We start from the raw sequence: 55,016 nt of genomic DNA on the forward strand, positions 1-55,016 counted from the left end.
GGATGGAACTGTGCCTGCTAGCGCTGGGTGGCGCCGAACCTTTCGGCAGCAAGCTCGACGGCGGATGCCCGGGCGGCCGAGGCCTCATCGGCGGTCAGCGTCCTGTCTGTGGCGCGGAAGCGCAGGCCGAAGGCCAACGACTTGCGGCCCTCCGGAATGCCGGTTCCCTGGTATTCGTCAAACAAGGCCACATCCTCGAGGAGCTCCCCCGCGCCTTCGCGCAGGGTCTCCAGCACGGACTGTGCCGGGATCTCTGCGGGAACCACCAGGGCTACGTCCTGGGTCGCCACGGGGAAGGTGGAGATCGGTTTGGCAACAATGACGTCGGCCGCAGCGGCAAACACCTTTTCGGCGTTGATTTCCATGGCCACCGTCCGGGCGGGCATGTGCAGCTCAGCCAGCAGCTTCGGGTGCAGCTCGCCGGCGTAGCCAACAACGTCGCCGTTGCGCAGCGTCAGTTCCGCAGCACGTCCCGGATGGAACGCCTGGTGCGAGCCCTGTGTCACGACAAGTTCCACACCCACGACGTCGGCCACCAATCGGGCGGCGTCAATCGCATCGGCCCAGTCCCAGGCACGCGGCGCATGCGAAGGGGCAGCCGGGGAATCCTTGCCGGTGAAGACCGCAGCCATGGTGAGCGGCTGGTACGGAATCCCGTCATGGAGGGCATCGAGGACCTCGTCTGAGGGCTTCACACCGAGCGGCGGAATCGATGCGGTGCCAAGGGTCTCGGCCGGCAGGAAGACCAGGCCCGATTCAAAGAGGGCCAGGTCGTGGAAGCCGCGCGAGTGGTTGCGCTTGGCGATCTCGATCAGGCCCGGCAGCACGGAGGTCCGCAGGAAACCGAATTCCTCGCTGAGCGGGTTGGCAAGCTTCACGGCGGTGCGGGCGGCACCGGCCTCGGCCACGCCAAAGGTGTCGTTGGACGTCTTCGACACGAACGGGTACGCCAGAATTTCGGTCAGCCCGGAGTCGGCCAGGGCCTGGACCGCACGGCGGCGCTGCTGCTGGACGCGGGAGTAGCCTCGGCCCGGAGGTGCCGTCGGAAGGGTTGCCGGGATGAGGTCGTACCCCACCAGGCGGGCCACCTCCTCCGTCAGGTCTTCCTTGGTGAGCAGGTCGTGACGCCAGCTGGGGGCCGTGACGGAATATCCGCCGTCGACCTTGTCCACGACGGCACCCAAATCCGTCAGCGAACCGATGATCTGGGCCTGCGTGAACTCGATGCCAATGCGGGCCGAGGTGAACCCGGACGTCAGGAACACCGGTGCCACCACGGCGGGGGTGCCAACGTCGGTGGACGCTGCAGACTCGGTGCCGCCGGCCAACTCAACCAGGAGGTTCACGGCACGCTGGGCTGCAACGTCGGCAACCTCGGGGTCAACGCCGCGCTCGAAGCGCTTGGACGCCTCGGACGGCAGCTTGTGGCGCCGGCGCGAGCGGGAGATGGACACTTCCTCAAAATGCGCGGCCTCAATGAGCACGTTCACAGTGGCGGAGGTGACCTCGGTGGAGGCCCCGCCCATGACGCCGGCAACCCCAATGGGGCCGGAATCGTCGGTGATGAGCAGGTCCTCGGCGTCGAGCTTGCGGGCCTTCCCGTCAAGGGTCTTCAGCGTTTCGCCGGCGGCGGCACGGCGGACCGTGATCGGGCCGGAGAGCTTGTCGGCGTCGTAGAAGTGCAGCGGCTGGCCGAGTTCCAACATGACGTAGTTGGAGATGTCCACGGGCAGGGAGATGGAGCGGATTCCGGCCAGGCGCAGGCGCGAGGACATCCATGTCGGAGTTGGCGCGCTTGGGTTAATTCCGGTGACGGTGCGGGCCACAAACCTGTCGCAGCCCGGCAGGCCGTAGATCGGCGCCTCGTCGGCAAGGACGACGGCGTGCCCCTCACCGGAGGCGGCCGTCACCGAAACGAGCGATGCCGGATCCGTGAAGACGCTGTCCGTGGCGTGCGCGTATTCGCGGGCAACACCGCGGATGCTGAACGCGTAGCCGCGGTCCGGGGTGACATTGATTTCGGCTGCTTCGTCCGTCAGGCCCAGCAGCTCCAGCGCATCGGTGCCCAGCTCCGGGTCAAGGCCCAGGGTAGCGAGCACCAGGATGCCGTCATGGTCCTCGCCCATGCCGAGTTCGCGCACGGAGGCGATCATGCCGGCAGAGACATGGCCGTAGGTCTTCCGCGGGGTGATGCGGAAGTCGCCGGGCAGCACAGCGCCGGGCAGGGTGACAACAACCTTGTCCCCCACCTCGAAGTTGTGCGCGCCGCAGACAATGCCCTGCACACCGGAGGGATCAATGCCGTCAAAGTCCAGAGTCTGCGCGGCGCCTTCGGGCACCACACGGACGGTGCACCAGTTGATGGTCTTGCCGTTGGTCTGCGGTTCCTTCTCAAGGGTCAGGACCTGGCCCACCACGATGGGGCCGCTGATTTCATCGAGCGGACGGTGCACATCTTCTTCTTCGAAACCAACCTTCACCAGGTCGGTCATTACGTCTTCGGCGGTTGCGCCCGCCGGTACCTGCGCATACTCGCGCAGCCAAGTCAGTGGAATACGCACCGCTTAGATCTCCATCCCAAAGTGTTCGCTGAATCGTACGTCGCCCTCGATCATGTCGTGCATGTCGCCCACTTCGTTGCGGAACATGAGCGTGCGCTCGATGCCCATGCCGAAGGCAAATCCTGAGTATTCGTCCGGATCAATGCCGGCCGCGCGGAGCACGTTCGGGTTGACCATGCCGCAGCCGCCCCACTCGATCCAGCGCGGGCCGCCCTTGGCGCCGGGGTGCCAAATGTCTAGCTCGGCCGACGGTTCGGTGAAGGGGAAGAAGTTCGGGCGCAGGCGGATGCTGGCCTCATCACCAAACATCTGGCGGGCAAAATGCTCCAGCGTGCCACGCAGGTCCGCCATGGACAGGTCCTTGTCGATGGCCAGGCCCTCGAACTGGTGGAACACGGGCGTGTGTGTGGCGTCGAGCTCGTCGGTGCGGAACACCTTGCCGGGGCACAGCACGTAGACGGGCAGCTCACGTTCCAGCAGGGAACGAACCTGCACCGGTGAGGTGTGGGTGCGCATGAGCAGGTGGGCTTCGGGCGGCTCCACGAAGAAGGTGTCCTGCATTTCACGCGCGGGGTGGTCCGGCTTGAAGTTCAACGCGTCAAAGTTGAACCATTCCGATTCCAGCTCGGGACCTTCAGCAATTTCCCAACCCATGCCCACGAAGATGTCACAGACGCGGTCCTGAAGCGTGGACAACGGGTGGCGGGCACCGGCACGGCGGCGGCGCGGTGCAGCCGTCACGTCAACGGTCTCCTCGACCAGGATGCGCGCGGCATCCTCAGCCTCGAGAACTTCGGTGCGGGCTGCGAGCGCCTTCGCAACACGGCCGCGTGAGCCGCCCATGAGCTTGCCGGCGGCAGCCTTGAATTCCTTCGCGAGACCGCCGATCTCACGGTTGGCAAGGCTCAGCGGCGACTTTTCACCGGTGTGCGCCAGCCGGGCGGTCTTCAGCTCATCCAGCGTGGCGGCGGCGGCAATGGCTGCGAGCGCGTTGTCGACGGCTGAGCCAATGGCTGCTTCGTCCAGCGGATCCGGGACCGTTGCGGGTTCAGTGGTTGGTTCGGGCATCTCTGCCGTCTTTTGGGGCATTTCAGACATCTACAGTTTTTACCTAAGCTCGTGTGCGAGTAAGCGGCGGGGTAGCTCCTCCCGCCTGTCCCAGTCTAGTTGACGGCGCGCGCCTGTTTTGAACCCAACTCTTTACCTCGTCGCGACCCATTTGCCCGCCCGCCTTGTTACGCTAACGCTCATGGGCTCCCTTCGCAGCAGATGTACGACGCCGGCATCGCGCCTGGCGCTGTTGGCCTGCCTTGCGCTGGCCTTGGGTTCGCTGGCGCTGACCGGATGCACCGTCTTTACGGGAAAGGTAACGCAATACCATCCGGTTCCAGCCGTTGTGCAGCAAAGCGTTGACTGCCTGCTCTCCATGGACAACAGCTGGCCCGACGGCCCCGAGACGCCACCGGTCTCGACCTTGATGGGCTCTGTGCCGGAAGGGTTTGTGCCTGACAAGGTGTTCGTCTGCCGTCCGGGCGAAGAAACAGTCAACGGAAAATCCACCCGCCTTGTTCAACAGGAAGAGCGTGTTGGTGACTTCACGGCATTGCTGGCAGCCCTGGCAGTACCCAGCGACCGGGGCGAAGCCAACGTTGCTTGCCCAGCGATGATGGAGCTGCGGCTGGGCCTGTGGCTGGTCAACGCCGCAGGGGACGCAGTACAAGCGCAATGGCCCACCGACACCTGTGGCATGACGATGGGCAAGCCTGACACACAAAAGGCCATTGATGCGTTGAACGTTGTCAACATCCTGGTGTCTCCTGTTCCGGGGCAGGGCAGATGATGACTTCGGACTGTACGGTTGGATCGTCGCGCCGCGTTCTGCTGCGGGCGTCTTGGGCCTGTGCACTCCTGCTCATTGCATCCTGTTCCTCCCCCTCCTCCCCCACTCAATACCTGCCGGAACCGGCGGCGCTGCAGTCCGCCGTCGACTGTTCCACTGCCACGGGCTGGGAGATCGCCGCAACGGAACCGGCCATGCTGCTCAAGGGCAGGGTGCCCGACGGCTTTGCCCCCACTGAGGTGGTTAGCTGTACGCCCGGCGAAATGCATGGCGAGGTCACACGGGAACACCTCTCCGGTGACTATGCGCCGTTGCTGGCAGCCCTGGCGAAACCCAGCGAGCGCGGCGGCAACGCATCCTGCCTTGATTACGGCGAAATCCTTCCGGCCATCTGGCTCATCAACGCTGATGGTCAGGCGGTCAACGCCCAGTGGCCCATGGACAACTGCAGCCACTCCCTGCCAGGCACCTTTGAGGCGTTGAAGGCGCTCACACCCACTGATTCCGAAACCATTCCTGTCCAGGGAGCCGCATCGTGAAAGTCTCGCTGCGGATTCGTGCCGTCGCCAACGCCGTGAACCTTTCGACGGCGGCCGGGCTCCTGCTGGCCGCGCTCACCCGCACCCCTGTTGAGAAGGGCCCGCAAGGGCTGCTCCTGGGCACCGACTACCAGCCGAAACTCCCGCTGGCGGGCGCCTTCACGGTGGGCAATGTGATTTTCTACCGGGCGGACAGGGCGTTCATCGACTCCCGGCCGGAGCTGTTGACCCATGAATCCGGGCATGCCACGCAATACGCATGGTGCTTGGGCCTGCCGTTCCTGCCGCTGTATTTCGCCTGCGCCGCATACTCGTGGTGGCGGACCGGTGATCCCGGCAGCCGCAACTTCTTTGAACGCAACGCAGGACTTGCGTTGGGCGGGTACCGCGAGCTGCCCACGATTGCCCGGCTGCCGTTTCTCAAGCCCAAAACCTCAGCAACACCAACGAAGCATTCGTCACCACAGACAAGGAACTGATCAATGACTGACACACCGCGCTCCATTACCGTCACCGGCCAAGGCACCGCGCAGGCAGCCCCCGACCATTTCAACATCAACATTGGCATCGAAGCCTCGCAGCCAACCGTGCGCGCCGCCTACTCGACAGCCAGCGAAGCAGTCAACGCCGTCACCGCTACGCTGCTCGCCAACGGGGTCGAGCAGCACTCCGTCAGCTCAACGTCACTCGATGTGCGCGTCGACACCCGCTGGCAGGACGGGACGGGCACCATCGTCACCGGTTACACAGTCTCCAGCACCCTGACGGTTCCGCTGGATTACGGCAAAGACACCGAGGACGTCATCGCCGCTGTCGTGGACACCGGCAACAACAACGTCCGGCTGAACGGGCTCTCACCGGTGGTCACAGATCCGTCGGCCGCGCAGGACGCAGCCCGCACCGCCGCCTGGTCGGACGCCCTCCGGGCGGCCGAGCTGTACGCCAGGCTGGCCGGGCGCACCCTCGGGGAGCTGTCCGGCGTCGTCGAAGTCAATGCGCCGCAGGGCGGGCCCCGTCCGATGATGGCGCGGGCTGCCCTGGTCGCTGACAGTGCCATGGCGATCGCACCCGGCCAAAGCGATGTCACGATCGCCGTCCAAGCCACCTGGCTGCTGAACTAGCCGCGGAGCGCCGGACGGGCAGCGTTCCCTGGCGATGACGCCGGCTCACCGTGCGGCACCTGACGGCGACGCCGGCTCACGGAGCGGGGATGGATTTTTGAAGGTCGCCCAGCGACCGAAGAAATCTTACTGCCCGCGAGGGAGCCGGCGACGCCGACCGCCCGCAACCGCTAGGGCATGCTGATCTCGCGCTTGAGGATCTTGCCGGTGGGTCCCTTGGGCAGTTCGTCCATGATGATGATCTGGCGCGGGTATTTGTAGGCGGCAACCCGGGCCTTGACGAACTCCTGGATGCTGGCGGCAAGGGCATCCGGGTCGTCGGCGCCCTCGGCACCGTCCTTGAGTGACACCGCGGCACAGACCTCCTCGCCGTGGGCGTCGTCGAGCTTGCCCAGGACGGCAGCCTCGGCCACGGCAGGGTGCTCGTAGAGGACTTCCTCAATCTCGCGCGGGTAGATGTTGTAGCCGCCACGCAGGATCATGTCCTTCTTGCGGTCCACGATGAAGAACACGCCATCCTCGTCCTTGCGGCCCAAGTCGCCCGTGCGGAACCAGCCGTCAGGGATCGCAGCGGCCGTCGCCTCGGCGTTGTTCCAGTAACCCTTCATGACATACGGCCCGGCCACGGCAATCTCCCCCACCGTGCCGAGTTCGACGTCGGCACCCGCGTCATCGACGATCCGCACCTGTGCTCCGGCCACCACGGTGCCAACGGAGCCGGGCTTGCGGATGCCGTCCATCTGGTTGAAGGTGACAACCGGTGACGTTTCCGACAGTCCGTAACCTTCCAGCAGGGTGGCATCAAAGGTGGTCTCAAACTCGTGCAGGATCTCCACCGGCAGTGCCGACCCGCCCGATGCGGCCAGGCGGAGGCTGCTCAGGTCGTAGTTCTCCCGCCCGGGGGCGCGCAGCAAGGCGATGTACATGCTCGGCACCCCCTCAAAGATGGTGACCTTGTCACGCTGGATGATTTCCAGGGCCTTGACCGGATCAAATCGGGGCAGCAGCGTCACGGTTGCACCGGCCATCACCGCGGAGTTCAGCGCACACGTCTGGCCAAAGATGTGGAAGAACGGGAGCCCGCCAAAGATCACGTCGCCGTCCCGGCTGGAAAAGAGACTGACGGACACTTCGGCGTTGCTGCGCAGGTTTTCGTGTGTCAGTTCGGCACCCTTGGGCTTGCCGGTGGTCCCGGAGGTGTACAGGATGACGGCGGTGTCGTCCTTGTCAGCGGCGGCGATCGCGGACAGCGGATCCAAGGGTGCCAGCAGCGCCATAAAGCCGGCGTCAATGGGAATAATTGCGGTGCCAGTTTCGGCGCCGCCACCTTCCACCTCCCCCATGACCCCCTCCCAGGCAAACGCAAGCTTGGCTCCTGAATCCCTGAGGTGGTAGGCAACCTCGCGGGATTTGAGCAGCGGATTCAGCGGCACCACGATGGCACCGTAACGCAGGATTCCGTAGTAGATGGCGGGCATCTGCGGCAGGTTTGGTGCTATCAAGGCCACCCTGTCCCCAGGTTTCACCCCTCGGGCGGCCAGCAGTGCCGCAACCTTGGCACTGAGCACCTCCAGCGCGCCAAATGAGATTTCAATGTCGTCCAGCTTGATGGCGACCCCGCCGGGGTTCCGTTCGGCCGAGGCTGGGACGATGGTGGCCAGGTTCGTCATGACTGCTCCTTTGTACTGGGACTGCGCAGGCGCTGGACGGCATCGTCGTTGATGCCGGTTCGGGCCGGGCAGCTGGGGCAACATCGCCCGCATGCCTCCACCATAACGCCAGGCGGAGTGATTCACGACACATCACTACCCGTCGGTAACAAATATTTTTCACCGGGGCCCATTGCGCCTGATTAGAATATATGTTCTAATCGACTCATGCGGTGGACAAATCAAGAACTCAACCAGCCACTTTTCCCCGACCAAGCCACCAGCCCTGAACAAAGTGCAGAGGGCACGACGCAACCGCTGCTGCCACTGGCAGGACTGGTCAAAAGTGTCCAGACACCGGATTTTGCCGGCATCACCTTTCATGAGGTGCTTTCCAAATCGGCGCTGAACAAGGTCCCGCCCAGCTCAACGATGCCGTTTGCATGGACGGTGAATCCCTACCGGGGATGCTCGCACGCCTGTGTTTATTGCTTCGCCCGCAAAAGCCACACGTATCTGGATTTTGACCCGGGCGTAGATTTTGATTCCCAGGTTGTCGTCAAGGTCAATGTGGCGCAGGTGCTGCGCAAGGAACTGTTCAAGCCGTCATGGCAGCACGAGCATGTGGCGCTGGGAACCAACACCGACCCCTACCAGCGGGCTGAAGGCCGCTACCAGCTCATGCCCGGGATCATCTCGGCGCTTGCAGATTCCGGCACCCCGTTTTCGATTTTGACCAAGGGGACGTTGCTGGCAAGGGACATCCCGGCACTGCGCAGGGCTGGAGAACAAGTCAGCGTGGGCATGGGAATTTCGCTGGCTTTGCTGGATGAAGACCTGGCCCACACACTGGAACCCGGGACACCCTCTCCCAAGGCCCGGCTGGCCTTGATCAGCAAACTGCGCGATGCCGGCCTTCCCTGCGGTGTCATGGCCATGCCCATCCTCCCCTGGCTGACCGATTCCGAGGAATCGCTGGACGCCTTGTTTGCGGCGCTGGCCGGCGCGGGCGCAACCGGGGTGAGCGCCGGTGCCTTGTATCTGCGTCCAGGCACCAGGGAATGGTTCATGCAGTGGCTGGCCCGCGAACATCCCGCCTTGGTGGGGCGGTACCAGCGCCTCTACGGCGCTGGCTCCTACGCGTCAAAGGAGTATCGCCAATGGCTTGCGGCCCGGGTGAATGAGGCGAAGGCGCGCAACGGTTTCAGCGCCCAGGGGTTTGTTCATGATCCCCGGCGCGAAGAAGGCGAATATCCCCACGGCAGCCTGCCGTCGAACGCTGCAATATCGGGAAATGCCCCAACAGCTGGCGGTGCCGGACTAGCCCGCGGGGCCGGAACCGATGTCCCCACAACAGGCTTCAGGGGCATTCCGGGCAGAAAAAAGGCGGAATCCCCCGGGGAGGATCCCGCCTTGGCCAGTCTGGCCCCCACCTTGTTCTGACCTCAGTCCTGACCGCCCGGACGGCTGCCAGGACGGCTGCCAGGACTCGGACCGCCCGCCAACACGCGGGAGACGATCACGAACTAGTCAAACAATGATGGAGTGTCAACTGTTGGCTTATCCGCTCTTGCGGCGGAATTCACGCTTGTGGCCGGCTGCACCGTGTGATGCGCTGATCTTTGCATCAGTGGCGGCTCCAACACTGCCATGCTGCTTGTTTTTCTTGTTTTCCAGGGCCTGGCGAAACTTTTCCTTCGTTTCGTCACTGGCACCGGTGGGGGCTTGTTCGTCGTGGTTTTCACTCGTCATGGCACAACCTCCTTGGGGTCTTCTGCACCCAGTCTGGCACAGGGCGGCAGAAATTCAACAGCCGCCGTGCCATTTTTTCCCGCCGGCTATTGCCGGGTCGAATATTGCCGTGCCGTGAAGGACACAAGGGCCTGCACGATTGGGAGGTCCGCCGGAATCCACTCCAACTCGAGAATTTCGGGTCCCGCCAGCTCCACCCAGCGCAGCAGGTCATGGTCTTCCAAGGGTTCGGGCGTGCCGTTGGTCACTTGGGCCAGCCACACGCGCATGGCGGCGTTGGCGTTCAGGGGCCAGCCGTCCGACGTCGGACACTGCAGTTCGGCGCCCAGCTCCGCCGTGATGCCCAACTCCTCTGCCAACTCCCTGTGGAGGGCCTCCTGCGGGGTTTCGCCGGGCTCAATCTTGCCGCCGGGGAACTCCCACATGCCGGCCAGTTCCGGCGGTGCAGTCCGCCGGGCAGCCAGGAGCCTGACGGGATGGGCAAGGGAATCCACCAGCGCGGCGCCCACTATCTGTTTCTGCGTAGTCACCCCTCCAGTCTAGGTCGAACTAGACTGGACACGGCAGCTTCATGCCTCGCCTTGCGCGGCCCCGGCCTTGGGGCGCCGACACCGACCGCCCAGCACAGTGCGGCAGCGGACGAAACCCACCCTCCGAAAGAAAATTCATGACCCTGCTTAAATCACAGCGCGACGCCAAGCCCGCCTCACCGAGGGTTGTGGCGTGGGCAATCCTGGCCCTGGCCATCGGCGGCTTTGGAATCGGCACCACCGAGTTTGCCATGATGGGTCTTCTGCCCAACGTGGCCGAAGGCGTGGGCGTCAGCGTGCCGACTGCCGGACACGTGATTTCCGCTTACGCGCTGGGAGTTGTCATTGGGGCGCCGCTGTTGATTGCCGTCGGTGCGAAAATGCCGCGCAAGACGTTGGCACTGGCGTTGATGGCCTTGTTTACTGTGGGCAACCTGCTCTCGGTGTTCGCCCATGACTACACGACATTGCTTGTCACCCGTTTCATTGCGGGCCTGCCGCACGGTGCCTTCTTTGGCGTGGCAGCCGTGCTGGCGGCCTCCATGGTGGTGCCCACCAAGCGCGGCCGGGCCATTTCCATGGTCATGATGGGCTTGTCCGTGGCCAATGTGCTGGGCGTGCCGCTGGCAACCTTTGTGGGCCAGCAGTTCGGCTGGCGCTGGTTGTTCGTTCTGGTCGGCATCATCGGTGTGGCCAGCATGGTCTGCATGGCACTTTTTGTTCCGGCCCAGAAGGCACAGCCTGATGCCAGCCTGCGCAAGGAACTGGGCGCACTGCGCCGCGGCCAGGTGTGGCTGACGCTTTTGATCGGCGTCGTCGGCTTCGGCGGCTTCTTCGCGGTGTACACCTACGTGGCAAACACCATGACCGACGTCGCCGGCTTCTCCCCCGCTTTCCTGCCCATCATCGTTGGCTTGTACGGGGTGGGGATGGTGGTTGGAAACTATGTCGGCGGCCGGATCGCCGACTGGTCCGTCATGGGCAGCATCTACCTGGTCATGGGTTTCATTGCCGCCATGCTTGTCATCTATGCGGTGTCGGTCCACATCCAGTGGATGGCCTTGCTGATGATCTTCGTCATTGGCGCCTCGGGCGCCATGCTCATTCCCTCGTTGCAGACCAGGCTGCTGGATGTTTCCCCGGGCGCCCCAACACTGGCGTCCTCCTTGAACCATTCCGCCTTGAACCTGGCCAATGCGCTTGGCGCCTTCGTGGGCGGGCTGGTCATCACCTGGGGCTGGGGGTACACGGCCCCGGCCATGGTCGGTGCCGCACTCGCAGTGCTGGGCCTGGTCATCGCCCTTGTCAGCGGTTTGCTGGAGAAAACTGCCCGCAGGCGCGCCACGAGCTAGACGCCCGGCTCGCCGGGCGGGAGACCTGGCGGAGTGCCGGCTGGAGCCCGGGGACTATCATGGTCCTACCGGCCGAATGACTGCCGCCAGGACAACGCCTGACCTGTCTTGTAGCGCTGGACATGTTGGCACGGGCTCCCGCCGGGCCAAAGGACGCTGACATGTTCGACCTGCCGATAAGCATTGCCGTTGTCGCGTTGATCGCCGCTGCGTCTCCGATGCTGGCCGCCGTTACGGGCCGTGTGGTCAAGGTGCCACTCGTTGTGTTTGAGATCCTCCTGGGCATGATCGTTGGCCCGGCGTTGCTCGGGTGGGTCAAACCCACCGCCTTTATTGAGACGATGTCCCAGTTTGGCCTTGCCATGCTGTTTTTCATGGCCGGCAATGAACTCAATTTTGGCGCCATCAAGGGCAGGCCGCTGCGCCGGGCCGGACTGGCCTGGCTCATTTCGGTTGCGGCTGGCATTGCTGTCGGCTTGCTCATTGTCGACGGCGCCGGGGTCCCGAGCGTCGAGGCGGCAATTCTTGTCGGCATCGCCGTAGCGACGACCTCGTTGGGGACTTTGCTGCCAATTTTGCGTGACGCAGGCGAATCCAGGACGATTTTCGGCAGGGCTGTGGCGGCGGTCGGAACCGTGGGTGAGTTTGGTCCGCTGCTTGCCATCTCGTTGTTTCTGAGCGGCCGTGACTTCGGGGCCTCAGCCGTGTTCCTTGTGGTCTTTGTTGTCATTGTGGCCTTGTCCATCTGGCTGACGGCCAGGGGCAATCACCGCCATTTCCACCGGCTGACAGCTGCGACCCTGCACAGCAGCGGCCAGTTCGGGGTCCGCCTGGTGTTGCTCATAGTTGCCGGTTCCGTTGCGCTCAGCACGGTCTTTGGGCTCGACCTGTTGCTGGGCGCATTTGCCGGTGGCATACTCTGGCGTGTTTTCATTGACGGTGCCGGCCCCGGTGACGCAGCCGTTGTTGAAACCAAACTCGATGCTGTTGCCTTTGGGTTCCTTGTCCCGGTGTTCTTTATCAACACGGGGCTGTCTTTTGACCTCGATGGGGTGTTTAAAAATGCCTTCACCCTGGCGTTGGTGCCGATCTTCCTGATTGTGCTGCTCGTTGTCCGGGGACTTCCCAACGTCCTGGCCGCACCGAAAAGGTCTCCCTGGGCCGACAGGTGGGCGATCGCCTTCTTTGGGGCTACTGGACTCCCGATCATCGTCGCCGTCACGGCCATCGGCGTGGACAGCGGGTACCTGCCGTCAGGAATCGCCACCGCCTTGATCGGTGCCGGAATGCTGTCGGTATTGTTTTTCCCGGCGCTGGCCCTGGCCCAACGAAAACGGGGGCCCAGGCCCGGGCCGGATACCAGCGCCGGCTGAGTCCGGCCGGGTGGGCAGTCGGCCGGGTGGGACAGGCCGCCGAGGCCGCCGGGACGGGTCGGCTTTAGTTGCGCTCGCCTGTCACGGGCTCGCCGTCGCTGGCGGGCATTACTTGCTGGCCCGAAGTGTCAGCGGCAGTGGCTGCCTGCCTGGCTGAATAAATGTCTGGCTCAAGGTAGATGACCGTCGCAATGGGCACCGCCGTCCTCACGCGCTGTTCGGCGGCATTGATGGCTTCGGCGATCTCCGCCCCGGTTTCCGAGGCGTCAACGGCAATTTTCGCTGCCACCAGCAGTTCCTCCGGACCCAGGTGCATGGTCTTAAGGTGGATGACGCTGCTGACGCCGGGCCCGACAAGGGCCGCTTCCACGGCACGGACGTCCTCAGCCGTGGCGGACTCCCCCAGCAGCAGCGACTTCGTTTCCACCGCCAGGATGATGGCGACGCACACCAGCAGAACGCCGATCAAACCAGTGCCAATGGCATCCCAGATCCCGTTTCCGGTCAGCAGTGTCACCGTGACTCCGAAGAGGGCAAAGATCAGCCCCACCAGCGCCGCGGAATCCTCCAACAAGATGACGGGGAGTTCCGGTGCCTTGGCCGTCTTGATGAATTCGGGCCAGCTGCGTGTGCCGCGGGTCAGATTGGATTCCTTGACGGCGACAAGGAAAGACCGCCCTTCCATGGCGATGGCGCCGAGCAGCACGGCCAGCGGGACCCACCACCAACGGCCTTCAATGCCGTGGGGGTCCTGCCATTTTTCGAAGGCCTCGTAGAGGGCAAACAAGCCGCCCACACTGAAAAGGATGATCGAGACGATGAAGGCGTAGACGTAGCGTTCACGGCCATAGCCAAAGGGGTGCTCCGGGCTGGCTTGCCGCTTGGCCTTCTTCCCGCCGATCAGCAGGAGCAATTGATTGCCCGAGTCGGCAACAGAGTGGATGCCCTCTGCCAGCATGGATGAGGACAGCGTCAGGAAATACGCCAGGAACTTCATCGCCGCAATGGACAGGTTCGCAGCCAACGCTGCCACTATCGCCTTGTTACCGCCTTGTTGAGACACAGTGGCCTCCCCCTCCATCGTGTGCAGCCCAATCAACGGGCCGCGTGAACGCGGCGCCCACAAAGAGAGTGTACAGCCGGGCCGCCGCACAAGCGTCCAAGCCAGGCACCGCGGCTGCACAGGGAACGGCCGCGCCTGACCGGGCATGCACGCCCCGGCCGCGTCCCGCCGTCGTCCGGCTCAGCAGCTCCAAGAGTCAGCAACGGCACGCCGGCACAACCACAGGAGCCGCTAGACTCCGCGGCGCTGGGCGCGTGCGCTGGCGTACAGGCACACGGTCGCGGCCGTGCCAAGGTTCAAGGACTCGGCGGCGCCGTACACCGGCACTGCCACGCGGTGGTCGGCCAGGGCTTTTTCCTCCCCGGCAAGCCCCTGGGCCTCGTTGCCAAAGAGCCACATGGTGGGCTCGGCCAGGTCATAGGTGGCGTCGGGAATTTCCTGGTCAAAGGACCGTGCGGCGCTTTCATCCTGGAGCAAATCGAGATTCAACTGGCCGTAACCGTCAGCGGCAAGAATGCCAATGCCGGCGGCAGAGGCGGCCGCCACCACTTCGGCCAGGTCTGCACCAAGCACAACCGGCAGGTGGAAGATGGAGCCGGCTGTGGAGCGCACGGCCTTCGGGTTGTAAATGTCAACACTGGACTGCGAGAAGATCACGGCGTCGGCACCGGCGGCATCGGCAGCACGCAGGACGGTGCCCGCATTTCCCGGGTCCTGGACCCGGCACAACATGGCGATCAGCTTGGGTTTGGAGGCAATGACTTCCTCCAGGGGCACATCCACGAAGTTGCACACGGCAACCACGCCCTGGGGTGAGACGGTGTCCGTCATGGCGGCCAGAACCAATTCGCTGGCGATCCGCACTTGCAGGCGGGACCCCGGGGCGGACGCCGATTCCAGCAGCTCGGGGAACTTCTTCAGGCTCTCGACCGTGGCATAAATGGCTTCAACAACGGCAGTGCCGCCGGCAGCCAGGCAATCGTGGTGCGCCCGGAGCGCCTCACGGACAGCCTGGGGCCCCTCGGCCAGGAACTGGCGGCGCTTTAAACGGCCCGAGCGCCCTACCAGCTTGGCAACATCCCGCACCCGATCTGCTCGAGGATTGGTCATTGCTTCTGCTGGCGGGCGCCCGGGTTCATTCATGCTTAGGACTTTAGCAGTCACTGCTCATGAACAAGGAACTGGACGTTCCTGGGAAAAACTAAATGCTACTTTGCTACCGGAGCTGACGTGTCAGCAGGCAGCGCGCCCTTGGCGATATTCACCAGAGCAGCGAATGCACCGGCGTCGTTGACGGCCAGGTCGGCCAGCATGCGACGGTCAACCTCGATCTCAGCAGCCTTCAGGCCCTGGATCAAACGGTTGTAGGTCAGGCCATTGGCGCGTGATGCAGCGTTGATGCGCTGGATCCAGAGGCGACGGAAGTCACCCTTGCGCTTGCGGCGGTCGCCGTAGCTGTACACAAACGAGTGCAGCAGCTGCTCTTTGGCCTTGCGGTACAGGCGTGAACGCTGTCCGCGGTAACCCTTTGCGCGCTCAAGAACAACCCGACGCTTTTTATGGGCGTTTACAGCCCTCTTCACACGTGCCACGTGCGTACTCCTTCAATTTTAAAGATCCCAAGCCAATCATGCCGGGGAAGGCTTTGATGAATGGTGTCAGTCCCGAATCTGGAAATCACACCGATTGACTTGCGAAATTAGATGCCGAGCATCTTCTTGATGTTGCGCACATCAGCCTTGGCGACCAGCAGGTCACCCTTCAGGCGGCGCTTCAAGCTGGAAGGCTTGTGCTCCAGGTAGTGGCGGCGGTTGGCCTGCTGGCGGCGCAGCTTGCCGGAACCAGTCAGCTTGAATCGCTTCTTGGCACCACTATGTGTCTTCATTTTAGGCATGAGGACCTGTCTCCTTACGTATCCACCGGCGCTGCCTGTGGTTCTCTTGCAGCGACTGGTTGGGTCACTGTGTGGGTGTATTCACCGCTGAAAAGGTGAGACCTTATTCAGCCGAGCTGGGGGTTTCAGCCGCCGGTGCGCTCTTTGCAGAGGCAGCCTTGGTGGCCGGTTTTGCTGCTGCCTTGGCTGCCGGCTTGGCCGCAGGCTTTGCAGCTGCGGGCTTGGCCATCGGCTTCGGCATGGGGATGGGCTTGGCGGTGACAGGCTTGGGCGCAGCGACCGGCTTCGGTGCTGCGGCCAGCTTGTCGGCAGCCTTGGCAACAGGTGCCTTGGCTGCGGGTGCCTTTGCCGGTGCGGGGGCTTTGGCAGCGGAAGCTGCCTTGGCGGGGGCTGCCTTGGGTGCCGCAGCCTTGACGGGTGCCTTGGCAGGGGCGACGGCGGGAGCCGGCGTTTCTGCCGGAGCGCTCACCTTGGGTGCAGCCGCAGTTGCGGGAGCTTCCGCAGTGGCCGTTTCCTTGGCTGCCTCGGCCGCGGGGGCGTCGGCTGCCGGAGCTTCGGTTGCCGGTGCTGCAGCGGACTTGGCTGCGTCGGCTGCGGGCGCCGCGGCGTCCTCGTTCAGGTGCAGTCCTTCGGGCAGCAAGTCAGCCAACGACTGGGTCATCGGCACCTTGTTGTCACGGTCAACGTCAACACGGGCGGTGCCATTGGCAACTGCTTCGTTGTGGGCCTTTGCGTCGGCGCGCTGCTGGTTGCGGCGGGCTTCGGCCTTGGCTTCAGCCTTGTTCTTCAACGGACCAATGACCATGACCATGTTGCGGCCGTCAATGCGGGGGCTCGATTCGATGACGCCGACCTCGGCGACCTCGGCAGCGAACTTCTGCAAAAGACGGATGCCCATTTCGGGGCGCTGCTGCTCACGGCCGCGGAACTGGATCATGGCCTTGACCTTGTCACCGGCACCGAGGAAGCGCACGGCATGCCCGCGCTTGGTCTCGTAATCGTGCTTGTCGATTTTGAGGCGGAAACGGATTTCCTTCAAAACGGTGTTGGTCTGGTTCTTGCGGGCTTCACGAGCCTTGACAGCGGCTTCGTACTTGTACTTGCCGAAGTCCATCAGTTTGCACACCGGCGGCTTGGCCGTCGGCGCTACCTCAACCAGATCCAAGTCGGACTCTGCTGCTAAACGAAGGGCATCCTCAATGCGGACAATCCCAACTTGTTCGCCTGCTGGCCCAACCAACCGCACCTCGGGGACGCGGATTCGATCATTGATGCGTGGCTCGCTAATGTGTAGCTCCTGTTGCATAAGAAAAGGTGAATGCCACCAGCAACGGAGAAGGCCCCCAATTTGCTGATGCAATGGAGGCCTCGAATGATCGGCGCGGCTCCCCCGAAACGGGGTTTGCCTGCCTTCCCGAACGGGGAAGGCGCCAACCTGAACCAGACAACGCCAATAATGGGTCGAAAGGTGGGAGAGGACTCCACTTGCAAACTCGCTGCTGCCGCAGTTCTTTGGCCTGTGATTTTCATCTTCAGGACGCACGATAAATAACAGCATCGAGTCGGTCTGTGACAAGCTTAGCAGCATGAGTACCCCAGATAATAATTCGGACACCCGCAACACGTTTCAGGCAGCCCCCGAGGAGGCCTTGACGGACACAGAAGCAGCCTCGGTGGTGCGAGACATCGCCGAAGTTCCGGCCATTGAAGTCATCACGACGGCGGCCGTTCACCTCATGAGCGCCGCCGCGGTGAAGTGCGGGCTGGCCGCCGGACCCGACGCCGAGGGACTGAAGGACCTGGACGAGGCCCGCAAGCTGATCACGGCCCTCGCCGGCTTCGTAACGGCGGCAGCACCGGAAATTGGCAGCCAGCACGCCGGACCGTTGCGCGACGGTCTGCGGTCGCTTCAGCTCGCCTTCCGCGAAGCCTCGGAATTCCCCGATGCACCGGGCAAGGGCCCGGGCGAGAAGTTCACCGGCGCGGTCAACTAAGCTCTTCCCCGCTCCCGCACCCGCACCCGCACCCGCACCAAATTCCAGTTTGCAGTTGTTGGACGTATATCACCGAAAAAACGTGATTTTCGTCCAACAACTGCAAACTGGATTTTTTATTGCCGTGAATCAGGCCTGCGGGTCCCGGCTGCGCAGCCGGATCTGGACTGAATCCACCGCTTGGGCAAAGTCTTCATTCGCGGCCCAGAATTCCTGCAGGCGCGCAAGCACGTCGTTGACGGCGGCTTGGTCGAGCCCGGGCAGCAGGGTCAGCGTGACACACAATTCAGGTCCCGTGCCGCCACCGGGAACCAAGCGTCCGGCCTGGTCACCGGCGGTGTCCCACCGGGAACCGATGCCCTGTCCGGCGTCGGCGGAAATACCGGCCACCAGGGGGTGGTCCAGGGCGGCCACGGAGAGTTCAAGCACCTCTGCAACCACCGGGTCCGCGTAGCTCGGACGCCAGTTCTGTTGTTGCGCGAGCGCCCACATGGCTGGCCTGCGGACCACGAACGGCCGTTGCGACCCTGGATCCACAACCAGCAGCTGCGCCTCCTCGGCCACGGCCGACAACGCGGCACGTGCGGCATAAACAGCCACGGGCCGCGCCTCCGGATGCCACCGGGTCAGCGCCTCGGCATGGGAAAAAGCCGGCAGCGCCCGTCGGCCGTCGGGGCCCTGCAACGTCACCAGCGCCATGTCCGACTCCTTGTCGGATGCCAGGCCGTTCTCCCCTATCGTCTGCTCCGCCAGCTGGGCCACGATGGGGATGAAGACGCGGGCGTGGGCCAGCGACGCGACGACCTGTGCTTCCGTCCCGTCTCCCGAGGCAAGCGCCGCCAAGGCGGCGGCATAGCCGGGGTCCATGGCGCCGTCGTCGGTGTCAAAGTTGTGGTACTTTTCCTGCGCGGGCAGGTCCCGGCCGGCCCAAGGCTGCCCGGCGGAATCGGTTGCGCCACCGGCTCCGGCCAGGGCTGCGGCGATATGTCCGGGCAGTGCCTTCTTGGGCAGCTCAGTCATGATTTAGCGGCGGCCTGCGACGTCGAGGGCCTGCGGCAGCGTGAACTGGCCGGAGTAGAGTGCCTTGCCGATGATGGCCCCCTCAACGCCCTCGCCGACGAGTTCGCGCAACACACGCAGGTCGTCAAGGCTGGAAATGCCGCCCGAAGCGACCACGGGCTTGGACGTGCGGGTGCACATTTCACGCAGCAGTTCCACGTTGGGCCCGCGCAGGGTGCCGTCCTTGGTGACGTCGGTGACGACGTACCGGGCACAGCCGGCGTCTTCAAGTCGCGCCAGCACTTCCCAGATGTCGCCGCCTTCCTTGGTCCAGCCGCGGCCGGCAAGTGTGGTGCCCCGCACGTCAAGGCCGACGGCGATCTTGTCGCCAAAGCGCTCGATGACCTTCGCTGTCCATTCCGGATTTTCAAGTGCCGCCGTGCCCAGGTTGACGCGGCCCACACCCAGTTCGAGGGCAGCTTCAAGGGATGCGTCGTCGCGGATGCCGCCGGAGAGCTCGACCTTGACGGTCAAGGCGGCGACCATTTCGCCCAGCAGGTGCACATTGGATCCCCGGCCGAAGGCGGCGTCAAGGTCTACCAGGTGCACCCATTCGGCGCCGTCGTTCTGCCAGTTCAGCGCCGCTTCAAGGGGCGAGCCGTAGCCGGTTTCCGAGCCTGCCTCGCCCTGCACGAGGCGCACTGCCTGTCCGTCGGCAACGTCCACGGCGGGCAGCAATTCCAAAATGGGGGTGGTCATGGGGTCCTCAACGTCGTTCGATCTGTGGATGTGAAACGGCAGCGGCACAGCTGGCTGCGGGCTTGCCGGGTGGAGCTAAAGCGTGAACAAATATGCTGCCACCAGCGACATCACGGCGAGCAGGGCGAAACTGATGGGGATCCACCGTGCGGTCTTCTGCTGGTAAAAGGTGTAGGCGCCGCCGATCAGCAGCCCTGCCAGTGCCATGAGCAGAAGCGACCACATTAGTGGGCCGCCTTTGCCAGCGAACCCACCCAGTTGCGCAACAGGCGTGCTCCTGCGTCACCGGATTTTTCCGGGTGGAACTGTGTTGCGCAGAGGGGTCCGTTTTCAATGGCGGCAATGAAGGGCGCACCGTGCTCGGACCAGGTCACCAGCGGCGGACGCATCTTTGGCTGGAGCACTTCGAAGTCCCAGGCCTGGACCCCGTAGGAATGCACAAAGTAGAAGCGTTCACTTTCAACACCCTCGAACAGCATGGAGCCTTCGGCTGATGTGACAGTGTTCCAGCCCATGTGCGGGACGACGTCGGCGGGCAGCAGTTCCACTGTGCCGGGCCACTCCCCCATGCCGTCCTCGTGAACGCCGTGCTCAACGCCGGCGTCGAAGAGGACCTGCATCCCCACGCAAATGCCCAGGACCGCACGTCCGCCTGCCACGCGGCGGCCGATCATCCGGAGCGCGTCAACGCTTTTCAGTTCTGTCATGACCGAGCCAAAGGCGCCCACGCCCGGAACAACCAGCCCGTCGGCGTTGAGCACGTCGTCGGGGTTGGCACTGAGTGTCACCGTTGCCCCGGCACGTTCCAAGGCCCGCACCGCCGAGCGGACATTGCCTGAACCGTAGTCAAGGACGGTGACCGTAGGTTGGTTTGCTGCAGCGTTCTCGGTGGCTCCGGAGCTCACAAAAGACCCTTCGTGGATGGAATGCCGCTGACGCGGGGGTCCGGTTCAACGGCCGAACGCAGCGCCCGGGCAAAGGCCTTGAACTGCGCCTCAACAATGTGGTGCGGGTCGCGGCCGGCAATGACCGTCATGTGCAGGCAGATCTGCGCGTGCAAGGTGATGGCTTCAAAGACGTGACGGGTCAGCGAACCCGTGAAGTGGCCGCCAATCAAGTGGTATTCCTGGCCGGCGGGCTCGCCGCCGTGCACCAGGTAGGGCCGGCCCGACAGGTCGACGACGGCATTGGCCAGCGCCTCATCCAAGGGCACGGTGGCCTCCCCGAAGCGGCGGATGCCGGCCTTGTTGCCCAGAGCTTCCTTCAGCACTTCACCAAGGGAGATCGCAACATCCTCGACCGTGTGGTGCGCGTCGATGTGGGTGTCGCCGGTGGCCTTGATGTTCATGTCGATCAAGGAGTGCTTGGACAGCGCCGTGAGCATGTGGTCGTAGAACGGCACCGACGTGTCGATGGTTGACGTGCCGGTCCCGTCGAGGTTGATCTCAACCATGACGCTCGACTCACTTGTCGCCCGCTCCAAACGGGCCGTTCGTCCCTGGCTGGGCGTCGTCTCAGTCATTGCAGCAGTCCTTTGATTTGTGGGCACCGTCCGGTACCCGTGTGGAGGGCAGGCTTGGGCGCGCGAACGATCCCCGGTGATTAACACCAGTTTAGAAGATAAGGCTTGGGAAAGCCCAAACAGTCCCGCAACAAGGCTTTATTCAACGCACGACGGCGTCAGGCAACCGTGCCTTGGGCGGCGAGAATGCTGCGGAGCCCGGTCAGGAACGCGCTGGTTTCAGCTTCCGTGCCGGCGGTGACGCGCAGATGGCCGGGTATGCCGACGTCGCGAATGAGAACACCCTTGGCCAGCAGCGCTTCCCACACCTCATGGGGGTTTTCCAGGCCGCCAAAGAAGACGAAGTTGGAGTCTGAGGGAGCGGGAGTCAGTCCCAGGCCGGTCAGTTCGGCGACAATGCGGTCGCGCTGGACCTTGATCTGCTCAACGTTGGCCAGCAGGGACGCTGAATTGCGCAGTGCGGCCACGGCTGTCGCCTGGGTGATGGCCGAGAGGTGGTAAGGCAGCCTGACCAGTCGCAGCGCGTCTGTGACTTCAGGGGCGGCGGCCATGTATCCCAGCCGGGCGCCGGCCATGGCGAAGGCCTTGCTCATGGTGCGTGAGACGACAAGGCGGGGGCGGCCTTGGAGGAGGTTCAAGGCGCTGGGCGTGCCTGCGTGGGAGAACTCCGTATAGGCCTCATCCACGATCACGATGGCCTGCGAGGCCTCCCCTGCTTCATAAACAGCTTTCACAACGTCCAGGCCCAGGGCGGTGCCGGTGGGGTTGTTCGGTGAGCACAAAAGAACAATGTTGGGCGCCTGCTCGCGAACCTGCTCGGCTGCCGACTCGGCGGACAGGCTGAAGTCGGGTGCCCGCTCTCCGGCGAGGTAACCGGTTCCGGTGCCGCTGGCCAGCAACGGGTACATGGAGTATGTGGGAGGGAAGCTCATTACGGTGCGTCCCGGACCGCCAAATGCCTGCAGCAGCTGTTGCAGGACCTCGTTTGAACCGTTCGCCGCCCACAGGTTGGTTTCACTGAGCCCGTGGCCCAGGTACGCCGCCAGTTCCTGGCGCAAGACGGTGAATTCCCTGTCCGGGTAGCGGTTCAGGCCGTCAAGCTCGGCCGCCACAGCCGCCAGGATGGCTTCCCGTGCGTCGGCGGGAACGCCAAAAGTATTTTCGTTGACGTTCAGCAGCACCGGCACGTCAATCTGGGGCGCACCGTAGGGGTGCTGTCCGCGCAGATCGTCGCGGAGCGGCAATTGGCCCAAGAGTTCAAACTCATCCATGGCACCAGCTTAATTGGTGACCGGTCCAAATGCCGAAACGCCGACACCATGCGGACACCTTGACAGCGGGTGCGGGGTTTGCGGGCTTCCGCGGCATAGCCAACGGGCGCTGCCACAACAGGCACTGCTTAGGGGGTGGAAGGCACTATTTGGGGAGCGGAACGTACAGGCGCTGACCGGCCTGCAGGACTCCGCTGCCCAGTTCATTGAGCGCCACAATCTCACTGACAACGTCACGAACGTCGCCATTTGGGTTTGAAGCGCTGGCAATGCTCCACAGATTGTCCCCGGGAAGGACCGTGACGGACACGGCGTAATCGGCCAGGTCCACAGCCGTGTACTCTGCGGAGGCCTGGGCCGGGGTGGCAATGGAGCCCAGCCCGATGGCCAAGGCTGCAAAAACCATGACGGCGGCGGTGACAATGGCTGGCACACCAAGGAGCACCAAACGGCCGCGGCGGGTCAACTGGATTCGGGCCTTGTCGCTGCCCTTCAGGTCCGTGTCGGGCCGGATCGGGCCGGGCTGGATTGGGTCGGGCTGGATCATTCCGCGCTTCGCAGATCCAAGCCTTGACGCACTGCCATTGACAGCACCGGCAGTGGCCGGCTGAAAGCGCCACGGTGCAGCATCACCGGCCGTCGAATTGTTTGCGTACCTGCTGCGGGTTCCTGCTGAGATAACCATTGCATTCATGATTTCTGGTCCTTTCGCCGTGGATCAAGATCCCTGGCCATCAACATCCATCGGATCAAATTTCCATGCTTTATATCTTCGATAGAGCGTATGTTCTAGTTAACTACTAGTACAGTTTTAGCACCTATGGACGACACTTGCCAAGGGCTGATAGAACAAATGTTTGAAATTGCTTCGATTGTGGCTTAAACTTGTAAAACAAGGATTGGCCGCTAGATGCAGTCCACCAGCAGGCACTGACATTGTTCAGGGCAGCCACGAAAGGACCCCGGAACCATGGCGCTTCCAGAACCTCCGCACCGCATCCCCCAGGCGCCCAGTCGCGCCGGAATGAAGGGGTTGACCGTCCGGCAAAAGAAGATCTTGGAGTGCATCCAGCGCTCCATCGCCGACAAGGGCTACCCGCCCTCAATGCGTGAAATTGGTGACTCGGTGGGGCTTGCCAGCCTGTCCAGCGTCACGCACCAGCTGAGCCAGCTTGAACGCCATGGCTACTTGCGCCGCGACCCCAAACGTCCCCGGGCCATGGAGGTCCTCATTCCGCTGGTGCTCGACAGCGGCAAGGTTGAGATTGAAGGCGTCAGTTCGCCTTCCAATCTGCGCAGCTCCAACGGCTTGAACTTTGCCGAACTCAGCAGCTCCTCGGACACGGCCTTTGTGCCTCTCGTCGGACGCATCGCGGCTGGCGGGCCCATCTTGGCCGACCAGTCGGTTGATGACATCATGCCGCTGCCCCGGCAGATTGTGGGCAGCGGCGAGCTGTTCATGCTCAGGGTTCAGGGTGACTCCATGATTGACGCTGCCATCTGCGATGGCGACTGGGTGGTGGTGCGCCAGCAAAACACGGCCAACAATGGCGACATCGTTGCTGCGCTCCTTGAAGACGAGGCCACTGTAAAGACCTTTCGGCAACGGGACGGCCACACCTGGCTGCTGCCCCAGAACACGCGCTATGAGCCCATCCTCGGCGACCACGCAACCATCATGGGCAAGGTTGTCTCGGTGCTCCGCAGCCTCTAGCACCAGCCCTGCCGACAGTGCGGCGCCCCAGCCAAGTGGCCGGGGCGCCGCACTGTTCAGTCTTGTTTTGGGCAGCGTGACTTTGCTGTGCCGCTGGCCCGCAGTGGGAGGCCAGGTTATTCGTGTGGGATCCGGAGCTGGCCGTGATCAGCTGAACCAAGAATCCGGTTGCTGCCGGACTACGCTTGATTTTCGCGAAGCCACTCGGATGCTGTAGCGGCGGCCGCTGAGATCTCAGGCCCTGGCCGTCCGGAGACGATCAGGAAACCCACTTGCTGAAGACGAAAAAGTATTTCGTCAAATCAAAGCCCGCTCGACTTGATCAGCGGAAGCAGTCAGGGCGAGCTTCTCCCAGCCGTGCCAGACTCCCAAACTGGCGAGGCCAGTCGATCGATCACTCTCAGAGGACAAATCCCAGTCCAGGACGCCGGCTGGCCGCCCTTGATCCCAAAGGACGTTATGGCCTCCCAAGTCCCCATGGGTACGACATTTGACCCTGACGCAGCGTAAGGCTTTAGCGTGGGGCACATGACAATCAATGTATTGAACACCTCACATGGAATGAGCACTGTGCTGGCCGCCGACGAGGCCAACCGTCCGGAACTACTGCGAAGCATGCTTGCTCCGATGCAAAACATGTTCCGGTATTTCCCTGGTGAAGTCGACCTCGTGCAAATGCATGCGAGGAGCTTTGGATTCCCGCTCAATCGGCGGACAGACGAGGTGCGTGCTGCCCTCAAACTCTTGCAGTCGGCGGATGCGTGGATCCGGATCGAGGGTGCCCTGGCCGACGCCGTCGAGGTTCAGAAGCTCGCCATTCCCGGTATCCAGATCCCCGACATCACATTCCTTCTGGTCCTGGGCGACCCTGACGATGGATATTTCATGGGACCCGCGCGGGGGTTCAGCGGAAATGGCAGTGCCACGGGTTTCATCTCATTTACCCTTTGGCCAACGACGGAAAATCTTGAACGACTGGAGGCGGCAGCTGTCCACGAGCTGAACCACAACTTGAGATACGCACCAGGCGGGGTCATATGGGATCCAAAAATGGTCGCCGTTGGCGAACTAATCGTTTCAGAGGGACTTGCTGACGCATTTTCGCGGCAGCTGTACGGTCCGGCCGGTTACACCCCGATAGGTGTCCCCCACCTCAGCAGTGAGACAGTTTTCGAAAAGGTCGTTTCCGGACTGGACGTCCAAGGCATGCAACACTTCACGGCGTGGGTGCATGGCGATGAGGCAGCCAGCCGATTTGGCACTGACCCCGTCGGTGTTCCCACAGGAGCCGGATACGCGGTCGGCAACCGCCTGGTGGATGCCTACCTTGCCGCTACCGGCAAAAGCGCGGCCGAGGCGCTCCACGCACCCGCTGCTGAACTTGTAAGGGTTGCCCTCAATCCGAGCTAAGTGACGCTACTCCCAGGCTGCCGTGTCAGGTTCGATTCCCTTGGCCCGTGCATGGGCATCGATAACCAGTTTCATCCACTCGGCAAGTCCTGGTTCGAATTGATCGTAGTACTCGGTGAATCCGGCCTCGGCGACGTATCTGCGGGCCATGAGCACCTGCATGGACAGAGTGCAGTGGAAGTACTCGCCCATGGCGGCCCGGTGATCCTCCGCCAGGACGTTCGCCGCGTCGCTTCCGGGGATCACGCCCCCGCGCTTCGCCAATGCGAAAGCGTCCGTCACCTCCTGCATTGGTGCGACAGCGCGCTGCCAATCGTCAGCGGTCCGCAATGCTGAACGCTCCGCGTACTCTGCCCACTGCGCGGAGTCGCCCCACTGCTCACGTGCGGAGGGACCCCATGCTGGGTCCCAACTGGCTCCGAACGCATCCTGCTGCTCCGCAGCCGAAAGCAACACCCCCACCTCGTCTGCTTTGAGCATGCGGGCCACAGTGGCCTCGACGGACTGCAAGTGGCGAATCTTGGCTTTCAATTCCTCCTGGCGGAGCTTCATTTCAAGCCGCCGATCGGCGGCAGTGGCGTTGAGCAAGGCTGGTATTTTTCGCAGCGGCACCCCGAGGTCACGGAGCAATTGGACTCGTCGCAGCCGGGCGACATCCGCGGGAAGGTACTCTCGATATCCGCCCAAGGTCCGTCCCGACGGTGAGGCTATTCCCAACTGGTCCCAATGATGAAGCGTTCGAATGCTCAAACACAATTTTCGAGCGACGGCTCCCACCGTTTCGGCAGATTCGCGATCAGAGACATCCATTCCACAATTATGGTCTCTCCGATCAGTTGGTACCGCATCGATGCACTCCACAGCTCGAAGGCTGTCGAGCATGCGGCAAGCCACGTTCCCAGCGTGTGGATGAATTCATTTACTGGGAATGAGGCCCGCCTCGAGGGTGCAGTTCGCGCGCACCTTCCGCGCCGCGACGCGTCTCCTCGGCAATCTCGATGAGGCGCTCGATCACCGTGCGGGTACTCACCCGGGCTCGTGCTTCAGGCCTGGTCAGGATGTCGATGTGCCGTCCGATGTCGAGCCCCTCGATCGGGCGCAGCACCACTTGGCCTCGGAAGTGGGGCGCCAGTCCGGTGTAGCGCGGCAGTAGGCCAACGGCGCGAGTCTTGGCGACAATTGCCGCCACCATGTTGAACTCGTTCACCCGGTGCGTAATCTGGATCGGGGTGCCCGCGGCTGCAAACATTGCCTGGACGCTGAGCGGTTCCAGCGCAAACCCCTCCTGCGCTGCCACCCAGGTTTCTTTCACGAGATCAGCCAGGCGCACCGTCTGATGATCAGCCAGTGGATGGTCACGGTGAATGGCCACGTCGATCGGTTCTTGCAGCACTGGCGTGACATGCACCCTGCGGGTGGGCCAGGGGTTGGATGTCAGCGGACGGTGGGCGATCACAACGTCGTGATCGCCCACCAATTCCACGAACTCGTTGACCGATACGTCCTCGTCCCTGCAACGCACCCTTGGTCCATCGGGATCATTGAGGCTCCTCCCGATAAGCTCCGGAAGCCAGGCCAGACCAGCGCTGTGAAAAGCGGTGACTGAAACGATCTCGTGTCGCCCCAGAAGATACCCGGTGACGGAGCTCTCTGCGCGGGCGAGGGATTCCAGGACTTCGCCCCCGGCATCTGCGAGCCGTTCGCCCGCTGGTGTGAGTATCAGTACCCGGCCCCGCTGTTCGGTGAGGGGGATTGGCACTCCCCGTTGCAGGGAGGCGAGCTGCTGGGACACCGCTGACGGGGAAAGGTGCAGTGCCTGTGCCACTGCGGTGACAGATCCACGGTCCCTGAGTTCGCGCAACGTTCGAAGATGATGAACTTCCATGAAGCTCACCTTACGGGATATTGAAGACAGTGCCTGTTGTTCTGCATGGATAGTTGTCAGTACGGTAAAAGAATGTCCTTCACATCCGTCTCCACGCGTCGCCTGCTTCCCGACGCAGTACTCCTGATCGTGGCAATTATGTGGGGAGGAAGCTATCTGGCCGCCCAAGACCTGGCGGTGGCGTCATCTGCGGCGGCGGTGATGTGTGCTCGTTTCGTTCCTTCTGCGGCAATCCTGCTGGTGCTGCATTTTGCCCGGGCAAATAATCGGCTCCGCGATTCAGCATTTCCCGGCATGCTGCTGGGCACACTTCGGGCGGCCACCATCGCGCTGGAAACCATCGGCGTCACGCTCACGAGTGCCACCAACGCCGGCCTCATCATCGCCCTGTCCATACTTCTCACTCCGATACTGGAATCCGCACTCACCAAAAGACGGCTCTCCCCTGCCCTGATCGGAAGCATCCTGCTTGCCCTCATCGGCATCACGCTGCTCGTCGGCGGACAAGGTTTCTCCGGCGTCAACCTCGGCGACGGGCTCATGCTCGTTGCGGCAGCAACACGGGCCCTGCTGGGTGTTGCCGAGGCGCACTTTACGGTGAACAAAAATGCCGATGTGCTGGGACTAACCACCGTTGAGATCGCGTTTGGCGCGGTCATATTCGCAGCCTGGGGCGGAAACTCACTGCTGGAGCATCTTCCCAGCTTCAGTGTCGCGAACTGGCTCACCATCGCCTATTTGTGTCTCGGCTGCACGATCCTGGCTTTTCTTGGACAGCTCTGGGCCACAAAGCACACCTCCGCTTCACGCGCAGGCATGCTTCTCGGCACGGAACCCGGATGGGCCCTTCTCGTGGGCGTGCTCCTTGCCGGAGACAGAATTGGCGTCCTTGGATACCTGGGCGCTGCAGTGCTCCTCGTCGCAACGTGGTGGGGCGCACGTGCCGAACAGCGTTGGCGCAGGGGTGGTTTGGCCCAGCAGAATAACTCCGCGCCTGCGGCGGGGGACCCGGCCATCAGCGCCAACCTCCCACATTGATCCGGCGCCTCAAATCCGACAGTTCTGTCCAGACTTCTCCGAAAAGAATGCGGATCCCATGCGCCGAAAAAAGGAACGCACTTGGTGAGTCCGGTGACCACCACAGCTGCGGGATCTGTCGGGGCCCAGCCTGAAACATCCAGGCGCAGCCGGTCCGAAATTACCGTCCGTCCAGCGAGTGCGTCCCGTGATATGCCATCGTGGCGATAGCCCAGCCTGCGTGATACGGCTTGCGAACCCGCGTTGCTCTGGAAAGCCTCGGTCAACGCGCTGGCGGCACCCAGCCTGTCAAACGCAAGACTCAGCAAAGCCGATCGGGCCTCGGTGCCCATGCCCTGCCGGTGAAATTCGCGGCCCAGCCATGATTCTGTCTTTACTTCACGCAGTACCGGAAAATTGCGGGCCTTCAGCGTGACCATGCCCACTGGCTGGGCTCCGCGGAACACGCCGAATTCCAAAGCCCAGTCTTCGACACGCCAGGCCCCCCTCCGGCTCCCATGCTGCTGCATCACGTGGAGCGCCCGCTCACGCCCGGGCAGTTCCGTCCACGGCGTTAAAAAGGGTTGTTCGCCAACATCATGAACGCCGTCGCTGGCCACTCCGGCCAGCTCGGCCAGCGCCACGTCGTTGGGGACGCGGAGCTCCAGGTGCTTGGTTGCAAGCCGCAGTTGCGCGCGTGGCCAGTAATCATTCAATATCCCGCCAGTATGGCACGGAGATCCGCCTGCTCGAACCCGAGCACCGGCCTGCTACTTGCCGGAGAGCCTTGTCAGTGCCGAGAGTGCCACAGCCCTGTCTTTGGTGGCCCAGAACGGTGGCAGTGCCGCCCGCAGGAAGCCGCCGTAGCTGGCGTTCGCCAGCCGGGAGTCAAGCACGGCCACCACTCCCCTGTCTTCACTTGAACGAATTAGGCGCCCCACACCCTGCGCCAGGCGCACAGCCGCGTGCGTGGCCGAGATGGCGATAAAGCCGTCGCCGCCACTTTGTGCCACGGCCCGTGCCCTGGCCGTCACCAGCGGGTCATCCGGGCGGGGGAACGGAATCCTGTCAATGACGACAAGTCTGCAGGAGGCGCCCTGCACGTCAACGCCCTGCCACAGGGACATGGTTCCGAACAGGCAGGTGTCTGGTTCGTCGGCAAACTCCTTGATCAGTCCTGCCATGGATGAATCGCCCTGGCACAGAATCTTCACCTTGAGCTTCTTGCGCAATTTTTCGGCCGCATCCTCCGCTGCCCGCCGGGAGGAAAACAATGCCAGCGTGCCGCCACCGGCAGCCGTGATCAGGGCCGCCAGTTCATCGAGCTGTTCCGGTGACATCCCAAATCCAGGCTTTTGCAGATGCGCCGCCACGTACAACATGCCCTGCTTCGGGTAGTCAAAGGGTGAACCTACGTCAGCCCCCGACCAGCTGGGTGCACTTGGGCCCAGAAGTCCCAGGCCTCCTGCGGTCGATTGAAACGACTCCCCAATGGCCAGCGTGGCCGAGGTAAGCACCACAGTCCGGTCCGCAAACAAGCCTTCGCGCAGTTTCATGGCCACGCTCAGTGGTGCGATGTTGATGACGGCCGGTTCGCTTGCATCGGCCTTTTGATAGCCTTTGCCCGGTGCAAACGTGCCGGGCCGGGACGCCCATACGACTTCCCTGGCATCGTTCGCCGCCAACAGTCGCTCACACAGGTCGAAGATCAGGTTCAGGCGAGACCTGGCAATCGACCGTCCACCATCTGCCGCGGCGCTTCCTTCCGGCTTTGAATCAGACAGTGCCGCCCGGACAGCGTCGCGCACCTGACCGATGACCTGGCTTTGGGCGTCATTGAGCCCGTTGGGCAGCAACCCTTCCGGGGCTCCTGCGAACACCAGATCAAGGGCTGCAGCACTGGCGTGCAGCGCGTCAACCGAAACACCTGTGTGCTTGCGGGTGCTCGAGGCAGCCGCCTGAACCATTTGAACCGACAGCTGGCCGGTCACAGCACCTGTCACCCGGTCTTGGAGCTCATGGGCCTCGTCCACCACCACCAGGTCGTAATCGGGCAGGACGGCGATGCCTTCAAAGGCGCTGATGGCCAGCATGGCGTGGTTGGTGACCACAATGTCCGCTTCGGCCCCACGGGCGCGGGCCAGTTCGGAGAAGCACTCGGTGGCCAGTGGACACTTCTGGGCCCCCAGGCACTCCATGGACGTGACGGAGACCTGCCGCCATGCCTTGTCGGTGACGCCGGGAACAAGTTCGTCCCGGTCCCCGGTTTTGGAGTCCTGCGCCCATTGGCGCAACCGCACAACTTCCTTGCCCAGCTGGGATGTGGGACCGGAGCTCGCCCCCGGAAGGTGGGCAACGCTGGTGTCTTCGCCCAGATTGAACAAGGCGCCTTCACCGGTGTCTTCGGTGGGGAACCCACCACCCAATTTGTGTTTGCAGACGTAGTTGCTGCGCCCCTTGACCAGTGCCACGTCAATGGCGCGCGGCAACACCGGTGCCAGGGCAGCCAACAGCCTGGGCACGTCGCGGCCCACAATCTGGGCCTGCAGAGCCAGGGTTGCGGTGGCCACAACAGCCGGTTTGTCGCTCGTGAGGGCGTTGACGATCAACGGAATCAGGTAGGCAAGCGACTTTCCGGTGCCGGTGCCGGCCTGCACCAGCAGGTGGTCGCCACTTTCAATGGCTGTGACCACCCGCCGGACCATTTCGTGCTGTCCGTCGCGGCGTTGGCCGCCCATGGATTCAACTGCCCGGTCCAAAAGATCAAGTGCCTGCTGTGACAATTCGCTCTCAGGCATGCTGGACAAACGGTTCAACCTCTGCAGCCAGATCCTCGCGGACGCGAACATTGGCCAGTGTCCCGTGCTCGCCATGTTCGAGGCTGACAATCTCGGCATCACTGCGATGCAGCTTGTTCAGCACGTCCCCGCGCTCGTAGGGAATCAAGAGTGTCAGGTTCACGCTTGGGTGCGGAATGGCCTCGCTGATGGCCTCCAGCAGTTCGTCGATGCCTTGGCCGGTTCGTGCGGACACCACAACTGTGCGGGGTTCGTGCTGGCGCAGCCGTTCAACCACGAACGGGTCGGCGATGTCGGCCTTGTTCAAGATGATGATTTCGGGGATTTGCAGCGCCCCCACTTCAGCGAACACCGTCCGCACGGCCGAGATCTGGCCTTCCGGATCGGGGTGTGAGGCATCCACAATGTGCAGGATCAGGTCGGCGTCGGCCACTTCTTCAAGCGTTGAGCGGAAGGCCTCAACCAATTGGGTTGGCAGTGAGCGCACAAATCCAACGGTGTCGACAAGGGTGTAGCCCAGTCCATCCGAGGTCTCAGTCTTGCGCACAGTGGGGTCAAGGGTGGCGAACAGCGCGTTCTCCACCAGCACACCGGCGTCCGTGAGGCGGTTCAGCAACGAGGACTTGCCGGCATTGGTGTAGCCGGCGATGGCTACCGAGGGCACATTGTTGCGCTTGCGGTTGGCTCGCTTGGTTTCGCGGGCCGGGCGCATGGCGGCAATTTCCCGGCGCAGTTTGGCCATCCGGGTGCGGATTTTGCGCCTGTCCAGTTCCATCTTCGTTTCGCCTGGACCACGGGAGCCAATGCCGCCACCGGCGGCACCCACCCGTCCACCGGCCTGGCGCGACATGGATTCGCCCCAGCCGCGCAGTCGCGGCAGGAGGTACTCCATCTGTGCCAGCTCAACCTGGGCACGGCCTTCGCGGGACTGGGCGTGCTGGGCAAAAATATCCAGGATCAACGCGGTGCGGTCAATGACCTTGACCTTGACAACTTCTTCCAGGGTGCGGCGCTGGGACGGTGCGAGGTCGCCGTCAATGATGACGGTGTCCGCACCTGTGGCATACACAATTTCCTTGAGCTCCTGGGCCTTGCCTTGGCCCAGGAAGGTGGCGGGGTCGGGCTTGGCACGGCGTTGGACGAGCCCGTCGAGGACTTCCGAGCCGGCTGTTTCAGCCAATGCGGCCAATTCTCGCAGCGAGTTCTCGGCATCAGCCATGGTCCCCTGGGACCACAGCCCCGCCAGAACCACCCGTTCCAGACGCAACTGGCGGTATTCAACTTCGGAGACATCTTCAAGTTCGGTGGACAGGCTGGCGCGGCGGCGCAGCGCATTGCGCTCCGCCAGTTCGGACTGGTCGCCGTCAAATTGGCTGTGCTGGAAATCCAGGGATGAAACTGCCTGGGCGTGCCCGGTCAGCGGCCGTGCAGAAGGCGTACCCTCATGGGGATCCTGGGCTTCACTGTCTTCGTCGGCACGCACAGCACGGCCGGCGGCCGCGTCCTTGGCCAGGATCCGGTCAATCACGGCCTCAATCTCGGCCACTGACAATTCCTGGTCGGGCTGGCCGGAGCCCGGTGTTGTCCCGTTCCCGCCGCTCGTGGGCAGGTTGTTGTCGTCGGAACCATGGTGTGCAGATGCGTTGGACATGTTCTCCTTATAGGCGCTTACCCTCAATCGTAGTCCGGCCCGCCCACACGCACACCTTCGGGGGCCAATTTCCTGTGGATAAACCGTCCCGCGCATGGGTGGGCTTAGGCGCGCCTAGATACACAATGTGGCAAAACCGCACTAATCTGGCATGACTATGGGTACTCAGGGTGCAGAGCACTATTTCAGTTCACAACCGTCAACGCCGATGAAACGCCGGCCGCTCAGTGTGGTTTTGGCCGGTGCGGATCGCCAGCTGCAGACAGCAGGGGGCATCTTCAGCCCGGACGGGGTCGACAAGGGCACCACCATCCTGCTCTCGGAGGCGCCGCCGCCGGCCACCAAGGGCAATTTGCTGGACATCGGCTGCGGCTGGGGGCCCATTGCCCTGAGTCTGGCCCTGCGCTCCCCCGCGGCAACCGTGTACGCCGTGGACGTCAACGAGCGCTCCATTGAGCTGACCCGGGACAATGCCGCGGCGCTGGGACTGGACAACGTTCATGCGGCGACCCCGGAGGATGTTGATCCCGGGATTCGCTTCAACACCATCTGGTCCAACCCGCCGATCCGGGTGGGCAAGTCGGAGCTGCATTCCATCCTGCTCATGTGGCTGCCCCGCCTCGCCCACAACGGCAACGCCTACCTGGTGGTTCAAAAAAACCTTGGTTCGGACTCCCTGCAGCGCTGGTTGGCTGCCGCGCTCGACGAGCAGTTCCCGGAGGCCGGGTTCACCGTTGTCCGCGACTCCACGAACAAGGCGTTCAGGATTCTCAAGGTCACCCGCACCAACCCCTAAGCACGACGGCGGCACCCCCACAATCCGGCGTGCCGGCATCCTGCGTCCCAGTCGTCTGAGTGCAGCCAACCTCAGTGCAGGCGCCTCAGTGCAGGCGCCTCAGTGCAGGCGCCTCTGTGCGGACGGCCAGCGCGGACGGCCGGGGCTAAACCAGCCCCTCGGCAACCACGCCGTCGGCAACGATCTCGGCCGGGCCGCTGAGCTCAACGTGCTCGCGTCCGTCGGGGCCGGTGAAGAAACGCACCCCGACCACGCCGCCGGGGACGGCCACGGCCCAGTCGTCGGGAGCGTCGCTGCCGGCCCAAAACCGGATTGCGGCAGCTGCTGCACAGGCGCCGGTGCCGCACGACAAGGTCTCCCCCACCCCACGTTCGTGGACGCGCATGCTGATGTGTCCGACGTCGTCCATCACCAGCGGCTCAGCTGGCACGGCAAACTCGACGTTGGTGCCGTGCGGGGGCAGCGGCGTGACCACGGGCGTCGCGGTGAGCTGGGTTCCGGCAAGTTCGGCCAGGTCCGCCAACGCCACAACGGTGTGGGGGTTGCCCATGCTGATGGACAGCGCCGGGCGCTCCACCGACAGCCCGGCCGCGTCGACGAGCGAATCCATGCCCCGCCCGGCGGCTTGATCCGGGAAAATGAAGTCCCAGGGTCCCATGTCCACGCGGTAGCCGCCGGGGGTGCGCGACACCACCTTGACGCCGGCACGGGTGCCAATGGTGAGCGCCTCGCCGGGCTCCAGCGCCACGAGCCCCTGGGCCACGAGGAAGTGCACAAAGACCCGCACACCGTTGCCGCACATTTCCGAGCGCGAGCCGTCGGCATTGCTGTAGTCCATGAACCATTCGGCGCCGGGGTGGTCCGCCAGCAGGGCGACCCCCTCGGGCAGGTGCCGGGAGCGGACGGCCCGGATCAACCCGTCGCCGCCAATGCCGCGGTGCCTGTCACACAGCACGGCTGTCTGCTCGGGGGTCAGTTCGCGCGTGCCGTCGGGATCGGCCACCAGCACAAAGTCGTTGCCGGTGCCGTGGCCCTTGGAGAAGCGCAGGCCTGTCAGTGGTGTTGCTGGTTCAGTCATGGATTAAGACTAGGCCACCAGGGCGGCTGCCGCGGAGCCCAGCCTGGGCTGGGACCAGTCGAGCCACTGCACCCGGGGGTCCGCCCGGAACCAGGTGAGCTGGCGGCGGGCAAACTGGCGGGTGGCGACGATGGTTTCCTCGCTGGCCTGGGCAACCGTGGACTCGCCGTCAATGACCCGCAGGAATTGTTGGTAGCCGAGGGCCTTGTGCGCCGTCCTGCCCTCCCGCAGCCCCTGGGGCATGAGGGCTGCAACTTCGTCGGCCAGCCCCTCCGCCACCATGGTGTGGACCCGTGTTGCCAGCCGTTCGTGAAGTTCGCCGCGGTCCCCGTTGAGGCCAATCTGAACTGTTGGGCTGGCATACTCACGCAAGGGCATGAAGGAGCTGAAAGGGCGGCCGGTCAGCGCATGGACTTCCAGGGCCCGCACGACGCGCTTGCCGTCGTTGATGCGGGCGGCCGACACAGGGTCCACCTCCGCCAGGCGGGCCAGCATCGCGGACAGCCCTTCGCGTTCAAGTTCCGCCTCAAGGGTGGCCCGCACGCTCGGATCGGTACCCGGGAATTCAAGCACGTCCACGGCCGCCCTGACGTAAAGACCGGAACCGCCCACCAGGATGGGCATTTTTCCGCGCGCACGGATGTCGGCAATGGCCGTCCTGGCCAGTTGCTGGAAGGCTGCCACCGTGGTGTCCTCGCGAACCGTCAAAAAATCCATGAGGTGGTGCGGGATGCCGCGGCGTTCGGCGACAGGCAATTTGGCGGTACCAATGTCCATGCCGCGATAAAACTGCATGGAGTCCGCGTTGACGGCCTCGCCGTTGAAACGCTCGGCCAGTTGGAGGGCCAGCTCGGATTTCCCCGATCCTGTGGGCCCGACGATGGCCACCAGCGGCAACTCATGTCCCGAAGTCTCAGGTTCCGAAGCCGCTGCGGGAGTTGCGCTCATGCGGTGCGGACAGGCAGGGACGGCATGCCGAGGCTGACCTTCGGCCGGGTGCCGCCGTCGGACGATCCAGCGGTGGGCACGCCGCACGACTCGGCCTGGGCCAGGTCCCAGGCATCGCCGGCGCGGGAGCGGCGCAGCTGGTACTCAGTTGGGGTGGGGTCCGCAATGAGGTGGAACGAGGCGGCCTCCGTGATGGTGACCGTGACAAGGTCGCCTGGGCGGGGGGCTTCGGCACCCTCGGGGACGCTAAAGTGGACCAGGCGCTGGTCTTGTGAACGGCCGGAGAGCCGGCTCGTTGCGGCGGCCTTGCGTCCGGATTGGGCCGTGACCATGACCTCAACCCTGCTGCCCACCTGCTTGGCGTTCTCCTCGGCGGCGATGCGGTCCTGCAGTGCGGTGAGGCGCAGGAATCGCTCCTGGACCACTTCCTTGGGCAGCTGGTCCGGCAGGTCCGCGGCGGGTGTGCCGGGGCGCTTGGAGTACTGGAACGTGAAGGCGGTGGCAAAGCGGGACTTTTCGACGACGTCGAGCGTGGCCTGGAAGTCTTCCTCGGTCTCGCCGGGGAAGCCGACAATGATGTCGGTGGAGATGGCGGCGTGCGGCATCTGCTCGCGGACCTTGTCCAGGATGCCCAGGAATTTCGCGGAGCGGTAGGAGCGGCGCATGTCCTTGAGGACCTTGTCGGAGCCGGACTGCAGCGGCATGTGCAGCTGGGGCATGACGTTGGGGGTTTCGGCCATGGCGGCGATGACGTCGTCGGTGAAGGCGGCCGGGTGCGGGCTCGTGAAGCGCACGCGCTCCAGGCCCTTGATGTCGCCGCAGGCGCGCAGCAGCTTGCCGAACGCGAGGCGGTCGCCGAACTCAACGCCGTAGGAGTTCACGTTCTGGCCCAGCAGGGTCACCTCGATGGCGCCGTCGTCCACGAGTGCCTGGATCTCGGCCAGGATCTCGCCGGGGCGGCGGTCGCGTTCCTTGCCGCGCAGAGCGGGCACGATGCAGAAAGTGCAGGTGTTGTTGCAACCCACGGAGATGCTGACCCAGCCGGAGTAAACGGCGTCACGCTTGGTGGGCAGCGTGGACGGGAACACGTCCAGGGATTCCAGGATTTCCATCTGTGCGTCGGCGTTGTGGCGGGCGCGTTCCAGCAGGACCGGCAGGGCGCCCACGTTGTGGGTGCCAAAGACGACGTCGACCCAGGGTGCGCGCTTTTGGATGGTGTCGCGGTCCTTTTGCGCCAGGCAGCCGCCCACCGCGATCTGCATGCCGGGGTTGCTCTCCTTGACGTGGGCGAGCATGCCCAGGTTGCCGTACAGCTTGTTGTCGGCGTTCTCGCGGACGGCGCAGGTGTTGAAAACAACGACGTCGGCGCTGGGGCCCACGGGCTGGCCGTGCCCGTCGAGCTCACCTGTGGCATTGGAATCATCGAAGGCGACCATGCCTGAGGTTTCCAGGAGCCCGGCCATGCGTTCGGAATCATGGACGTTCATCTGGCAGCCGTAAGTGCGCACCTGGTAGGTGCGGGGACGGCTGGCGGGGCTGGTTGCGGTCGCGGAAGAATCAACGCTGTCTTGGATCAGGCTCACCCCTCCAGCTTAAGACCTTTCGCCAAGTTTCAGCTAAACGACCTGTGCCGGGAGCCGTGAACTACTGCGCACAGGTCCCTGGTTGTGGTGCGTGGAAGCGCTCATGCGCTGACGTGCGCGCGGGTGGCGCGTGGACGTTCAGCTCCTCCCAGCGGTTCAGGGCTTTAATACCAACCGATGGAGTCCGAGTGGTCCAGGGCCCCACAGGGTGAGCCGTAGCGGTCCTGAATGTATCCCAGTCCCCAGTCAACCTGGGTGCGGTAATTCGTGAGCCAGTCGGACCCGGTGACGGCATACTGGCTCGGCGGAAGGGCCTGGGCAATCCCATAGGCCCCACTGATGGGGTTCGTGGCATTGGTGCGCCAATTTGATTCACGCTCCCACAACTGGACCAGGCATTGGAACTGGTCCTGCGCCCAGCCATGTCCGGCCAGCCGCGTCGAAGCGTAAGCCTGAGCCCCTGCCGGATCGTTGACTGCCCCGCCGGGAATGTTCGGCAGCAGCACGTCAACCGGGATGTAACCGTCATCCGGATCCGGATCCACGGGGGCTGCCGGCGCCACCGGATTTGGTGCCGGTGCGGGTTCCGGGTTGGGGGCAGGGTTCTCCACGGGATTCGGGTCCGGGTTGGCGGCTGGCTGCTGGGGTGCCGGCTTCTGCCGTTCAGCCTCGACACGCTGGCGCTCCGCCTCGGCCCGGCGGGCAGCCTCGTCCGCCGCAGCCTGACGCTTGGCTTCCTGCGCCTCGTAGTAGGCAGCAACGGCCAGCTGCCCTTCGCGGTACTCCTGTTCCTTGGCGACCGACGTGTTGTTCAGCGAGGCCAGCTGCGCGACCAAAGTGGTGCTCTGTGTTTCTTTTGCTTCGAGTTGGTCGGTCACGGCAGTCTGGGCGGCAACGGCTGCGTCGCGGGACCTGGCCGCCGCCGCCGTGAGCTCCTTTTGGGCCGACTCGGCGCTCTTGCGCGTCTTTTCAAGCGCGCTTGCCGCTGCCTGGGTCTCATTGGCCCTGGCCTGTTTGATGGCGGCCCGCTCACCGACTTGGTGGAGCATGTCAACACCGTTGAGGCTTTCTGGTGATTCCAGTGCGGAGATCGTGGCGAAGAGTCCCAGCCCGGCCCCGCCGCTTTTGTAGCTTTGCACGGCAACGGCGACGGCATCTTTTTTGTACTTCTCGGCTTGATCAGCCGCACGCGCGGCCTGGGCGGCCAGGACGCCGACCTCGGCGGTGGCAGCATCCAGTTGGCGCTGCGTCAGGGCGAAATCGGCTCCGGCCTTGACGGCTGCAGTGCCCAGCACCCCTGATTCAGCTTCCAGTGACTCCAGCATTTTTGACACCTTGGTGACTTCCACGGCCGTGGCGGCTGCATTGCCTTTGGCTTGTTCAACGTCGGTCCAGCTGGGGAACCCCGACGGCGGGACGTCCTCGGCCTGGGCCGGCCCGGCCGTGGCGGTGGAGGCAAGCAAAAAACAGGCCGCCACTGAGACGGCAAGCAGACGGCGTAGTTTTGGCTGGTGCTTACTCATATGCCGCTAGCATAGCTGCTTCACCACAGTTGCCGCCGAAATGCTTCACCCGTTGGCCGCGCCTTGGCATGGAACCTGCCTTGGGGCAGCGCCGGAAAGCACCCGACGTCGGCAGGCGCGGGGCGCCTAGTCTTGCTGTCGGCTCTCGTCGATGACCTCGCCAACGATCTGGAAGGCCAGGGATGGGTTGAATCCCTTTCTGGCCAGCATCGCCACCCAGCGGCGGGTGTATTTGTCCCGCTCCGCAGCCTCGCCCAGGTCCATGGACGGCCGGACCTTGCGGCGGACAAGCTCGATGGCCTGCCCGCGCTCGGTGTCGTCATCAATTTGCTCCAGGGCTTCCTGGGCCAGGTCCGGGGCGATGCCCTTCTCCGCCAGCTCACGTTGCAGGGCTCCCCTGGCCAGTGACTTGTGCATCGACCGGCTGCGCACCCACATGTGGGCAAATTCGGCGTCGTCAATGAGGTTTACGGCTTCAAAGCGGTCAAGCACCGCCTCGGCCACATCCTCAGGGATGTGGCGTTCGGCAAGCTTTTGGCTGAGCTGGAACCTGCTTTTTGGCGAGTGCGTCAGCTGACGCAGCACAATGGCCCTGGCCACCGACGCCGGGTTGGCGTCAGGGTCCAGTTCCGGTGCCGGACGCGCGTTGTTCATGGGGTGCCCTAGAAACCGTCAACTGCCTTGAGCTTGGGTTCAGCTTCAGCCTCAGTTTCAGCAATGACGCCAACACCCAGTTTTGCCTTGATGAGGCGCTCCAGTTCATCGGCCAGCTCCGGGTTGTCCTTCAGGAACCGGCGGGAGTTCTCCATGCCCTGGCCCAACTGGTCCCCGTCATAGGTGTACCAGGAACCGGACTTGCGGACGATGCCGTGCTCGACACCCATGTCGATGATTCCGCCTTCACGCGAGATCCCCACACCATAGATGATGTCGAATTCGGCGATTTTGAACGGCGGGGCCATCTTGTTCTTGACAACCTTGGCCTTGGTGCGGTTGCCGACAGCGTCGGCCCCTTCCTTCAAGGTCTGGATGCGGCGGACGTCGATGCGGATGGAGGCATAAAATTTCAAGGCCTTGCCACCGGTGGTCGTTTCGGGGCTGCCGAAGAACACACCGATTTTTTCACGCAGCTGGTTGATGAAGATTGCCGTCGTCTTCGTCTGGCTCAGGCGTCCCGTGATCTTGCGCAGGGCCTGGCTCATGAGGCGGGCCTGAAGGCCGACGTGGCTGTCGCCCATGTCGCCCTCAATTTCGGCCCGGGGCACCAGCGCGGCGACGGAGTCAATGACAATGACGTCCAGGGAGCCCGAGCCAATCAACATGTCCATGATTTCAAGGGCCTGCTCACCGGTATCCGGCTGGGAAACCAGGAGCGCGTCGGTGTCAACGCCCAACTTCGCGGCGTAGTCAGGATCCAGCGCGTGCTCGGCATCGATGAACGCGGCAATGCCGCCAAGCTTCTGCGCACTGGCAACTGCGTGCAGGGCCAGTGTGGTCTTACCGGAGGACTCCGGTCCGTAAATCTCCACGACGCGCCCGCGCGGCAGGCCGCCTATGCCCAGGGCCACGTCCAAGGCGATGGACCCTGTGGGGATCACTTCAATGGGCGCGCGGACATCGTCACCCAGGCGCATGACTGAGCCCTTGCCGTACTGCTTGTCAATCTGGGCCAGTGCTGCTGCCAGCGCTTTTTCACGGTCTGCGGGAGCGGCCATGATTCACCTCGGTCTTTCCTTTGCGCCGTTTCCGGCCCCGGGCGGCTGCGCTGGTGGCGCAACATCCGGTTAGTGGTCTAATGCATTGCTCGTGCAATATCTTCTTCTTGACCGGTTTCCCGGCTTCCTGCTGATGGAGCGGGCCTGCAGGTTTCCCTCGTCACTTAAAACGCTAGTTCAAGGGTCTGACATTGTCTGCGGCCACCACGCCCCAACCCGGAAATTGTGGAGAACTTTCTGGCTCCCCACGGCGCAGCACACTGTTCACTATAGTTCTGATCGAATAGATATTCGAACATCTTGCGTATATTTGACGGCGTGTCGTTGGGGCACAGGGCCAGCCTTACAATTCCGGACTGGCCTGTCTAATTCTTGGGGGCAATGTCCCTGCCAAGCCAGCGCGACGGCGGCACATCCTGGATCTTGCACACCTCGAGCCAGATGTCCCGTGGCTCAAAGCCGGCACTCAGGGCGTCGCTTGCGGTGTTTCCGCCAACGCCGCTGAGCACCAGGTCGCGGGCCAGCACCCGGGAATAGGAGGGGCTGAACTCATCGTCCATCAATCGCCAAAATTCGCTTACTCGCACTCATCCATTCTCGCATGCCCACGAGCGGGGCGAATCGCCCGGTGGCGGGCGAGTCACGAGCCCGTCTGACGCTTAGAATTGCACCATGACTCCCGTATCCGCTCAGCAGGTGGCTGCAAACGCGGCTAAACTTGCGGCCTTGAACGACCTTGACACACAGTTGAGCCTGCTGTGGCGCCGCGCCCGCGCCATCAACTTTCAACTCGCCAGGAGCGTCCATCCAGACCTGGAACCGGCGGCTTATGGGCTGCTGTCGGTGCTGCTCAACCAGGGCGGGATGCGTTTGACCGAGCTTGCCAGCCGGGTTGGCGTGGGCAAGCCCTCGGTCAGCCGGCAGATCAGCCTGTTGGCAAGCCTTGGCTTGGTGGGCAAGGAGATCGACCCGGCGGACCGGCGTGCCCAGCTCATTGAGCTGACGCCGGCCGGCCGGGAAAAGATGGTCTCGCTGAATGCCGGCAGGCAGGCGGCCTTCAACGCGAGGTTGCACAATTGGGATAAGGACGAAGTGGCATCCCTGGCCGTGCTGGTGGCCAAGCTCAACGCCGCCTACATCCGGTAACCGGCCAGGCAGTCGGGGCAATCAGGCAGCCGGGGCAGCCAGACATGGCCGGCCGGGTGCGCATGACAACATCGCCCCCTCAGCCCAAAAAAACTGGACCCCGCCCGAAGGAGGGGTCCAGTCTGGTTTAGGGGGTGGCCCGCATGGCGGGACAACCTGGCTTAGAAAGCGCTGGACATCAAGCCCTTGCTCAGTTCGTCGGAGAGTTCCTCGTTCAGGTCCCTGCCGTAACGGGCGGAGAATTCCTGGGGAACGGTGTCCGGGACGGCCACGCCTTCGGCCATGGCCAAACGATCACTCACTTCACGCAGCATGAGTGACAGCGGCACTTCCAGTGCGGAACAAATTGAGGCCAGCAGTTCCGAGGACGCTTCCTTTTGTCCACGTTCAACTTCACTCAAATAGCCCAGTGAGACACGTGCATTGTGCGAGACTTCGCGGAGTGTGCGGCCCTGGCGTTGACGCACATCTCGCAGAACATCACCAATCTCGTGGCGTAATACCACCATTTTGCGCTCCTTCTGCTGATGCGGTTTCTCGTCTGCCAAACCCACATCCCGCCAGCGCACTACGCCGTTTACGGATACGGGTTGTTTCACCATCGGTATCGCCTTACTCCTAGATCAATCATTCACTTTGGGTGCGCCTTCCGGAGATTGCCGGAGGGCGCTGTGCCCGCTTGATGTTCCCATCCTAAAGGGGATGGAACCATTTTGCGTTCACTATGACTAACTATCCGGTCACAACTTTTGTTCCCCGGCCGCTTTAATGACTTGTTCAAGCAGTGAAATGGCCTCCTGCGTTGCCTGCACCCGGATCATTTCCCGGTCGCCGCCAAAATGGTATTCGTAGGATTGGGTTTCCCCATCCAACGCCACCCCAATGTACACATGGCCGACGTCCTTGCCCTGGTGCGGCTCCGGCCCGGCCACGCCCGTGGTTGAGATGCCCACGCGTGAACCGGCGGCTGAGCAGGCTCCCAGTGCCATGGCTGCGGCGACTTCCGGGTCGACCGCCCCGCGGCTTTCCAGCAGCGCCGGTGAAACGCCAAGGAGCCGTTCCTTGAGTTCGTTTTGGTAGGCAATGACTCCACCTTGGAACATGCCTGAGGCGCCGGGCACCTGGATCAGCGTGGCCGCCACCATGCCGCCGGTCAGCGACTCGGCGGTGGCAACGGTGATATTTGCCGCCACGGCAGAGGCGACCAGCGCGGCCAGTCCTGTCTCGGTCAGCATCCGCTATCCCTCTTCCGTGGGGTTGCCGGCAGCGGTCGTGCCGGGGCCGGGATCGGTGCCGGGACCCTGGCGGGCGTTGCGGCCGGCAGCGCGCAGCTGCCATGCCTTCACCAGGTAGTCACCGCCGGTCACCACCGTCACTGCCAGTGCGGCAAGCATGACCACCAGCGCAATAATGGAGAGCCAGGGATTGGCAGGGGTCACCGGCAGCAGATACACAAAGATCGCCACCGTCTGCATGACCGTCTTGAGCTTGCCACCCTTGGATGCGGCCATCACCCCGTAGCGGATCACGACAAAACGCAGCAAGGTGATGCCAATTTCACGCACGAGCATCACAATGGTGACCCACCACCACAGCTCCCCAACAGCCGAGAGCATGACGAGTGCCGAACCTATCAGCAGCTTGTCGGCAATGGGGTCCGCGATCTTGCCAAAGCTGGTGATGAGCCCGCGCGCCCTGGCGATGTCGCCGTCGAGCTTGTCGGTGTAAATGGCGACGACGAACAACACCACCGCCAGCCAGCGCAGCGGACCGTAGGCACCGCCGTCGGCCACGAACGTCCAGATAAAGAATGGCACCAGCACAATGCGCAACATCGTCAAGGCGTTGGGCAGGTTCCAATTCGAAGGGCGCGGCGCCACCGTTTCACTCACGGTACAAGGCTATCGGCAATCGGGGCCGGCCGACGATTTCCCGCCGCGCGGCTTCGCGCTACCGTCCTGTCAATGACCATGCGTCGTCGCCGTCCCCGTCGTCGCCATCGTCACCGTCGTTGTACTCGACGGCCTGCGGACGGTTGGCCAGGTCATCGGCCACGAGGTCCCCGCCCCAGCCGTGGTTGGCGTTGGCGTTCTCGGCAAGTGCCGCTGTCATGGGATCCGTGGGCGCAATGGGGGCACTGCCAGGTTCGACGGCGGCACCTCCGTCTCCTGTTTCGTCGCCACGGATGGCGGCGAGGGTTTCGGCGAGGTCGTCCGGCTTGACCATGACGTCGCGGGCCTTGGAACCTTCAGAGGGCCCCACCACGCCGCGGGATTCCAGCAGGTCCATGAGCCGCCCGGCCTTGGCGAAGCCGACGCGCAACTTGCGCTGCAGCATCGAGGTGGATCCGAACTGTGTTGTCACCACCAGTTCGGTGGCCTGCAGCAGCACGTCCATGTCGTCACCAATGTCGTCCTCGATGACCTTCTTGGGCGCCTCGGTGGCCACATCTTCTCGATAGGTGGCCTTCAGCTGGCCCTTGACGTGGTCAACGACGGCCTTGATTTCAGCTTCGGTGACCCAGGCACCCTGCACACGGACGGGTTTGGACTTGCCCATGGGCAGGAACAATGCGTCACCCTGGCCGAGCAGCTTCTCTGCGCCCGGCTGGTCGAGCACAACGCGCGAGTCGGTCACCGAGGAGGTGGCAAACGCCATGCGGGAAGGCACGTTGGCCTTGATCAGGCCCGTCACCACATCCACGGACGGGCGCTGGGTGGCCAGCACCAGGTGGATGCCGGCGGCACGGGCCAGCTGGGTGATGCGAACAATGGAATCTTCCACGTCGCGCGGGGCGACCATCATGAGGTCGGCAAGCTCGTCCACGATCACCAGCAGGTACGGGTAGGGCTTGACGATGCGCTTGGAGTCAACCGGCGGGTGCACATTGCCGGCCTTGACGGCCTTGTTGAACTCGTCGATGTGCTTGAAGCCAAAGTTGGCCAGGTCGTCGTAGCGGGTGTCCATTTCCCGCACCACCCACTGCAGCGCCTCGGCGGCCTTCTTGGGGTTGGTGATGATGGGCGTGATCAGGTGCGGCACGCCCTCGTAGGCTGTCAACTCCACACGTTTGGGGTCAACCATGACCATGCGCACCTCGTCCGGGGTGGCCCGCATGAGGATGGAGACGATCATGGAGTTCACGAACGAGGACTTGCCGGCACCCGTGGCGCCAGCCACCAGAAGGTGGGGCATCTTGGCCAGGTTGGCGACAACGAAGCCGCCCTCAACGTCCTTGCCGACACCCATGACCATGGGGTGTTCGGTCCGCCGGGCGTTGGCGGAGCGCAGCACATCGCCGAGCACCACGATTTCCTTGTCGGCGTTGGGAATCTCAATGCCGATGGCGCTCTTGCCGGGAATGGGGCTCAGGATGCGCACATCCGAGGAGGCCACGGCGTAGGAAATGTTCTTGCTCAGCGCGGTGACCCGCTCCACCTTGGTGCCCGGGGCGAGCTCAATCTCGTACCTGGTCACGGTGGGGCCGCGGCTGAATCCGGTGACCTTCGCGTCCACGTTGAACTGCTGCATGGTGTCGGTCAGGGCGGCCACGACGGTGTCGTTGGCGGCCGTCGCGTCCTTGCCTGGCGGCCCTGCCGGCAGGTATTCGGAATCCGGCAGCGTGTACGTGACGTCGCCGGAGAGCTGGAGCTGCTCCGAGCGGGCCGGGATTGGCGCCGGCGGGATCAACGGCGGGGCCGGAATGGTGTGCGCCACTGCGGCGTCGACGTCGTAGGCGCCCGTGGCGGCATTCCCCACGGTGCTCCGGGCGGCGTTGGCGGCCACAACACCGATCGCCTCGGTGACAGGCTCGGTGTCCTGCTGGCCGTCAAAGACATCGCTGCTGGTGGGCAGTCCCTGCCTGGCCTTGATCTTGTCCGCCGCCAGCTCGTCCCTGGTCGGCCTGCGGACCCCGGGCCGCACGGATGCCGCGCCCGACGCCGAAACCTGGCTTTCGTCGTCGTCCGAGTCTATGAGCGGGGTGGCGAAGGCTTCCGTCCCCACCACGTCCTCATACTCTTCTTCGCGTGCTGCCTTTTGGCGGGAGCGAAGGCTGCGCGGCTTCTTCGCTTTCCCGTCGTCGTCGTACAGGTAGCTCTGGTCGTGGCCGTCGCCGTCCAACTCAGGGGAAGTACTGGGGGCGGTGCCCATCAACTTTTCATACACGCCCCGCAGGCGGGCGGGAATGTGCCGCACGGGGGTGTTGGTCAGGACGAGCACGCTGGCGAAGGCGACGATGGAGTAAAAGATGATGGCGGTGATGTGTCCCAAATAAGCCACGCTGCCGCCGGCCACCACGCCCACCATGCCGCCGGCGGCGCTGATGCCGTCGAAGCCGTCGGCGACGCTGGGGTTGCCGCCCGCGACGTGGGCGAGGGCGCAGCCGGCCAGGGTCAGGATGGAGAAGCCCAGGGCGACCCGGTTGTTGGTTGGCATGTTGCTTGGCTGCCTGAACACCAGCACGGAGAAAATCAAGAACATCGGCGGCAGCAGCACGGCAAACCAGCCAAAGGTGCCCTGCACGACTCCCTGCACGGCATCGGCAACCGGCCCCGTCAGGCCCCACCATTCAAAGGTGGCAATGATGACGGCCAGCAAAATGAACAACAGGCCGGAGCCGTCGCGGCGTTCGTGGGCGGGGATGTCGCTCTTGTCGGTGCCCATGCGGCGGATGGCGCCGCCGATCAGGTGGCCCAGGCCCTGCCAGAAGCCAACCACGATGCGCACAGGCCACACCAAATGCACCTCCGGCTCGGGAGCGGAAGGTTTGCTGCGTGTCGCCGGCGTCTTTGTGGTCTTCGCGGTGCGCGATGAAGCGCCACCCTTCTGACCGGCGGACGAACGGGCGGGGGAAGAACGAGTCGCCATGGTTCAACGGTACCGCCCGCGGCGCGGAATCTTGCGAATTTCGGCGCTGAATGACGCGTGGTGGCAGGCACACGGGTCCCGCTGCGAGCCTGCGAGCAGTGGGAGCCGGACGGGCACGGCTGGCAGGCAGACGGGCCACGGAGCGGGGATGGATTCCCGCAGGCCGCCCGCGGCCGAGGAAATCTTACTGCCCGCGAGTGGCCCGTCCGCCTGTGGGAGCCGGTGGGTGGGCCCACGCGCCCGAGGGCCCCGCAGCGAGCTTGCGAGCTGTGGGAGGGCGTGGGGACTAAGCCTCGAGAACCACGGGAATGATCATGGGCCGGCGGCGCAGCTTGCGGTTGACCCACGTGCCGATCACGCGGCGCACGACCTGCTGAAGCTGGTGGGTTGTGTGCTCGGTGCTGGCCATGACGGCTTCTTCAAGGGCGGCGGCGATTTTGGGCTTGATGTCGTCAAAGACGGAGTCGTCCTCGGCAACGCCGCGGGCGTGGATGTCCGGGCCCGAAACAATCTTGCCGGTGGTGCGGTTGACGACGGTGATGATGGAGATGAAGCCTTCATCACCGAGCACCCGGCGGTCCTTGAGGTCGGCGTCGGTGATCTCACCAACGCTGTGGCCGTCAACGTAGACAAAGCCGCACTCGACCTGGCCGGTGATCCTGGCGACGCCGTCCTTGAGGTCGATGACGGAGCCGTCGTCGGTCAGCAGAACGTTCTCGGCCGGGACGCCGGAGGAGATGGCGATGTTGGCGTTGGCGATCAGGTGGCGGGTCTCACCATGCACGGGCATGACGTTTTTGGGTGTGAGGATGTTGTAGCAGTAGAGCAGCTCGCCTGCGGCCGCGTGGCCTGAGACGTGGACCTTGGCCGTGCCCTTGTGGATCACGTCGGCACCGAGTTTGAGCAGGCCGTTGATGATCCGGAACACGGCGTTTTCATTGCCCGGGATCAGTGAGGACGCAAGAATGACGGTGTCCCCCTTGCCAACGGCAATCTTGTGGTCGCCGTTGGCCATGCGCGAGAGCGCGGCCATGGGCTCCCCCTGTGAACCGGTGGACATCAGCACGACCTTGTTGTCGGGCAGGTTGTCCACGTTTTTCAGGTCCACCAGGACGTCGGCCGGCACATGCAGGTAGCCGAGCTTGGCGGCGATGGCCATGTTGCGGACCATGGACCGGCCGACAAAGGCGACCTTGCGGTCGTGCAGCACGGCTGCGTTGAGGACCTGTTGGACACGGTGGACGTGGGAGGAGAAGCTGGCCACGATGATCCGCTTGTCGGCCTTGCCGAACAGGGCTTCAAGCGTTGGCCCGATTTCGGCTTCGCTGGTGGTGAACCCCGGCACGTCTGCGTTGGTTGAGTCAACCAGGAACAGGTCAACGCCTTCCTCGCCCAGCCGGGCAAAGTGCCGCAGGTCGGTGATGCGCCCGTCAAGGGGCAGCTGGTCCATCTTGAAGTCGCCGGTGTGCAGGACCGTGCCACCCTCGGTGCGGATGAACACCGCAAGTGCGTCGGGGATGGAGTGGTTCACGGCTACAAACTCGCACTGGAACGGGCCCAGCTGCTCAACCTGGCCCTCCTTGACCGTCAGCGTCCAGGGCTTGATGCGGTGCTCGGTCAGCTTCGCCTCGATGAATGCCAGCGTCAACTGCGAACCAATCAAGGGAATGTCGTTGCGCAGGCGCAGCAGGTAGGGAACGGCACCAATGTGGTCCTCGTGGCCGTGCGTGAGCACCACGCCGACGACGTCGTCGAGCCGGTCCTTGATGTAGGAAAAATCGGGCAGGATCACGTCGACGCCGGGCTGGTCCTCTTCGGGGAACAGCACGCCGCAGTCAACGATGAGCAGCTTGCCGTTCATCTCAAAGACCGTCATGTTGCGGCCGATCTCACCAATGCCGCCCAGAGGCACAACGCGCAGCGTTCCCTTGGCCAGTTCCGGCGGGGTCCGCAGCCCGGGTTCGGTCATTTGGGTCATGGCTACACTTCCATTCCAGCTTCCGCAAGGTCAGCCTTGATCATGGCGATCTCGGCCTCGCCAGGCTCCACGAGGGGCAGCCGGACGACCGAGTTGGACAGGATTCCCTGCCACTTGAGAATTTGTTTGATCGCGACGGCGCCCTGCACGTGCCCCATGGCGGCCCGGATGACCGGGTCCAGTTCAAAGTGGATGCGGCGGGCCGTGACAAAGTCACCGGCAGCGGCGGCATCGATGAGGCCGCGGAACTTTTGTGGCGCAATGTGGGCGCTGACACTGACAAGTCCGACGGCGCCGGCGGCCATCAGCGGCAGCGTCAGTCCGTCGTCGCCCGAGTAGACGTCGAGATCCGTGTTGGCCAGGACGCGGCTGGTTTCGGTGAAGTCGGCCTTGGCGTCCTTCAGTGCCGTGATGCGCGGGTGGTCAGCCAGCTTGATGATGGTTTCGGTGTTGATGGGCACCCCCGCGCGGCCCGGAATGTCGTACAGCATGACGGGCAGTTCGGTGGAGTCTGCGATGGCTTCAAAGTGGGCCTGGATGCCGGCCTGGCTTGGCTTGTTGTAGTACGGGGTGACAAGAAGAAGCCCGTCAATGGCGAGCTTGGCTGCGCGCTGGGACAGGCTGATCGAGTGCCGGGTGTCGTTGGTTCCGGTGCCGGCGATGACCCTTGCACGGCCGCCCACTGCGTCGACGACTGCCTGGAACATGCCAAGGTTTTCTTCATCCGTCAGGGTGGAGGTTTCGCCGGTGGTGCCGGTGACGAGGATGCCGTCGCAGCCGTCGTCGACAAGCTTGTTGGCCAGTTCCCCGGCAGCCTTGTAATCCACTGCCCCATCGGCGGTGAAGGGGGTGACCATGGCGGGCACCAAAGTTCCGAAGGTGCGGGGGGAGATTTCAGAGGCAGACATAGCTAAAACATTAGCGCCAAGTTGGTGAATTCATGCAACGCAGTCCACCAATGGGGTTGCCGGCAGGTTGTGGACGGCCGGGCGAAGGCTGCCGACGGGCGCCTATACTACCCCCATGGACGCTTCCTCCCTGCGCCGGGTGTCAATGGCCGGCGCCATAGTGGCCGCCAGTGTCGCCGTCACGGTGGGCGGTGTTGCCCTCTTGTTCAGGGCCGAAGGGCGTCAGGCGCAGGAACATGTGGGACACCGGCTGGGCGACAGGGGGCCGGACGCCGATGCGGTGTACTGGCCGGAATGGGGCAATCCCGTCCATCTGGTGATTGCCGGCGACTCGGTGGCCGACAGCCTCGGCGCCGCGACCCCCGCCGCCACGGTCGGCGCGATCCTGGCACGCGCCCTGGCCGGGCATGCCCACCGGGCCGTGGAATTGCGCACCATTGCCACCGTTGGGGCGCGGACCGAGGCGGTGCTGGCCCAGCTCGACACCCTGCCTGCCGGATTCATCCCCGACATCACCGTGGTCATTGTGGGCGGCAACGACCTCACCGGACACGTCCCGCTGGCGGAATCAATCATGGCCCTGCAGGAGGTGGTCCAGGAGCTGCAGTCGCTGGGCAGCGCCGTGGTGCTGGGCACCTGCCCGGACTTTGACACCCTGCCGTCCCTGCCGCAGCCGCTGCGTGAATTTGGCGGGCAGATGGCCCGGCGGCTGGCCGCCGCCCAGTTCACCGCCGCAGCGGCGGCAGGGGCCCATCCGGTGCTGCTGGGCCGTGCCGTGCGCCAGATTTTTCTGTCCGACCCCGGCGACATGTTTGCCGTTGACGGCTTCCACCCCTCAAGCCTGGGGTACCGGGCCGCGTCGCTGGCCCTTGCTCCGGCACTGCTTGACGCGTTCGACGCCGGGCACCCCGGCGCTGGCGGTCCGGCCACCGGGGTGCCGCCGCTGCGCCCCGGAACGGACTAGCCTCCGGGGACCCTATCGCAGCAATGGTGCATTTTCCGGCGACCCTATCGCAGCATTTGCAGGAACGTCAGCCACTCGTCGAGCACGGGTTGGGACGGGAACAACGTTGTGCCGTGGTTGCGTCCGGGGAGTTCCACGAAGCGGGCATTGGCCATGAGTTCGGCGGCGCGCCGCGAATCCTCCCACCGGCCTGTGTCGGCGCTGCCGGCCATCAGCAGCGCAGGAGTCGTGATGGCGGCCAGTGCACTCTCGGGAACTGGCAGATCCGTCTCGGTCTGGGTGAAATAGGCCCGCAGCGCCAAGGCATCATTGGCCAGGAAAGCCGCACGGGTCTGGGCGTCCAGGGCTCGGCCCATGCGCGCCTCCCAGCCCTCGACAAAGCCGGGCATGCCGCCCGAACCGAGGGCGCCGTCGTACCCGGGGAAGAACAACTGACCGATGCTGCCCGGCTGGATCCGGTAGGTGCCGCCAAGCGTTGTCAGCGAGAGCAGGCGTTCGGGTGCCTCGACGGCCAGCGAGAAACCGATGCGGGCGCCCACCGAGTAGCCGCCGTAGTGGGCCTGCGGTGCACCGGCGGCGTCCAGCACGGCCAGGACATCGGCCACCAGCGTGCGCATGGCGTAGTCGGCGGGATCTTGGGGCTTGCCGCTGCGGCCGTGCCCGCGCAGGTCCATGGTGATGACGCGATGGTGCTTACGGAATGCCTTCGTGTAGCCAAATCCACGCCAAATGGCCTTGCTGAGGGCGCTTCCGTGGACAAGCATGATGGGCTCACCCTCCCCGACGCTGTCATAGGCGAGCTCGACGCCGTCGTGCGGGTTGTGTGTGACCGGCATGGTTGCGGTCCTTACCTTGTAGTGAACGGGGCACTCGCAGCCCTCCCAGAGATCGAGTTTGCAGTTGTTGGACGAAAAACGCCCTGAAAGCGCTTTCGCCGTCCAACAACTGCAAACTCGATGATAGGGGGCGGCGCGAACGTTACGAGCGGACGCGGGGGCGGAACAGCGCGATGGCGTCGCGCATGGCCTTGCGGGCGCGCTTGCGGTCCCCCGCTGCGTCGTAGGCGCAGGAAAGCCTGAACCATGACCGCCAGTCCTCGGGTGCCGCCTCGGCCTCAAGCTTGTACTTTTCAAATTCCGCGTCGGCGGCCCCGCGCACAATGCGGCCGCCGGGCGTGCGGGGCAGGTTGTCCTCGGGCAGGCCCCCTTCAGCCTCAAGGATCTTCGCCATTTGTTCGGTCCTGGCGCCAAACATGATTTCGCTTACCAGGGCCCACGCAGCAACGAACGGGATGACAAGGTAGGCGACGCCCAGAAGCTTGGCGATCCAGTCCGGGTCGGCAAGGAGCAGCACGGCCCGTTGCATCATGACAACCAGGTAAAACACCAGCAGGAGGGCGATCAAGGCCACCCAGATTTTGGTTTTGGTAATTTTCATTTTGGACACCGCCGCATTGGCCACGGTCCTAGCCTTCCAGATCCATGTAGCCGTCAAGGCCCACCGTCAGGCCCGGGCGGCTGCCCACCGTCCGAACGCCGAGCAGGACGCCGGGCATGAATGATTCGTGGTTGAAGGAGTCGTGCCGGATGGTCAGCGCCTCGCCGTGGCTGCCAAGGAGCACTTCCTGGTGGGCGACCAGCCCTGCCAGCCGGACGCTGTGCACGGGGATGCCGTCAACGGAGGCGCCGCGGGCGCCGTCGAGCTCGGTTTCTGTCGCATCCGGGGCCGGTGCCACTCCCGCCGCCGTGCGCGCTGCCGCCACCAGCTGGGCCGTGCGCAGCGCTGTCCCGGACGGCGCATCGACCTTGCGCGGGTGGTGCAGTTCAATGATTTCAACGGAGTCGAAATAGCGTGCGGCCTGGGCGGCAAAGCGGGTTGCCAGCACAGATCCGAGGGCAAAGTTCGGGGCGATCAGCACGCCCGTCTCCGGGTGCTTTGCCAGCAGTCCCTCAAGTGCGGCCAGCCGTGCAGCGTCCCAGCCGGTGGTCCCGACCACGGCATGGATGCCGTGGTCAACGGCAAACTGCACATTCGACTCGGTGGAATCCGGGACCGTCAGGTCAACAACGACCTGGGCGCCTCGCTCCACGAGCAGCTCCAACGGGTCATTGCGGCCCAGCGCCGCCACCAACTCCAGGTCCTTCGCGGCGTCGATGGCCGCCACGGCAGCCGTTCCCATTCGTCCCTTGGCGCCGAGCACGGCAACCTTCAGCATTTCACTCATGGGTTTAAGCCTACTGGTTTTCCGGAGCGGCCTGCTCCGGCATGCTGCCGGCCCCGACCCACTCGACGCTGCCGTCGGCGAAGAACTGTTCCTTCCAGATTGGCACCTCGGCCTTGATCCGTTCCACCAGGGCCGAACACAGCTCGAAGGCCTCCGCCCGGTGGGAGGACGCAACGGCGCAAACAAGGGCTGGTTCACCGATTTCCAGCGGCCCCACCCGGTGTGCCACCCAGACGCGCACGGGGTGGCCGTCGGGGTCCCGCGCACTGTCCAACAGCGAGCCAACCACGTCGTTGAGCACGCCGGTGGCAAGCGGGTGCGCACTGTAGGCCAGGCGCGCGACCTGCTTGCCGCCATCGTGGTTGCGCACCACGCCGCTGAAGCTGACCACGGCCCCGGCGGTGTCGGACTCCACGGCGGCGATGGCTGCGTCAACGGAGATGGGCTCGGCACTCAACCGTGCGCACACGACTTCGATGTTAGTGGCCATGGTGACCGGCCACCTGCTCGCAGAGGTGCTTGATGATCGGATCCAGCACGGCCAGCCCGTCCATGACGCCGGAGGGGGAACCCGGCAGGTTCACGATCACGGTGTGTCCGGCAAGGCCGGCATGGCCCCGGCTCAGGGCGGCCATCGGCGTTTTCGCCCGGCCGGCGGCACGGATCGCCTCCATGATTCCCGGGATTTCCCGGTCGATCAACGGCAGCGTCATGTCCGGGGTTTGGTCATCCGGGCTCAGGCCGGTGCCGCCGCTGGTAATGACGACGGCGGGACGTTGCGTCAGTACTGCCCGCAGCGCGGCCCCCACCGGGGCGCCGTCCGGCACGACGACGGGGGCCATGGGCTCGAAGCCGTGTTCACTGAGCCAGTCGGCGATGATGGGTCCGGTCTTGTCGTCGTAGACTCCCAGCGCAGCGCGGGTGGACGCGATGACGACGGCGCCGGCTCCCAGGGACGTGCCCGGTTCGCAGGCACTCATGCCGGCTGCCCGCCGTGGGCGGTGGCTCCGGTGGCGTCCGACCCGGCGGTTGGTTCCGGGCCGGCCACCCAGTCGCCGCTCTTGCCGCCGCTTTTGGCCAGCACCTTGATGCCGGAGATGACGGCGTGCTTGTCCACTGCCTTGATCATGTCGTACACGCTCAGGGCGGCAACCGAAACAGCCGTCAGCGCTTCCATTTCCACGCCCGTCACGCCGCGGGTTTTCACCGTGGCAAGCACCGTGACGGCGCTGTCGCCCAGTTCAAAGTCAACAGTGACCTTGGAGATGGGCAGGGGGTGGCACAAGGGAATGAGCTCGGAAGTTTTTTTGGCCCCCATGATGCCTGCCACCCGCGCCACGGCCAGCGCGTCGCCCTTGGGCAGCCCGCCGGAGCCCAGCAGTCTCATGACGTCCACTGTGGTGGAGACGGTGCCCGTGGCTGTGGCCTCGCGGGTGGTCGTGACCTTGTCGGAAACGTCCACCATGGCGGCGGTTCCATCGTGGCGCAAATGGGTCAGGGAAGGGGTGTCGGGAGTAGTCACAACAGCCATACTTCCACTTTTGCCCCGGCCTGCAATTCGGTGACGCCGGCCGGGATGTTGATGAGGGCGTTGGCATGCGCCAGGGCCCCCAACAAATGCGAGGACTCCCCGCCAATTTCACCGACCGATGGAGCGGATTCAAACTCCGGTCCCGAATAAATGCCGCGGCGGATCTGGTGCTTGCCCGGCGGTGATGTCATGGCCTGTTCCAGTGCGGCCACCACCACGCGGCGCTTTGCGGGGGCGCCCAGCAGTGCCGACAGTGCAGGGCGCAGGAAAATTTCAAACGACACGAACGCGCTGACCGGGTTTCCCGGGAAGCCAAGAAATGGCACGCCCCGGTAGGTGCCCAGTGCCTGCGGGCCGCCGGGCTGCAGCGCCACGGAGACAAACTCCATGGCGGCCTGGGACCCGGCGTTGGGGCCGCCCAGCGCCTGCCTGACAACCTCGAAGGCACCGGCACTGATGCCGCCCACCGAGATGACGAGGTCGACGTTGGGTTCGGGCACGCCGCCACCGGTCTGGACGCTGCCCACATGACCCTCCAAAAGCCGCAGCAGGGCACTGGGATCATCCCTGACAACGTAGGAGTGAACCACCTCGGCGCCGGCGTCGGCGAGACTGGCCCGGAGCAGCGCCTCGTTGGCATCAAAAATCATTCCCGGCGGCAGGCCGCCGACTGCCGCAGGGTCGCCGGGTGCCAACACTTCATCACCGGTTGTCAGCAGCAGCACCCGCGGTTTTCGCCGGACCGGCAGCTCGGTGCAGCCCAGGGCGGCGGCAAGCCCGGCATGGGCGGCATTGAGCAGGGTTCCGGCGGCCACAACCACCGAGCCGTGCTGCACATCGCTCCCCTGGGTTCGGACAAATTTGCCCGCAGCCGTGGCCGGCAGCACCACCATGTCCCCGGGCGCGGCGAACTGCGACGGCCGGGCCAGTTCAATGGGCACGACGGCGTTGGCTCCGGCCGGCAGCATGGCCCCTGTCATGATCGGGGGGGCATGACCGGGCGCCAGTTCGTCCGGAACGGCACCGGCGGCGATGGTCCCCGCCACCACGTAAGAGGTT

General features: G+C 64.1%; 56 protein-coding genes and 1 pseudogene (1 of these 57 running past the window's edge). 14 read left to right on the plus strand and 43 right to left on the minus strand.

Features of this window, described 5'->3' with window-relative positions; translation table 11 throughout:
• Positions 1 to 17: 17 nt before the first annotated feature.
• Both pheT and pheS read right to left on the minus strand, forming a co-directional pair.
• Positions 18 to 2,561 (minus strand): phenylalanine--tRNA ligase subunit beta, encoded by a 2,544-nt coding sequence (pheT, locus tag ACT3TS_RS00005; protein ID WP_444529440.1) that lies wholly within the window; start codon positions 2,559 to 2,561, stop codon positions 18 to 20.
• Positions 2,562 to 2,564: 3 nt separating this feature from the next.
• On the minus strand, positions 2,565 to 3,659 hold the full coding sequence (gene pheS, locus ACT3TS_RS00010; RefSeq protein WP_444529441.1) for a phenylalanine--tRNA ligase subunit alpha: 1,095 nt from the start codon (positions 3,657 to 3,659) through the stop codon (positions 2,565 to 2,567).
• 151 nt (positions 3,660 to 3,810) lie between these two features.
• On the opposite strand from pheS, the gene ACT3TS_RS00015 reads away from it, so the two are divergent.
• From ACT3TS_RS00015 to ACT3TS_RS00030, 4 genes are read left to right on the plus strand one after another with little or no spacing between them, the layout of a single operon-like run.
• On the plus strand, positions 3,811 to 4,401 hold the full coding sequence (locus tag ACT3TS_RS00015; RefSeq protein WP_444529442.1) for a hypothetical protein: 591 nt from the start codon (positions 3,811 to 3,813) through the stop codon (positions 4,399 to 4,401).
• Entirely contained in the window at positions 4,398 to 4,940 is a 543-nt protein-coding gene (locus ACT3TS_RS00020) for a hypothetical protein (RefSeq protein WP_444529443.1), read from the plus strand. Before ACT3TS_RS00015 ends, ACT3TS_RS00020 begins: the two co-directional genes overlap by 4 nt.
• Positions 4,937 to 5,419: a hypothetical protein gene (locus tag ACT3TS_RS00025; RefSeq protein ID WP_444529444.1), complete on the plus strand. Its 483-nt coding sequence runs from the start codon at positions 4,937 to 4,939 to the stop codon at positions 5,417 to 5,419. The genes ACT3TS_RS00020 and ACT3TS_RS00025 overlap by 4 nt, the downstream gene beginning before the upstream one ends.
• Positions 5,420 to 5,422: 3 nt before the next feature.
• Positions 5,423 to 6,061: an SIMPL domain-containing protein gene (locus ACT3TS_RS00030; RefSeq protein ID WP_444529445.1), complete on the plus strand. Its 639-nt coding sequence runs from the start codon at positions 5,423 to 5,425 to the stop codon at positions 6,059 to 6,061.
• Between the two features lie 170 nt (positions 6,062 to 6,231).
• Here ACT3TS_RS00030 and ACT3TS_RS00035 read toward each other — a convergent pair whose 3' ends face one another.
• A complete protein-coding gene (locus ACT3TS_RS00035; protein WP_444529446.1) occupies positions 6,232 to 7,731 on the minus strand; it encodes a long-chain-fatty-acid--CoA ligase in 1,500 nt (499 codons plus the stop codon).
• A 207-nt stretch (positions 7,732 to 7,938) separates the two neighbouring features.
• Between ACT3TS_RS00035 and ACT3TS_RS00040 the strand changes: the two genes are divergently transcribed.
• Positions 7,939 to 9,153 (plus strand): Rv2578c family radical SAM protein, encoded by a 1,215-nt coding sequence (locus ACT3TS_RS00040; protein ID WP_444529447.1) that lies wholly within the window; start codon positions 7,939 to 7,941, stop codon positions 9,151 to 9,153.
• Between the two features lie 117 nt (positions 9,154 to 9,270).
• Here ACT3TS_RS00040 and ACT3TS_RS00045 read toward each other — a convergent pair whose 3' ends face one another.
• Positions 9,271 to 9,462: a DUF5302 domain-containing protein gene (locus ACT3TS_RS00045; protein WP_444529448.1), complete on the minus strand. Its 192-nt coding sequence runs from the start codon at positions 9,460 to 9,462 to the stop codon at positions 9,271 to 9,273.
• Positions 9,463 to 9,548: 86 nt separating this feature from the next.
• Positions 9,549 to 9,992 (minus strand): (deoxy)nucleoside triphosphate pyrophosphohydrolase, encoded by a 444-nt coding sequence (locus tag ACT3TS_RS00050; RefSeq protein ID WP_444529449.1) that lies wholly within the window; start codon positions 9,990 to 9,992, stop codon positions 9,549 to 9,551.
• A gap of 137 nt (positions 9,993 to 10,129) precedes the next feature.
• Here ACT3TS_RS00050 and ACT3TS_RS00055 point away from each other — a divergent pair, with 137 nt between their 5' ends.
• Positions 10,130 to 11,344, plus strand: a complete 1,215-nt coding sequence (locus tag ACT3TS_RS00055) for an MFS transporter (RefSeq protein WP_444529450.1) — start codon at positions 10,130 to 10,132, stop codon at positions 11,342 to 11,344.
• Positions 11,345 to 11,505: 161 nt separating this feature from the next.
• The gene (locus tag ACT3TS_RS00060) at positions 11,506 to 12,717 is read left to right on the plus strand and encodes a cation:proton antiporter (RefSeq protein WP_444529451.1); all 1,212 of its coding nucleotides are present in this window, start codon (positions 11,506 to 11,508) and stop codon (positions 12,715 to 12,717) included.
• 64 nt (positions 12,718 to 12,781) lie between these two features.
• Here ACT3TS_RS00060 and ACT3TS_RS00065 read toward each other — a convergent pair whose 3' ends face one another.
• From ACT3TS_RS00065 to infC, 5 genes are all read right to left on the minus strand, one after another.
• A complete protein-coding gene (locus ACT3TS_RS00065; protein WP_444529452.1) occupies positions 12,782 to 13,780 on the minus strand; it encodes a cation diffusion facilitator family transporter in 999 nt (332 codons plus the stop codon).
• Between the two features lie 231 nt (positions 13,781 to 14,011).
• Entirely contained in the window at positions 14,012 to 14,923 is a 912-nt protein-coding gene (locus ACT3TS_RS00070) for a TrmH family RNA methyltransferase (RefSeq protein WP_444529453.1), read from the minus strand.
• Positions 14,924 to 14,988: 65 nt separating this feature from the next.
• Entirely contained in the window at positions 14,989 to 15,372 is a 384-nt protein-coding gene (gene rplT, locus ACT3TS_RS00075; RefSeq protein ID WP_444529454.1) for a 50S ribosomal protein L20, read from the minus strand.
• A gap of 107 nt (positions 15,373 to 15,479) precedes the next feature.
• Positions 15,480 to 15,674 carry a 50S ribosomal protein L35 gene (rpmI, locus tag ACT3TS_RS00080; protein WP_038467906.1) on the minus strand — a complete coding sequence of 65 codons (195 nt, stop codon included), beginning with the start codon at positions 15,672 to 15,674 and terminating at the stop codon, positions 15,480 to 15,482.
• Between the two features lie 103 nt (positions 15,675 to 15,777).
• Positions 15,778 to 16,980: a translation initiation factor IF-3 gene (gene infC, locus ACT3TS_RS00085; protein ID WP_444529455.1), complete on the minus strand. Its 1,203-nt coding sequence runs from the start codon at positions 16,978 to 16,980 to the stop codon at positions 15,778 to 15,780.
• Positions 16,981 to 17,260: 280 nt separating this feature from the next.
• Between infC and ACT3TS_RS00090 the strand changes: the two genes are divergently transcribed.
• Positions 17,261 to 17,668 (plus strand): DUF1844 domain-containing protein, encoded by a 408-nt coding sequence (locus ACT3TS_RS00090; protein WP_444529456.1) that lies wholly within the window; start codon positions 17,261 to 17,263, stop codon positions 17,666 to 17,668.
• Positions 17,669 to 17,797: 129 nt separating this feature from the next.
• On the opposite strand, the gene ACT3TS_RS00095 is transcribed toward ACT3TS_RS00090, so the two are convergent.
• From ACT3TS_RS00095 to ACT3TS_RS00125, 7 genes are all read right to left on the minus strand, one after another.
• Positions 17,798 to 18,688, minus strand: a complete 891-nt coding sequence (locus ACT3TS_RS00095; RefSeq protein ID WP_444529457.1) for an SseB family protein — start codon at positions 18,686 to 18,688, stop codon at positions 17,798 to 17,800.
• 3 nt (positions 18,689 to 18,691) lie between these two features.
• Positions 18,692 to 19,426, minus strand: a complete 735-nt coding sequence (gene priA / locus ACT3TS_RS00100) for a bifunctional 1-(5-phosphoribosyl)-5-((5-phosphoribosylamino)methylideneamino)imidazole-4-carboxamide isomerase/phosphoribosylanthranilate isomerase PriA (RefSeq protein WP_444529458.1) — start codon at positions 19,424 to 19,426, stop codon at positions 18,692 to 18,694.
• A gap of 75 nt (positions 19,427 to 19,501) precedes the next feature.
• Positions 19,502 to 19,651, minus strand: a complete 150-nt coding sequence (locus ACT3TS_RS00105) for a hypothetical protein (RefSeq protein WP_444529459.1) — start codon at positions 19,649 to 19,651, stop codon at positions 19,502 to 19,504.
• On the minus strand, positions 19,651 to 20,331 hold the full coding sequence (gene hisH, locus ACT3TS_RS00110; protein WP_444529460.1) for an imidazole glycerol phosphate synthase subunit HisH: 681 nt from the start codon (positions 20,329 to 20,331) through the stop codon (positions 19,651 to 19,653). The genes ACT3TS_RS00105 and hisH overlap by 1 nt, the downstream gene beginning before the upstream one ends.
• On the minus strand, positions 20,328 to 20,948 hold the full coding sequence (gene hisB, locus ACT3TS_RS00115) for an imidazoleglycerol-phosphate dehydratase HisB (protein WP_444529461.1): 621 nt from the start codon (positions 20,946 to 20,948) through the stop codon (positions 20,328 to 20,330). Before hisB ends, hisH begins: the two co-directional genes overlap by 4 nt.
• A gap of 158 nt (positions 20,949 to 21,106) precedes the next feature.
• A complete protein-coding gene (locus ACT3TS_RS00120; RefSeq protein WP_444529462.1) occupies positions 21,107 to 22,219 on the minus strand; it encodes a histidinol-phosphate transaminase in 1,113 nt (370 codons plus the stop codon).
• A gap of 145 nt (positions 22,220 to 22,364) precedes the next feature.
• A complete protein-coding gene (locus ACT3TS_RS00125; protein WP_444529463.1) occupies positions 22,365 to 22,913 on the minus strand; it encodes a LysM peptidoglycan-binding domain-containing protein in 549 nt (182 codons plus the stop codon).
• 276 nt (positions 22,914 to 23,189) lie between these two features.
• Between ACT3TS_RS00125 and lexA the strand changes: the two genes are divergently transcribed.
• A complete protein-coding gene (gene lexA, locus ACT3TS_RS00130) occupies positions 23,190 to 23,933 on the plus strand; it encodes a transcriptional repressor LexA (RefSeq protein ID WP_444529464.1) in 744 nt (247 codons plus the stop codon).
• A gap of 297 nt (positions 23,934 to 24,230) precedes the next feature.
• On the opposite strand, the gene ACT3TS_RS00135 is transcribed toward lexA, so the two are convergent.
• A complete protein-coding gene (locus ACT3TS_RS00135; RefSeq protein WP_444529465.1) occupies positions 24,231 to 24,461 on the minus strand; it encodes a phosphotransferase in 231 nt (76 codons plus the stop codon).
• Here ACT3TS_RS00135 and ACT3TS_RS00140 point away from each other — a divergent pair, their 5' ends adjacent.
• Positions 24,462 to 25,343 carry a DUF2268 domain-containing protein gene (locus ACT3TS_RS00140; protein WP_444529466.1) on the plus strand — a complete coding sequence of 294 codons (882 nt, stop codon included), beginning with the start codon at positions 24,462 to 24,464 and terminating at the stop codon, positions 25,341 to 25,343. It begins immediately after the preceding gene.
• A 6-nt stretch (positions 25,344 to 25,349) separates the two neighbouring features.
• Here ACT3TS_RS00140 and ACT3TS_RS00145 read toward each other — a convergent pair whose 3' ends face one another.
• Both ACT3TS_RS00145 and ACT3TS_RS00150 read right to left on the minus strand, forming a co-directional pair.
• Positions 25,350 to 26,153, minus strand: a complete 804-nt coding sequence (locus tag ACT3TS_RS00145; protein WP_444529467.1) for a MerR family transcriptional regulator — start codon at positions 26,151 to 26,153, stop codon at positions 25,350 to 25,352.
• A 109-nt stretch (positions 26,154 to 26,262) separates the two neighbouring features.
• The gene (locus ACT3TS_RS00150; RefSeq protein WP_444529468.1) at positions 26,263 to 27,228 is read right to left on the minus strand and encodes a LysR family transcriptional regulator; all 966 of its coding nucleotides are present in this window, start codon (positions 27,226 to 27,228) and stop codon (positions 26,263 to 26,265) included.
• Between the two features lie 72 nt (positions 27,229 to 27,300).
• On the opposite strand from ACT3TS_RS00150, the gene ACT3TS_RS00155 reads away from it, so the two are divergent.
• A complete protein-coding gene (locus ACT3TS_RS00155) occupies positions 27,301 to 28,266 on the plus strand; it encodes a DMT family transporter (protein ID WP_444529469.1) in 966 nt (321 codons plus the stop codon).
• Positions 28,267 to 28,481: 215 nt separating this feature from the next.
• On the opposite strand, the pseudogene ACT3TS_RS00160 reads toward ACT3TS_RS00155, so the two are convergent.
• The 3 genes and pseudogenes from ACT3TS_RS00160 to hflX all read right to left on the minus strand — a co-directional run.
• A pseudogene (locus tag ACT3TS_RS00160) lies at positions 28,482 to 28,889 on the minus strand (GNAT family N-acetyltransferase); the annotation flags it as partial.
• A gap of 126 nt (positions 28,890 to 29,015) precedes the next feature.
• Positions 29,016 to 31,043, minus strand: a complete 2,028-nt coding sequence (locus ACT3TS_RS00165) for an ATP-dependent DNA helicase (RefSeq protein WP_444529470.1) — start codon at positions 31,041 to 31,043, stop codon at positions 29,016 to 29,018.
• Positions 31,036 to 32,694 (minus strand): GTPase HflX, encoded by a 1,659-nt coding sequence (gene hflX / locus ACT3TS_RS00170; protein WP_444529471.1) that lies wholly within the window; start codon positions 32,692 to 32,694, stop codon positions 31,036 to 31,038. The genes ACT3TS_RS00165 and hflX overlap by 8 nt, the downstream gene beginning before the upstream one ends.
• Before the next feature lie 151 nt (positions 32,695 to 32,845).
• Here hflX and ACT3TS_RS00175 point away from each other — a divergent pair, with 151 nt between their 5' ends.
• On the plus strand, positions 32,846 to 33,490 hold the full coding sequence (locus ACT3TS_RS00175; RefSeq protein ID WP_444529472.1) for a class I SAM-dependent methyltransferase: 645 nt from the start codon (positions 32,846 to 32,848) through the stop codon (positions 33,488 to 33,490).
• A gap of 145 nt (positions 33,491 to 33,635) precedes the next feature.
• Here ACT3TS_RS00175 and dapF read toward each other — a convergent pair whose 3' ends face one another.
• The 7 genes from dapF to ACT3TS_RS00210 all read right to left on the minus strand — a co-directional run bounded on the left by dapF (position 33,636) and on the right by ACT3TS_RS00210 (position 40,924).
• A complete protein-coding gene (dapF, locus tag ACT3TS_RS00180; RefSeq protein WP_444529473.1) occupies positions 33,636 to 34,568 on the minus strand; it encodes a diaminopimelate epimerase in 933 nt (310 codons plus the stop codon).
• Positions 34,569 to 34,577: 9 nt separating this feature from the next.
• Positions 34,578 to 35,516, minus strand: a complete 939-nt coding sequence (gene miaA, locus ACT3TS_RS00185) for a tRNA (adenosine(37)-N6)-dimethylallyltransferase MiaA (RefSeq protein ID WP_444529474.1) — start codon at positions 35,514 to 35,516, stop codon at positions 34,578 to 34,580.
• Positions 35,513 to 37,003: a tRNA (N6-isopentenyl adenosine(37)-C2)-methylthiotransferase MiaB gene (gene miaB, locus ACT3TS_RS00190; RefSeq protein ID WP_444529627.1), complete on the minus strand. Its 1,491-nt coding sequence runs from the start codon at positions 37,001 to 37,003 to the stop codon at positions 35,513 to 35,515. Before miaB ends, miaA begins: the two co-directional genes overlap by 4 nt.
• A gap of 260 nt (positions 37,004 to 37,263) precedes the next feature.
• Positions 37,264 to 38,622, minus strand: a complete 1,359-nt coding sequence (locus ACT3TS_RS00195; protein WP_444529475.1) for a lytic transglycosylase domain-containing protein — start codon at positions 38,620 to 38,622, stop codon at positions 37,264 to 37,266.
• Positions 38,623 to 38,748: 126 nt separating this feature from the next.
• Entirely contained in the window at positions 38,749 to 39,276 is a 528-nt protein-coding gene (locus ACT3TS_RS00200) for a regulatory protein RecX (protein WP_444529476.1), read from the minus strand.
• Between the two features lie 8 nt (positions 39,277 to 39,284).
• On the minus strand, positions 39,285 to 40,337 hold the full coding sequence (gene recA, locus ACT3TS_RS00205) for a recombinase RecA (RefSeq protein ID WP_444529477.1): 1,053 nt from the start codon (positions 40,335 to 40,337) through the stop codon (positions 39,285 to 39,287).
• 365 nt (positions 40,338 to 40,702) lie between these two features.
• Complete coding sequence (locus ACT3TS_RS00210; RefSeq protein WP_444529478.1) at positions 40,703 to 40,924, minus strand: DUF3046 domain-containing protein; 222 nt, start codon at positions 40,922 to 40,924, stop codon at positions 40,703 to 40,705.
• Between the two features lie 85 nt (positions 40,925 to 41,009).
• Here ACT3TS_RS00210 and ACT3TS_RS00215 point away from each other — a divergent pair, with 85 nt between their 5' ends.
• Complete coding sequence (locus tag ACT3TS_RS00215) at positions 41,010 to 41,483, plus strand: MarR family winged helix-turn-helix transcriptional regulator (RefSeq protein WP_444529479.1); 474 nt, start codon at positions 41,010 to 41,012, stop codon at positions 41,481 to 41,483.
• Between the two features lie 161 nt (positions 41,484 to 41,644).
• Here ACT3TS_RS00215 and ACT3TS_RS00220 read toward each other — a convergent pair whose 3' ends face one another.
• The 6 genes from ACT3TS_RS00220 to dapA form a co-directional block, all read right to left on the minus strand.
• Positions 41,645 to 42,085 carry a helix-turn-helix domain-containing protein gene (locus tag ACT3TS_RS00220; RefSeq protein ID WP_444529480.1) on the minus strand — a complete coding sequence of 147 codons (441 nt, stop codon included), beginning with the start codon at positions 42,083 to 42,085 and terminating at the stop codon, positions 41,645 to 41,647.
• A gap of 138 nt (positions 42,086 to 42,223) precedes the next feature.
• Positions 42,224 to 42,718, minus strand: coding sequence for a CinA family protein (locus tag ACT3TS_RS00225; protein WP_444529481.1), 495 nt, complete (start codon positions 42,716 to 42,718; stop codon positions 42,224 to 42,226).
• A gap of 3 nt (positions 42,719 to 42,721) precedes the next feature.
• Positions 42,722 to 43,375: a CDP-diacylglycerol--glycerol-3-phosphate 3-phosphatidyltransferase gene (gene pgsA / locus ACT3TS_RS00230; RefSeq protein WP_444529482.1), complete on the minus strand. Its 654-nt coding sequence runs from the start codon at positions 43,373 to 43,375 to the stop codon at positions 42,722 to 42,724.
• 58 nt (positions 43,376 to 43,433) lie between these two features.
• Entirely contained in the window at positions 43,434 to 46,352 is a 2,919-nt protein-coding gene (locus tag ACT3TS_RS00235; protein ID WP_444529483.1) for a DNA translocase FtsK 4TM domain-containing protein, read from the minus strand.
• A gap of 286 nt (positions 46,353 to 46,638) precedes the next feature.
• Positions 46,639 to 48,330, minus strand: a complete 1,692-nt coding sequence (locus tag ACT3TS_RS00240) for a ribonuclease J (RefSeq protein ID WP_444529484.1) — start codon at positions 48,328 to 48,330, stop codon at positions 46,639 to 46,641.
• Between the two features lie 2 nt (positions 48,331 to 48,332).
• Positions 48,333 to 49,238 carry a 4-hydroxy-tetrahydrodipicolinate synthase gene (gene dapA / locus ACT3TS_RS00245; RefSeq protein WP_444529485.1) on the minus strand — a complete coding sequence of 302 codons (906 nt, stop codon included), beginning with the start codon at positions 49,236 to 49,238 and terminating at the stop codon, positions 48,333 to 48,335.
• Positions 49,239 to 49,353: 115 nt separating this feature from the next.
• On the opposite strand from dapA, the gene ACT3TS_RS00250 reads away from it, so the two are divergent.
• Positions 49,354 to 50,202: an SGNH/GDSL hydrolase family protein gene (locus ACT3TS_RS00250; RefSeq protein ID WP_444529486.1), complete on the plus strand. Its 849-nt coding sequence runs from the start codon at positions 49,354 to 49,356 to the stop codon at positions 50,200 to 50,202.
• A gap of 44 nt (positions 50,203 to 50,246) precedes the next feature.
• On the opposite strand, the gene ACT3TS_RS00255 is transcribed toward ACT3TS_RS00250, so the two are convergent.
• The 7 genes from ACT3TS_RS00255 to ACT3TS_RS00285 form a co-directional block, all read right to left on the minus strand.
• Entirely contained in the window at positions 50,247 to 51,038 is a 792-nt protein-coding gene (locus tag ACT3TS_RS00255; RefSeq protein ID WP_444529487.1) for an alpha/beta fold hydrolase, read from the minus strand.
• Positions 51,039 to 51,180: 142 nt separating this feature from the next.
• Positions 51,181 to 51,639, minus strand: coding sequence for a hypothetical protein (locus tag ACT3TS_RS00260; protein WP_444529488.1), 459 nt, complete (start codon positions 51,637 to 51,639; stop codon positions 51,181 to 51,183).
• 28 nt (positions 51,640 to 51,667) lie between these two features.
• Entirely contained in the window at positions 51,668 to 52,426 is a 759-nt protein-coding gene (gene dapB, locus ACT3TS_RS00265) for a 4-hydroxy-tetrahydrodipicolinate reductase (protein WP_444529489.1), read from the minus strand.
• A 10-nt stretch (positions 52,427 to 52,436) separates the two neighbouring features.
• Positions 52,437 to 52,916, minus strand: coding sequence for a molybdenum cofactor biosynthesis protein MoaE (locus tag ACT3TS_RS00270; protein WP_444529490.1), 480 nt, complete (start codon positions 52,914 to 52,916; stop codon positions 52,437 to 52,439).
• Entirely contained in the window at positions 52,906 to 53,406 is a 501-nt protein-coding gene (locus ACT3TS_RS00275) for a MogA/MoaB family molybdenum cofactor biosynthesis protein (protein WP_444529491.1), read from the minus strand. The genes ACT3TS_RS00270 and ACT3TS_RS00275 overlap by 11 nt, the downstream gene beginning before the upstream one ends.
• Positions 53,403 to 53,957 carry a cyclic pyranopterin monophosphate synthase MoaC gene (gene moaC / locus ACT3TS_RS00280; protein WP_444529492.1) on the minus strand — a complete coding sequence of 185 codons (555 nt, stop codon included), beginning with the start codon at positions 53,955 to 53,957 and terminating at the stop codon, positions 53,403 to 53,405. Before moaC ends, ACT3TS_RS00275 begins: the two co-directional genes overlap by 4 nt.
• A protein-coding gene (locus ACT3TS_RS00285; RefSeq protein ID WP_444529493.1) for a molybdopterin molybdotransferase MoeA crosses the window boundary here: on the minus strand, positions 53,945 to 55,016 show its 3' portion. The gene runs 248 nt beyond the window's last position; only the last 1,072 of its 1,320 coding nucleotides appear in the window; the start codon falls outside the window, past its right edge; its stop codon occupies positions 53,945 to 53,947. The genes moaC and ACT3TS_RS00285 overlap by 13 nt, the downstream gene beginning before the upstream one ends.

The organism is Specibacter sp. AOP5-B1-6 (assembly GCF_052376555.1).
In the GTDB taxonomy this organism is placed as follows: Bacteria; Actinomycetota; Actinomycetes; order Actinomycetales; family Micrococcaceae; genus Specibacter.

Coding starts and splice junctions, on each gene's coding strand:
- ACT3TS_RS00250 (WP_444529486.1), top strand. CDS start 49,354: ATGGACGCTTCCTCCCTGCGCCGGGTGTCAATGGCCGGCGCCATAGTG.
- miaB (WP_444529627.1), bottom strand. CDS start 37,003: ATGAACGTCCATGATTCCGAACGCATGGCCGGGCTCCTGGAAACCTCA.
- miaA (WP_444529474.1), bottom strand. CDS start 35,516: ATGAGCGCAACTCCCGCAGCGGCTTCGGAACCTGAGACTTCGGGACAT.
- ACT3TS_RS00255 (WP_444529487.1), bottom strand. CDS start 51,038: ATGCCGGTCACACACAACCCGCACGACGGCGTCGAGCTCGCCTATGAC.
- ACT3TS_RS00150 (WP_444529468.1), bottom strand. CDS start 27,228: ATGGAAGTTCATCATCTTCGAACGTTGCGCGAACTCAGGGACCGTGGA.
- ACT3TS_RS00200 (WP_444529476.1), bottom strand. CDS start 39,276: ATGAACAACGCGCGTCCGGCACCGGAACTGGACCCTGACGCCAACCCG.
- rpmI (WP_038467906.1), bottom strand. CDS start 15,674: ATGCCTAAAATGAAGACACATAGTGGTGCCAAGAAGCGATTCAAGCTG.
- dapA (WP_444529485.1), bottom strand. CDS start 49,238: ATGTCTGCCTCTGAAATCTCCCCCCGCACCTTCGGAACTTTGGTGCCC.
- ACT3TS_RS00120 (WP_444529462.1), bottom strand. CDS start 22,219: ATGGATGAGTTTGAACTCTTGGGCCAATTGCCGCTCCGCGACGATCTG.
- ACT3TS_RS00070 (WP_444529453.1), bottom strand. CDS start 14,923: ATGAATGAACCCGGGCGCCCGCCAGCAGAAGCAATGACCAATCCTCGA.
- lexA (WP_444529464.1), top strand. CDS start 23,190: ATGGCGCTTCCAGAACCTCCGCACCGCATCCCCCAGGCGCCCAGTCGC.
- ACT3TS_RS00140 (WP_444529466.1), top strand. CDS start 24,462: ATGACAATCAATGTATTGAACACCTCACATGGAATGAGCACTGTGCTG.
- moaC (WP_444529492.1), bottom strand. CDS start 53,957: ATGGCTGTTGTGACTACTCCCGACACCCCTTCCCTGACCCATTTGCGC.
- ACT3TS_RS00060 (WP_444529451.1), top strand. CDS start 11,506: ATGTTCGACCTGCCGATAAGCATTGCCGTTGTCGCGTTGATCGCCGCT.
- priA (WP_444529458.1), bottom strand. CDS start 19,426: ATGACCACCCCCATTTTGGAATTGCTGCCCGCCGTGGACGTTGCCGAC.
- ACT3TS_RS00275 (WP_444529491.1), bottom strand. CDS start 53,406: ATGAGTGCCTGCGAACCGGGCACGTCCCTGGGAGCCGGCGCCGTCGTC.
- ACT3TS_RS00215 (WP_444529479.1), top strand. CDS start 41,010: ATGACTCCCGTATCCGCTCAGCAGGTGGCTGCAAACGCGGCTAAACTT.
- ACT3TS_RS00035 (WP_444529446.1), bottom strand. CDS start 7,731: ATGACGAACCTGGCCACCATCGTCCCAGCCTCGGCCGAACGGAACCCC.
- recA (WP_444529477.1), bottom strand. CDS start 40,337: ATGGCCGCTCCCGCAGACCGTGAAAAAGCGCTGGCAGCAGCACTGGCC.
- ACT3TS_RS00020 (WP_444529443.1), top strand. CDS start 4,398: ATGATGACTTCGGACTGTACGGTTGGATCGTCGCGCCGCGTTCTGCTG.
- ACT3TS_RS00055 (WP_444529450.1), top strand. CDS start 10,130: ATGACCCTGCTTAAATCACAGCGCGACGCCAAGCCCGCCTCACCGAGG.
- ACT3TS_RS00125 (WP_444529463.1), bottom strand. CDS start 22,913: ATGAATGCAATGGTTATCTCAGCAGGAACCCGCAGCAGGTACGCAAAC.
- pheS (WP_444529441.1), bottom strand. CDS start 3,659: ATGTCTGAAATGCCCCAAAAGACGGCAGAGATGCCCGAACCAACCACT.
- ACT3TS_RS00165 (WP_444529470.1), bottom strand. CDS start 31,043: ATGCCTGAGAGCGAATTGTCACAGCAGGCACTTGATCTTTTGGACCGG.
- dapB (WP_444529489.1), bottom strand. CDS start 52,426: ATGAGTGAAATGCTGAAGGTTGCCGTGCTCGGCGCCAAGGGACGAATG.
- ACT3TS_RS00175 (WP_444529472.1), top strand. CDS start 32,846: ATGACTATGGGTACTCAGGGTGCAGAGCACTATTTCAGTTCACAACCG.
- infC (WP_444529455.1), bottom strand. CDS start 16,980: ATGCAACAGGAGCTACACATTAGCGAGCCACGCATCAATGATCGAATC.
- dapF (WP_444529473.1), bottom strand. CDS start 34,568: ATGACTGAACCAGCAACACCACTGACAGGCCTGCGCTTCTCCAAGGGC.
- hisB (WP_444529461.1), bottom strand. CDS start 20,948: ATGACTGAGACGACGCCCAGCCAGGGACGAACGGCCCGTTTGGAGCGG.
- ACT3TS_RS00270 (WP_444529490.1), bottom strand. CDS start 52,916: ATGGCCACTAACATCGAAGTCGTGTGCGCACGGTTGAGTGCCGAGCCC.
- ACT3TS_RS00105 (WP_444529459.1), bottom strand. CDS start 19,651: ATGTGGTCGCTTCTGCTCATGGCACTGGCAGGGCTGCTGATCGGCGGC.
- ACT3TS_RS00155 (WP_444529469.1), top strand. CDS start 27,301: ATGTCCTTCACATCCGTCTCCACGCGTCGCCTGCTTCCCGACGCAGTA.
- ACT3TS_RS00045 (WP_444529448.1), bottom strand. CDS start 9,462: ATGACGAGTGAAAACCACGACGAACAAGCCCCCACCGGTGCCAGTGAC.
- ACT3TS_RS00095 (WP_444529457.1), bottom strand. CDS start 18,688: ATGACTGAGCTGCCCAAGAAGGCACTGCCCGGACATATCGCCGCAGCC.
- ACT3TS_RS00220 (WP_444529480.1), bottom strand. CDS start 42,085: ATGGTGAAACAACCCGTATCCGTAAACGGCGTAGTGCGCTGGCGGGAT.
- ACT3TS_RS00225 (WP_444529481.1), bottom strand. CDS start 42,718: ATGCTGACCGAGACAGGACTGGCCGCGCTGGTCGCCTCTGCCGTGGCG.
- ACT3TS_RS00030 (WP_444529445.1), top strand. CDS start 5,423: ATGACTGACACACCGCGCTCCATTACCGTCACCGGCCAAGGCACCGCG.
- ACT3TS_RS00145 (WP_444529467.1), bottom strand. CDS start 26,153: ATGGATGTCTCTGATCGCGAATCTGCCGAAACGGTGGGAGCCGTCGCT.
- ACT3TS_RS00090 (WP_444529456.1), top strand. CDS start 17,261: ATGAGTACCCCAGATAATAATTCGGACACCCGCAACACGTTTCAGGCA.
- ACT3TS_RS00235 (WP_444529483.1), bottom strand. CDS start 46,352: ATGGCGACTCGTTCTTCCCCCGCCCGTTCGTCCGCCGGTCAGAAGGGT.
- ACT3TS_RS00240 (WP_444529484.1), bottom strand. CDS start 48,330: ATGACCCAAATGACCGAACCCGGGCTGCGGACCCCGCCGGAACTGGCC.
- ACT3TS_RS00015 (WP_444529442.1), top strand. CDS start 3,811: ATGGGCTCCCTTCGCAGCAGATGTACGACGCCGGCATCGCGCCTGGCG.
- ACT3TS_RS00195 (WP_444529475.1), bottom strand. CDS start 38,622: ATGAGTAAGCACCAGCCAAAACTACGCCGTCTGCTTGCCGTCTCAGTG.
- ACT3TS_RS00040 (WP_444529447.1), top strand. CDS start 7,939: ATGCGGTGGACAAATCAAGAACTCAACCAGCCACTTTTCCCCGACCAA.
- ACT3TS_RS00260 (WP_444529488.1), bottom strand. CDS start 51,639: ATGAAAATTACCAAAACCAAAATCTGGGTGGCCTTGATCGCCCTCCTG.
- hflX (WP_444529471.1), bottom strand. CDS start 32,694: ATGTCCAACGCATCTGCACACCATGGTTCCGACGACAACAACCTGCCC.